This window comes from Psychrobacter sp. UBA2514 (assembly GCF_002341255.1).
In the GTDB taxonomy this organism is placed as follows: domain Bacteria; phylum Pseudomonadota; class Gammaproteobacteria; order Pseudomonadales; family Moraxellaceae; genus Psychrobacter; species Psychrobacter pacificensis.
Genome location: NZ_DDNS01000014.1, coordinates 1 through 57,369 on the forward strand (window position 1 = coordinate 1; position 57,369 = coordinate 57,369).

At 43.8% G+C, this 57,369-nt stretch carries 40 protein-coding genes and 1 tRNA gene; 31 read left to right on the forward strand and 10 right to left on the reverse strand.

Going from position 1 to position 57,369, the window contains the following annotated elements; translation table 11 throughout:
- Positions 1-326: 326 nt before the first annotated feature.
- The 10 genes from B3V51_RS05080 to B3V51_RS05125 all read left to right on the forward strand — a co-directional run bounded on the left by B3V51_RS05080 (position 327) and on the right by B3V51_RS05125 (position 14,206).
- Positions 327-402 (forward strand) — tRNA-Trp (locus tag B3V51_RS05080).
- A gap of 51 nt (positions 403-453) precedes the next feature.
- Entirely contained in the window at positions 454-939 is a 486-nt protein-coding gene (secE, locus tag B3V51_RS05085) for a preprotein translocase subunit SecE (protein WP_093071056.1), read from the forward strand.
- A 71-nt stretch (positions 940-1,010) separates the two neighbouring features.
- Complete coding sequence (gene nusG, locus B3V51_RS05090) at positions 1,011-1,541, forward strand: transcription termination/antitermination protein NusG (protein ID WP_071002919.1); 531 nt, start codon at positions 1,011-1,013, stop codon at positions 1,539-1,541.
- A 95-nt stretch (positions 1,542-1,636) separates the two neighbouring features.
- Positions 1,637-2,068, forward strand: coding sequence for a 50S ribosomal protein L11 (rplK, locus tag B3V51_RS05095; RefSeq protein WP_071002920.1), 432 nt, complete (start codon positions 1,637-1,639; stop codon positions 2,066-2,068).
- Positions 2,068-2,769: a 50S ribosomal protein L1 gene (gene rplA, locus B3V51_RS05100; protein WP_071002921.1), complete on the forward strand. Its 702-nt coding sequence runs from the start codon at positions 2,068-2,070 to the stop codon at positions 2,767-2,769. The genes rplK and rplA overlap by 1 nt, the downstream gene beginning before the upstream one ends.
- A gap of 474 nt (positions 2,770-3,243) precedes the next feature.
- A complete protein-coding gene (gene rplJ / locus B3V51_RS05105) occupies positions 3,244-3,771 on the forward strand; it encodes a 50S ribosomal protein L10 (protein WP_071002922.1) in 528 nt (175 codons plus the stop codon).
- Between the two features lie 120 nt (positions 3,772-3,891).
- Positions 3,892-4,266 (forward strand): 50S ribosomal protein L7/L12, encoded by a 375-nt coding sequence (rplL, locus tag B3V51_RS05110; protein ID WP_093071059.1) that lies wholly within the window; start codon positions 3,892-3,894, stop codon positions 4,264-4,266.
- A gap of 762 nt (positions 4,267-5,028) precedes the next feature.
- Positions 5,029-9,147: a DNA-directed RNA polymerase subunit beta gene (rpoB, locus tag B3V51_RS05115; protein WP_071002924.1), complete on the forward strand. Its 4,119-nt coding sequence runs from the start codon at positions 5,029-5,031 to the stop codon at positions 9,145-9,147.
- Between the two features lie 151 nt (positions 9,148-9,298).
- Positions 9,299-13,516: a DNA-directed RNA polymerase subunit beta' gene (rpoC, locus tag B3V51_RS05120; RefSeq protein WP_071002925.1), complete on the forward strand. Its 4,218-nt coding sequence runs from the start codon at positions 9,299-9,301 to the stop codon at positions 13,514-13,516.
- 165 nt (positions 13,517-13,681) lie between these two features.
- Positions 13,682-14,206 (forward strand): DUF6586 family protein, encoded by a 525-nt coding sequence (locus B3V51_RS05125; protein ID WP_223333352.1) that lies wholly within the window; start codon positions 13,682-13,684, stop codon positions 14,204-14,206.
- 101 nt (positions 14,207-14,307) lie between these two features.
- Here the strand turns inward: B3V51_RS05125 and B3V51_RS05130 are convergent, their stop codons facing one another.
- A complete protein-coding gene (locus B3V51_RS05130; protein WP_286708082.1) occupies positions 14,308-16,953 on the reverse strand; it encodes a penicillin-binding protein 1A in 2,646 nt (881 codons plus the stop codon).
- Positions 16,954-17,145: 192 nt separating this feature from the next.
- On the opposite strand from B3V51_RS05130, the gene pilM reads away from it, so the two are divergent.
- The 11 genes from pilM to B3V51_RS05185 all read left to right on the forward strand — a co-directional run bounded on the left by pilM (position 17,146) and on the right by B3V51_RS05185 (position 34,157).
- The gene (gene pilM, locus B3V51_RS05135) at positions 17,146-18,201 is read left to right on the forward strand and encodes a type IV pilus assembly protein PilM (RefSeq protein WP_286708083.1); all 1,056 of its coding nucleotides are present in this window, start codon (positions 17,146-17,148) and stop codon (positions 18,199-18,201) included.
- A complete protein-coding gene (locus B3V51_RS05140; RefSeq protein WP_071002929.1) occupies positions 18,201-18,851 on the forward strand; it encodes a PilN domain-containing protein in 651 nt (216 codons plus the stop codon). The genes pilM and B3V51_RS05140 overlap by 1 nt, the downstream gene beginning before the upstream one ends.
- Positions 18,848-19,582 carry a type 4a pilus biogenesis protein PilO gene (locus B3V51_RS05145; RefSeq protein ID WP_071002930.1) on the forward strand — a complete coding sequence of 245 codons (735 nt, stop codon included), beginning with the start codon at positions 18,848-18,850 and terminating at the stop codon, positions 19,580-19,582. The genes B3V51_RS05140 and B3V51_RS05145 overlap by 4 nt, the downstream gene beginning before the upstream one ends.
- A complete protein-coding gene (locus B3V51_RS05150) occupies positions 19,582-20,115 on the forward strand; it encodes a pilus assembly protein PilP (protein ID WP_058025948.1) in 534 nt (177 codons plus the stop codon). Before B3V51_RS05145 ends, B3V51_RS05150 begins: the two co-directional genes overlap by 1 nt.
- Positions 20,116-20,142: 27 nt before the next feature.
- On the forward strand, positions 20,143-22,512 hold the full coding sequence (pilQ, locus tag B3V51_RS05155; protein ID WP_186473575.1) for a type IV pilus secretin PilQ: 2,370 nt from the start codon (positions 20,143-20,145) through the stop codon (positions 22,510-22,512).
- 205 nt (positions 22,513-22,717) lie between these two features.
- Positions 22,718-23,278 carry a shikimate kinase AroK gene (gene aroK / locus B3V51_RS05160; protein WP_093071072.1) on the forward strand — a complete coding sequence of 187 codons (561 nt, stop codon included), beginning with the start codon at positions 22,718-22,720 and terminating at the stop codon, positions 23,276-23,278.
- Between the two features lie 78 nt (positions 23,279-23,356).
- A complete protein-coding gene (gene aroB / locus B3V51_RS05165) occupies positions 23,357-24,466 on the forward strand; it encodes a 3-dehydroquinate synthase (RefSeq protein ID WP_186473577.1) in 1,110 nt (369 codons plus the stop codon).
- Positions 24,467-24,601: 135 nt separating this feature from the next.
- Positions 24,602-25,741 (forward strand): hypothetical protein, encoded by a 1,140-nt coding sequence (locus B3V51_RS05170; protein WP_071002934.1) that lies wholly within the window; start codon positions 24,602-24,604, stop codon positions 25,739-25,741.
- A gap of 881 nt (positions 25,742-26,622) precedes the next feature.
- Positions 26,623-31,086, forward strand: coding sequence for a glutamate synthase large subunit (gene gltB, locus B3V51_RS05175; protein ID WP_186473581.1), 4,464 nt, complete (start codon positions 26,623-26,625; stop codon positions 31,084-31,086).
- A gap of 232 nt (positions 31,087-31,318) precedes the next feature.
- Positions 31,319-32,740 carry a glutamate synthase subunit beta gene (locus tag B3V51_RS05180; RefSeq protein WP_186473583.1) on the forward strand — a complete coding sequence of 474 codons (1,422 nt, stop codon included), beginning with the start codon at positions 31,319-31,321 and terminating at the stop codon, positions 32,738-32,740.
- 205 nt (positions 32,741-32,945) lie between these two features.
- Positions 32,946-34,157, forward strand: a complete 1,212-nt coding sequence (locus B3V51_RS05185; protein ID WP_186473585.1) for an FUSC family protein — start codon at positions 32,946-32,948, stop codon at positions 34,155-34,157.
- Between the two features lie 81 nt (positions 34,158-34,238).
- Here B3V51_RS05185 and B3V51_RS05190 read toward each other — a convergent pair whose 3' ends face one another.
- Positions 34,239-35,366 (reverse strand): ABC transporter substrate-binding protein, encoded by a 1,128-nt coding sequence (locus tag B3V51_RS05190; RefSeq protein ID WP_212564152.1) that lies wholly within the window; start codon positions 35,364-35,366, stop codon positions 34,239-34,241.
- Between the two features lie 483 nt (positions 35,367-35,849).
- Complete coding sequence (locus B3V51_RS05195) at positions 35,850-36,689, reverse strand: Cof-type HAD-IIB family hydrolase (RefSeq protein WP_286708084.1); 840 nt, start codon at positions 36,687-36,689, stop codon at positions 35,850-35,852.
- A gap of 394 nt (positions 36,690-37,083) precedes the next feature.
- On the opposite strand from B3V51_RS05195, the gene B3V51_RS05200 reads away from it, so the two are divergent.
- The 4 genes from B3V51_RS05200 (at position 37,084) to B3V51_RS05215 (ending at position 39,709) form a co-directional block, all read left to right on the forward strand.
- On the forward strand, positions 37,084-37,677 hold the full coding sequence (locus B3V51_RS05200) for a hemerythrin domain-containing protein (protein WP_212564153.1): 594 nt from the start codon (positions 37,084-37,086) through the stop codon (positions 37,675-37,677).
- Between the two features lie 255 nt (positions 37,678-37,932).
- On the forward strand, positions 37,933-38,241 hold the full coding sequence (locus B3V51_RS05205; RefSeq protein WP_186473589.1) for a BLUF domain-containing protein: 309 nt from the start codon (positions 37,933-37,935) through the stop codon (positions 38,239-38,241).
- A gap of 231 nt (positions 38,242-38,472) precedes the next feature.
- Positions 38,473-38,946, forward strand: a complete 474-nt coding sequence (locus B3V51_RS05210) for a BLUF domain-containing protein (protein ID WP_186473591.1) — start codon at positions 38,473-38,475, stop codon at positions 38,944-38,946.
- A gap of 301 nt (positions 38,947-39,247) precedes the next feature.
- Positions 39,248-39,709 (forward strand): BLUF domain-containing protein, encoded by a 462-nt coding sequence (locus tag B3V51_RS05215; RefSeq protein ID WP_186473593.1) that lies wholly within the window; start codon positions 39,248-39,250, stop codon positions 39,707-39,709.
- A gap of 303 nt (positions 39,710-40,012) precedes the next feature.
- Here B3V51_RS05215 and parC read toward each other — a convergent pair whose 3' ends face one another.
- A complete protein-coding gene (parC, locus tag B3V51_RS05220; RefSeq protein ID WP_212564155.1) occupies positions 40,013-42,322 on the reverse strand; it encodes a DNA topoisomerase IV subunit A in 2,310 nt (769 codons plus the stop codon).
- Positions 42,323-43,095: 773 nt separating this feature from the next.
- Between parC and B3V51_RS05225 the strand changes: the two genes are divergently transcribed.
- The 5 genes from B3V51_RS05225 to B3V51_RS05245 all read left to right on the forward strand — a co-directional run bounded on the left by B3V51_RS05225 (position 43,096) and on the right by B3V51_RS05245 (position 49,603).
- Complete coding sequence (locus B3V51_RS05225) at positions 43,096-44,823, forward strand: AMP-binding protein (protein WP_212564156.1); 1,728 nt, start codon at positions 43,096-43,098, stop codon at positions 44,821-44,823.
- Positions 44,824-45,263: 440 nt separating this feature from the next.
- Complete coding sequence (locus B3V51_RS05230; RefSeq protein WP_252962805.1) at positions 45,264-47,063, forward strand: AMP-binding protein; 1,800 nt, start codon at positions 45,264-45,266, stop codon at positions 47,061-47,063.
- Positions 47,064-47,245: 182 nt separating this feature from the next.
- Positions 47,246-47,962, forward strand: coding sequence for a ribonuclease PH (gene rph, locus B3V51_RS05235; RefSeq protein ID WP_093069240.1), 717 nt, complete (start codon positions 47,246-47,248; stop codon positions 47,960-47,962).
- Positions 47,963-48,081: 119 nt separating this feature from the next.
- A complete protein-coding gene (locus B3V51_RS05240; protein WP_093069242.1) occupies positions 48,082-48,573 on the forward strand; it encodes a hypothetical protein in 492 nt (163 codons plus the stop codon).
- Between the two features lie 265 nt (positions 48,574-48,838).
- Entirely contained in the window at positions 48,839-49,603 is a 765-nt protein-coding gene (locus tag B3V51_RS05245; RefSeq protein WP_186473601.1) for a hypothetical protein, read from the forward strand.
- 114 nt (positions 49,604-49,717) lie between these two features.
- Here B3V51_RS05245 and hemJ read toward each other — a convergent pair whose 3' ends face one another.
- The 6 genes from hemJ to serB form a co-directional block, all read right to left on the reverse strand.
- The gene (gene hemJ, locus B3V51_RS05250) at positions 49,718-50,152 is read right to left on the reverse strand and encodes a protoporphyrinogen oxidase HemJ (protein ID WP_186473602.1); all 435 of its coding nucleotides are present in this window, start codon (positions 50,150-50,152) and stop codon (positions 49,718-49,720) included.
- A 75-nt stretch (positions 50,153-50,227) separates the two neighbouring features.
- Positions 50,228-51,340: a biotin synthase BioB gene (bioB, locus tag B3V51_RS05255; protein ID WP_071002948.1), complete on the reverse strand. Its 1,113-nt coding sequence runs from the start codon at positions 51,338-51,340 to the stop codon at positions 50,228-50,230.
- Positions 51,341-51,646: 306 nt separating this feature from the next.
- Complete coding sequence (locus B3V51_RS05260) at positions 51,647-52,153, reverse strand: SCP2 sterol-binding domain-containing protein (protein WP_071002949.1); 507 nt, start codon at positions 52,151-52,153, stop codon at positions 51,647-51,649.
- Between the two features lie 189 nt (positions 52,154-52,342).
- Positions 52,343-52,735 (reverse strand): AciT family ciprofloxacin tolerance protein, encoded by a 393-nt coding sequence (gene aciT / locus B3V51_RS05265; protein ID WP_227517140.1) that lies wholly within the window; start codon positions 52,733-52,735, stop codon positions 52,343-52,345.
- A gap of 283 nt (positions 52,736-53,018) precedes the next feature.
- Positions 53,019-54,026: a DUF368 domain-containing protein gene (locus B3V51_RS05270; protein WP_286708085.1), complete on the reverse strand. Its 1,008-nt coding sequence runs from the start codon at positions 54,024-54,026 to the stop codon at positions 53,019-53,021.
- A gap of 182 nt (positions 54,027-54,208) precedes the next feature.
- Positions 54,209-55,399 carry a phosphoserine phosphatase SerB gene (gene serB / locus B3V51_RS05275; protein ID WP_186473606.1) on the reverse strand — a complete coding sequence of 397 codons (1,191 nt, stop codon included), beginning with the start codon at positions 55,397-55,399 and terminating at the stop codon, positions 54,209-54,211.
- 478 nt (positions 55,400-55,877) lie between these two features.
- Between serB and B3V51_RS05280 the strand changes: the two genes are divergently transcribed.
- Positions 55,878-57,344 (forward strand): hypothetical protein, encoded by a 1,467-nt coding sequence (locus B3V51_RS05280; protein WP_212564158.1) that lies wholly within the window; start codon positions 55,878-55,880, stop codon positions 57,342-57,344.
- The last annotated feature ends 25 nt before the right edge of the window (positions 57,345-57,369 follow it).

Genomic DNA, 57,369 nt, shown 5'->3' on the forward strand with positions numbered 1-57,369 from the left:
TCCTATCTAGGGTGGCTTTTTTTTGGAGATAAATAGGGGTATTTGCAGCATTAGATCTAAGCTTTGGTAGAATGGTTCTTTTGATGGAGTGACTTTTGATTTGATACTGGCTATTTATTTATAGTGCACTGTATTGTAATTTGCCGCATAGCTTGCTATATTAGCGCTGCATTTAACGTGTATGGTTAATCTAAACCATAACGAGAAAGCCTATAATTAATATAGTGACTTTTGATAGATGTAATATCAGGTAAAAATTAACAATTTTACCGCCAAAGGCTTGCATTCTATGCTGGATATTGTATAATGCTGTCCTTTACATCCATAGGCGATTGGCTCAATTGGTAGAGCATCGGTCTCCAAAACCGAGGGTTGTAGGTTCGAGTCCTACATCGCCTGCCATCTTCTTATCTCATCTTTGTTGTACCCCATCATCTCCGAAGCGAGTTCTTTATGAGCAATAATCAAGATAACCTCGAGACTAAGTTATCTGATGCCAAGGCGGTTGCTGGTGGAATGCTGTCTAAAAATAAGCACATCTCAGCGAGCGGTACTTCTGCTGTTGAAGTTGCTAAGACTGGCTCAATCAAAGATTTGATTTTGTGGCTACTTGCCGCAATTGTTTTGATCGGTGCGACTCTCGTTAATCAATATTTACCAGGCTATTGGCAACCTGCCAACGATGTCTGGGTACGTATTGGTATTATTGTTGCACTTGTTGTATTTGCATTAATTTGCTTGGCGCTGACGCATCAAGGTCGTGCTTTTAAAATATTATTAAGAGACGCAGGTGTTGAGCTTCGCCGAGTGACATGGCCAGGTAAAGACGAAACCTTTCAATACACATGGCAAGTCATTGTCGTGATCGGAATTGTTGGGTTTTTTATTTGGTTATTAGATAATTTCTTTAATTGGTTCGTTGGTATCTTTATCGGTTAATAGCACGTATTAGTGACTATTAACGAGAGATTTACTTATAACGACTTATTTATAATGATCAGGAGCGTGATATGCGTTGGTATATTGTCCAAGCGTTTTCAGGATATGAAAAACAAGTACAACGTTCGTTAACTGATCGTATTAACCGTAGTGACTTTGCTGAGTCATTCGGTGATGTACTGGTTCCTACTGAAGAAGTCGTCGAAATGAAAGACGGCAAAAAGCGTAAGAGTGAGCGTAAATTCTTTCCAGGTTATGTATTGATTCAAATGGAGATGAACGATAATACTTGGCACATCGTAAAAGATTGCCCTCGTATTATGGGTTTCGTCGGTGGTACGCCTGAGATGCCTGCACCGATTACGCAAGTAGAAGCTGATCGCATTTTAAACCGTTTGAACCAGACTGAAACTGACCCACGTCCTAAGACTCTATTTGAGCCAGGCGAAGAGTTATTGGTTATCGATGGTCCATTTACTGACTTTAAAGGGTTGGTAGAAAAAGTGGATTATGAGAAGTCTAAACTACATTTAACGGTAAACGTATTTAATCGACCTACGCAGGTTGAGCTTGAGTTTAGTAAAGTTGAAAAACTAGACTAAATCAGCAAAAAGTTAATCAACCGGGGAGCTGTTAGTCAACCAGGTATATGTCATATCACGTTGATTTGGCGCTATCACCCATTTAGGAGAGTATCATGGCTAAGAAGATTGATGGTTACATCAAACTGCAAGTGCCTGCAGGCAAAGCAAATCCTTCACCACCGATTGGTCCAGCTTTGGGTCAAAAAGGCGTGAACATCATGGCGTTCTGTAAAGAATTTAACGCTGCGACCTCAGGCCAGGAGCCAGGTCTACCGATCCCAACTGAGATCACAGTATATAACGATAAATCTTTTACCTTCATCATGAAGTCACCACCAGCTGCGTACTTACTACGTAAAGCTGCTGGCATCGCTAAAGGTTCAGGTACACCGAACACTGCTAAAGTCGGTAAAGTGGACCGTGCACAACTAGAAGAAATCGTTAAGACTAAGAATGCAGACTTAACGGCTGCTGATCTTGACGCTGCTGTCCGTACCATCGCTGGTACTGCACGTTCAATGGGTATTACCGTGGAGGGTGTATAATGTCTAAGCTAACCAAACGTCAAAAAGAAATTCAAAGCCGTGTTGATAACGAAAAACAATACACGCTAGAAGAAGCCGTTCAAATCCTAAACGATTTGCCAGCGCTAAAATTCAAAGAGTCTATCGACATTGCAGTAAACTTGGGCGTTGACCCACGTAAATCTGACCAAGTCGTTCGCGGTGCAACCAATCTACCTGCTGGTACTGGTAAAACCAAACGCGTTGCTGTATTTGCTCAAGGCGCTGCTGCTGAAGCCGCTAAAGAAGCTGGTGCAGACATCGTTGGTTTTGAAGACCTAGCAGAAGAAATTAAAGCCGGTAACATGGACTTTGATGTTGTGATCGCAGCTCCTGATGCTATGCGTGTTGTTGGTCAATTGGGTACGATCCTAGGCCCACGCGGTCTAATGCCTAACCCTAAAGTTGGTACGGTAACGCCAAACGTTGCTGAAGCTGTGACTAATGCGAAAGCGGGTCAGGCTCAGTACCGTGTTGATAAAGCTGGTATTATCCATGCAACTATCGGTCAAGTTGGTTTCACTGCTGAGCAAATCGAGCAAAACGCGCAAGCGATTCTTTCTGATTTAAAGCGTGCTAAGCCTGCTACTTCTAAAGGTACTTTCATCAAGAAAATCACCTTGTCTAGCACGATGGGCCCTGGTCTAACGATCGACGCTGTTCCTTATCGTACCGCAAAATAATTAAAGTCTCTATTTTTGAGTACTTGAACTTCAAGTATTTTGAATGATGAGCACATACTATATTTAAAAATTAGGTCAGCGTAGTATTTGCTACGCTGTCTAAGACCGTAGGTAGAGAGTGGTTTAGCGTCATAAGTAACAATTTTCGAATGGTTAAATATGACACTGAGTCACTTTTGTTAATCGACGACAGATGAAAATCTTAGTTGTCCTACGCAGACGGTGGCCCATACAGTTTAAGACACGAGCGAATAGGGCGGTAAGGTTATTTATATAATCTTCAAACTATTACTCAACGTCATTCTGATAACGGTGCCGTAATCAGTCGTTACCAGTAGATGCTTTTTTTATTAATTGAATCCGCTGGTAATGTGTCGTATCAAGTCAGTCCTAGCTTGAAATTTAAGCTTGCAGAAATTTCGATTTTTAGCGCTTTTATGATAAGCAGATTGATAAGATTAAAGGAGTCAACTTATGGCATTAACGCTAGAGCAAAAACAACAAGTTGTGGCTGAAGTGTCTGAAGTTGCTGCTAATGCTTACTCAGCAGTAGCTGCCGAATATCACGGTATTGGTGTTGCACAGCTTACTCAGCTTCGCGTACAAGCCCGTGAAAAAGGTGTCGTTTTGAAAGTGGTAAAAAATACCCTGGCAAAACGCGCTTTTGAAGGCACTAAGTTTGAGAGCATGTCAGACCGTATGACTGGTCCACTACTTTTGGCTTTCTCTATGGAAGATTTGGGATCTGCTGCCAGAGTCGTTTTCGACTTCAGTAAAGATAACAAAGCTTTAGAGACCAAATTAGTATCAGTCGGTGGTGAAGTTTATGGTCCAGAAGAGCTAGAGCGCGTATCGAAGCTACCAACTCGCGACGAAGCAATCTCTATCTTGATGGCTACTATGAACGCACCAGTGACCAAGCTTGTCCAGACTATGAACGCTGTTCCTGGCAAGTTCGTTCGCACTGTAGCGGCAATCAAAGACGCAAAAGAAGCTGCTTAATTGCTTGTTTTAACGTAACTTTAACATTGCTAATTTTGGTTGAATTTTATTGCCACATTCGGCAATCAATCAAAGCGATATTAAAATCAATTAATTTTTATCAGATAACGGAGAGTTCTCATGGCACTATCTAAAGAAGATGTGTTAAACGCAATCGCTGAAATGTCAGTAATGGACATCGTTGAGCTAATCAGCGATATGGAAGAAAAATTCGGCGTAACTGCTGCTGTTGCTGCTGCTGCACCTGTTGCTGCTGCTGGTGGCGCTGCTGCTGCTGAAGAAAAAGACGAGTTTGACGTTGTTCTTGCTAGCTTCGGCGACAAGAAAGTTGGCGTAATTAAAGCCGTACGTGAAGCAACTGGTCTTGGCCTAAAAGAAGCGAAAGATTTGGTTGAAGGCGCTCCAGCTCCAATCAAAGAAGGCGCATCTAAAGCTGAAGCTGAAGAGTTGAAAAAGAAACTTGAAGAAGCTGGTGCAACTGTTGAACTAAAATAAGTTTAACACTGTACAGAAAAAAAAGCTGGTAATGCCTTGCATTGCCAGCTTTTTTTTATTATAATTCGTAGCTTGACCTTTTGTGTCTGCCAACATACGTATGCATTAACGGTGGATACCCATCAAAAGGACAGACGATATACATGCAAGAACACATAGCAGTTTTAAAATCAGTTAATATCAGCTAAACGTCTGTAGATGTTTGGCATTTTTTTGTGTCTGCATGCTTTCCTATCAACACTATAGTTTATACTGATTCTTAAAGTTATAGTTACCCCGATTATTAATCCTGACAAAAGCGGTATTCTGAAAAAGCTGTTGATCATAAGTTGCCTATCTGGTGCGGCATGACTGTCGATATTAACTCTTATAGACAGTTTGCATGTGTAGGGGACATAGTTCGGTAATAAGCAGTCTAGATGGCAAGTGGCTTATATGCAATCTTCATAGACGTGATTTTCCAGCAATGTATTTGTAAATTAAGCCTCATAGGCAAGGCATTATAGATTATATAATATTGAATTTTTTGGTTGCAACAGTCATATAGATTGATTCACTTACCATGAATTTAGCAAGCAAAGACGAGATTAAGTGAAGTGTGCTAGGTAAGCACTGATGAGTAAAGTAGTAATTGACAGAAAAGACATGAACTGAACACGAAAACCCGTTTTATATTATCGTTTACGTCGCTAAGTGTGCATCGTATTTATGCATACTGGCCACGCTTTTAATTTGTTTCCACGTTTACTGTAAGGACTCTCGATGGCATATTCTTATACTGAAAAAAAGCGTATTCGCAAAAGTTTTGCTGAATTGCCCACTGTAATGGACGTTCCCTATTTACTGTCTATTCAAGTAGATTCTTATGAGCAATTTTTGCAAGAGCATAAAAAGCCAAAAGCTCGTGAGAATACTGGTTTGCAAGCTGCGTATTCATCTATTTTCCCAATTGAGAGTCACTCTGGTAACGCCGAGTTACAATTTGTTGAGTACTATTTAGGTACGCCTGAATTTGATGAGCGTGAGTGTATCTTACGTGGTTCAACGTTTGCGGCGCCGATGCGTGTCAAAATTCGCTTGATCATCAAAGATAAAGACAGCAAAGATAAAGATAGCAAAGCCGCTATCAAAGATATCCGTGAGCAAAGCGTTTACATGGGCGAGATACCTTTGATGACTGCTAACGGTACTTTCATTATTAATGGTACTGAGCGTGTTATCGTATCTCAGCTACATCGTTCACCTGGTGTGTTCTTTGACCATGATAAAGGTAAGTCGCATTCAAGTGGTAAAGTGCTTTATAACGCGCGTATCATCCCTTATCGTGGCTCATGGTTAGACTTTGAATTTGATGCAAAGGACTTAGTCTTTGCTCGTATTGACCGTCGCCGTAAGCTATTGGCTTCTATCATTCTACGTGCACTTGGCCTGACTACATCTGAAATTCTAGATTTGTTCTTTGATAAAGTTGCTGTTTATAAAGCTGAAGAGACGTTTGAAATTGATCTAGTTGCTGATCGTCTACGTGGCGAAATGGCGCAGTTTGATATCGTATCACCTGAAGGTGACGTTATTGTAGAGCAGGGCAAACGTATTAACGCACGCCGTATCCGTCAGCTTGAAGAAGCAGGTATGACGAAAATTGCGGTACCTGATGAATACCTATATGAGCGTATTTTAGCTGAAGACATCGTTGTTAATGATGAAATCATCGCTAAAGCGAACACGCCAATCGACCACGAGTTATTGGTAAAATTGAACTCATTTGAAGCCAGTGGTGCCATCAAAGAGTTCAGCATTCTGTTCACTAACGATATCGACCAAGGTAGTTATATTGCCGATACGCTACGTGCTGATAGCACCTCAACCCGCGAAGAAGCATTGATCGAAATCTATAAAGTCATGCGTCCAGGTGAACCACCAACGGTTGAAACGGCTGAGAAACTGTTTGAGAGCATGTTCTTCAACGCCGATCGTTATGACTTATCTAACGTCGGCCGTATGAAGTTCAACCGTCGTCTTGGTCTGCCATTTGAAAACACCGATGATCCAGACGTACAGCGCGAACGCAGTGTATTGACCAACGATGATATCGTTAATGTTCTAAAAGAACTTATCGAAATTCGTAACGGTCGCGGCGATGTCGATGATATTGACCATCTAGGTAACCGCCGTATTCGTTCAGTGGGCGAGATGGCAGAAAACCAATTCCGTGTTGGTCTAGTACGTGTTGAGCGTGCCGTAAAAGAGCGTTTGAGCTCAGCAGAGTCAGACAACTTGTCACCACAAGATTTGATTAACTCTAAGCCAGTAGCGGCTGCGGTTAAAGAATTCTTTGGCTCAAGCCAGTTGTCACAGTTTATGGATCAGAACAACCCATTGTCTGAAGTTACCCATAAGCGCCGTGTATCAGCGTTAGGACCTGGTGGTCTAACTCGTGAACGCGCAGGCTTTGAAGTACGTGACGTACATGATACGCATTATGGCCGTGTATGTCCTATTGAAACTCCTGAAGGTCCAAACATTGGTCTGATCAACTCACTAGCGACATTTGCTAAAACCAACAGCTTTGGCTTCTTAGAAACGCCATATCGCCGTGTGGTTGATGGTAAAGTGACTGATGATATTGAATATCTATCAGCAATCGAAGAAGTCGGTACTGTTATTGCACAGGCTGACTCTCCGATGACTGAGGATGGCGCGTTATCTGACGAGATGGTCAGTGTACGTAGCTATGGTGAATTTGTTCGTATGCCGCCAGAAAAAGTGACGCATATGGATGTATCACCAAGTCAGGTAGTATCGGTTGCAGCAGGTCTGATTCCGTTCCTAGAGCATGATGATGCTAACCGTGCCTTGATGGGCTCGAACATGCAGCGTCAGGCGGTTCCTACCCTACGTGCTGATAAGCCATTGGTAGGTACCGGTATGGAGCGACACGTTGCTCGTGACTCAGGTGTTTGTGTCATCGCTAAGCGTGGCGGTGTGATTGAAGATGTTGATGCATCACGTATCGTGGTTCGTGTCAACGAAGACGAGATGGTTGCTGGTGAAGCAGGTATTGATATCTATAACTTGATCAAATACACGCGCTCTAACCAAAACACTTGTATCAACCAACGTATCATTGTTAACCAAGGTGACGAGATTGCTTTGGGTGATATCTTGGCTGATGGTCCATCAACGGATCTTGGTGAGCTAGCACTGGGTCAGAACATCCGCATCGCATTTATGCCGTGGAATGGTTACAACTTTGAAGATTCAATCTTACTATCTGAAAAAGTCGTGAAAGAAGATCGTTTTACTACGATTCATATCCAAGAATTGACTTGTGTGGCTCGTGATACCAAGCTAGGTACAGAAGAGATTACGGCTGATATTCCAAACGTTGGTGAAGCCGCACTATCAAGTCTTGATGAAGCAGGTATCGTCTATATCGGTGCTGAAGTTGATGCTGGTGATATTCTCGTTGGTAAAGTGACGCCAAAAGGTGAAACGCAGCTAACGCCAGAAGAGAAACTACTACGCGCTATCTTTGGTGAAAAAGCGGCGGATGTGAAAGACACTTCACTACGCGTACCAACTTCAAGTAAAGGTACGGTTATTGACGTACAGGTTTTCACCCGTGATGGCGTTGAAAAAGACGCACGCGCAAGAGCGATTGAAAAATCGCAGCTTGATAGCTATCGCAAAGATTTGAAAGAAGAGCTACGTATCTTTGAAGAAGCGGCTCGCGGTCGTATTAGTACTCTACTAGATGGCCAAAAAGTCAGCGGCGGTGCTGGTCTAAAAGCCGGTACGGTTATGGCATTGGCTGATATGAAAGATATGAGCCTTGAAACATTGCTTGATATCCAGCCAGTAGAAGAAGAAATCTCTGAGCGTCTGACGCAAATCTCTGATTACTTGGTTGATAAGCAAAAAGACATCGATGTGAAGTTTGCCGAGAAAAAACGCAAATTGACTGCTGGTGATGACTTACAACATGGCGTACAAAAAATCGTTAAAGTATATCTAGCGGTTAAGCGTCGTATTCAGCCTGGTGATAAGATGGCTGGTCGTCATGGTAACAAAGGTGTGGTATCGCGCATCATGCCAGTTGAAGACATGCCTTATGATGAAAATGGTAATACAGTTGACATCGTATTGAACCCACTTGGTGTACCATCTCGTATGAACATTGGTCAGGTTCTAGAGACGCATTTGGGTATGGCAGCGAAAGGATTGGGCGAGAAGATTGATGGTATGCTCAAATCTCAAGCAGCGATCAAAGAGCTACGTGACTTCTTGGACAAAATCTATAACCAAGTAGGCGGTGAGCAAGTTGATCTTGATAGCTTAAGTGATGATGACATCATGGCGCTAGCAGACAACTTACGTGGCGGTGTACCAATGGGCACAGCAGTATTTGACGGCGCAAAAGAAAGCCAAGTCAAAGACCTGCTTGAGCTTGCTGGTATGGATCGCGATGGTCAGCAGACATTATATGATGGTCGTACAGGTCAGAAATTTGACCGTAAAGTGACCGTGGGTTACATGTACATGCTCAAGCTTAACCATTTGGTTGATGACAAAATGCATGCGCGTTCAACGGGTTCTTACTCTCTAGTCACGCAGCAGCCACTCGGCGGTAAAGCGCAGTTCGGTGGTCAGCGCTTCGGTGAGATGGAAGTGTGGGCATTAGAAGCATACGGCGCGACTTACACGTTGCAAGAAATGCTAACGGTGAAGTCGGATGACGTTGAAGGCCGTACTCGTATGTACAAAAACATCGTTGATGGTGAGCAGTATATGGATCCAGGCATGCCTGAGTCGTTCAACGTACTGACCAAAGAAATCAAATCATTGGGTATTAATATTGAGTTAAAACAAAGCAACTAGCCCGTTGTTTAACTTAGTTGTCCACTAAAGGCAGTCTGCTTTATTGCTGCTGCTTTTAGTGATTTGTCTCAACCCTATTCATTGCCTTCATTCATCTTATCTGCGTCAATGGTACGCTGTCAGATGATTATAAAGATAACGGAGAAGCAACTTGAAAGATTTACTCGATATCATGCAAAGCCCTACCGGCAACGGTAATACAGAGTTTGATAGCATTCAAATTACTCTAGCCTCACCTGACGTCATCAAGTCATGGTCGCACGGCGAAGTAAAAAAACCTGAAACCATCAACTATCGCACGTTCAAACCTGAGCGTGATGGTCTTTTTTGTGCCAAAATATTTGGCCCAGTAAAAGATTTTGAATGTCTATGTGGTAAATATAAGCGCCGTAAGTTCCAAGGCGTTATCTGCGAAAAATGTGGTGTTGAAGTCACCACTGCGAAAGTTCGTCGTGACCGCATGGGTCATATTGACCTAGCCAGTCCTGTGGCGCACATTTGGTTCCTAAAATCACTACCAAGCCGCATCGGTCTATTGCTAGACATGACATTGCGCGATATTGAGCGCGTCCTATATTTTGAAAGCTACATCGTGACTGATCCTGGTCTGACTTCTTTAGAGAAGTATCAGTTGCTTGATGATGAAGATTATTACAAAGCACTTGAAGAGTTTGGCGACGAGTTCACTGCCAAGATGGGTGCGGAAGCTGTCCAAGACCTATTGAAAGATATCGATATGGATCTTGAGATTGATGAGCTGCGTGAAGCGATTCCACAAACAGGTTCTGAGACCAAGCTTAAGAAGATGTCTAAGCGTCTTAAATTATTAGAAGCATTCCGTGACTCTAATAACAAGCCTGAGTGGATGGTAATGAATATCTTGCCAGTACTACCACCAGATTTGCGCCCGTTAGTACCGCTAGAAGGTGGTCGTTTTGCGACGTCAGATCTAAACGATCTATATCGCCGTGTGATCAACCGTAACAACCGTCTTAAGCGTCTGCTTGAGCTGAGCGCACCTGATATCATCGTACGTAACGAAAAACGTATGTTGCAAGAGTCAGTGGATGCGTTGCTTGATAACGGTCGTCGCGGTCGTGCCATCACTGGTAGTAACAAGCGTCCATTGAAATCTTTGGCTGATATGATCAAAGGTAAGCAAGGTCGTTTCCGTCAGAACTTGCTTGGTAAGCGTGTCGATTACTCTGGTCGTTCGGTTATCGTTGTGGGCCCAACATTACGTTTACATCAGTGTGGTCTACCGAAGAAAATGGCTCTAGAATTATTCAAGCCATTTACTTATAACAAACTATTGTCTCATGGTTTAGCGACTACGATTAAAGCTGCCAAAAAGATGGTAGAGCGTGAAGAGCCACAAGTATGGGATATGCTGGCCATGGTTATCCGTGAGCATCCAGTACTTCTCAACCGTGCGCCAACACTTCACCGTTTGGGTTTACAGGCATTTGAGCCAGTATTGATCGAAGGTAAAGCCATCCAGTTGCATCCGCTTGTTTGTACTGCATTCAACGCCGATTTCGATGGTGACCAAATGGCCGTTCACGTGCCATTGACCCTTGAAGCACAGCTTGAATCACGTGCCTTGATGATGTCTACTAATAACATCTTGTCACCTGCGAACGGTGATCCGATCATCGTACCCTCACAGGACGTTGTACTTGGTCTATATTACATCAGTCGCTCGTCTATCAATGCCAAAGGCGAAGGCATGATATTTTCGACCGTCAACGAAGCTTTGCGTGCAATTGGTTCAAATGATTTGCATGTAAACGCGAAGATCAAAGTGCGTGTCACTGAAACGCAAATTGACGAAGACGGTAACGAGACCAAAGAAACCAGTATCAAAGATACGGTTGCTGGTCGTCTACTTATCTGGAACATCATGCCTAAAGGTATGACGTTTGATGAGTGTAACCAAGAGATGACGAAGAAAAATATCTCTCGTTTGATCAACTCTTGCTACCGTAAAGTGGGCGTCAAAGAAAGCGTTATGTTTGCTGACCAATTGATGTATCTTGGTTTTGCTCAAGCAACGCTATCTGGTGTGTCTATCGGTATCGATGATATGGTCATTCCACCACTGAAAAAACAAATCATCGAAGTGGCAGAAGGCGAAGTTCGCGAAATCGAAGATCAATTTGAGCAAGGCTTTGTGACCGCTGGTGAGCGCTATAATAAAGTCGTTGATATCTGGTCACGTACCAATGACAAAGTCGCTAAGGCGATGATGGATAATTTGGCAACAGATAAAGTTATCAACGCGCAAGGCGAAGAAGACGAGCAGAAGTCATTCAACTCGATCTTTATCATGTCGGATTCTGGCGCTCGTGGTAGTGCGGCACAGATTCGTCAGTTGGCCGGTATGCGTGGTTTGATGGCGAAACCAGATGGCTCAATCATTGAGACACCAATTAAAGCGAACTTCCGTGAAGGTTTGACTGTACTACAGTACTTCATCTCAACGCATGGTGCACGTAAAGGTCTAGCGGATACAGCACTGAAAACGGCTAACTCGGGTTACCTAACTCGTCGCCTAGTTGATGTGGCGCAAGATTTGGTGATCACCAGTGATGACTGTGGTACTGAAGAAGGCCTACTCATGAAGCCACATATCCAAGGTGGTGAAATCATTGAGAAGCTAGGTGATCTCGTACTTGGTCGTGTGACTGCCCGTGACGTTACTTACAATGATGACAGTGAAAAAGTATTGATTCCAGCGGGTACCTTGATTGATGAGTATTGGGTTAATGTCCTTGATAACAACGCAATCGATGATATCTGGGTACGTTCGGTGATTACTTGTGATATCGAACATGGTGTGTGTTCACAATGCTATGGTCGTGACCTTGCACGTGGTCATAAAGTGAACATCGGCGAATCAGTTGGTGTTATGGCCGCTCAGTCCATCGGTGAGCCAGGTACTCAGTTAACCATGCGTACGTTCCACGTGGGCGGGGCCGCGAGTTCAGCATCTGTGGACAACAGCATCTCTGTACGTAATGCTGGTCAAGCGCACTTTGAAAACATGAAAACGGTACAGCATACTGATGGTCACTTAGTCATCGTATCGCGTTCAGCTGAAATCGCGTTGACTGATGAGCTTGGCCGTGAGCGTGAGCGCTATAAAGTACCGTACGGTTCAAGCGTTCTTGTGAAAGACGAAGAGCAGGTTGAAAGCGGTCAAACCATCGCTAAATGGGATCCGCATACCCATCCAATTATCACAGAATTTGCTGGTACAGCACGTTTCAGTGATATCGTTGATGGTTCAACGGCGACCGTTAAGGTTGATGATGCCACTGGTATGAGCTCGTTTGAGATTCTAGCGACTCGTGACCGTTCAAGTTCAGCAAAAGACTTACGTCCTGCCATTATCTTGAACACTGACGAAGGCAAAGAAGTGGTTTACTTCTTACCAGCTGAAACGATCATTCGCGTGAGCGATGGTGAAAAAGTAGCAGCAGGTTCGATTCTAGGCCGTGTCCCACAAGCCTCTTCTGGTACAAAAGATATTACCGGTGGTCTACCACGTGTTGCTGATCTATTTGAAGCACGTCGTCCAAAAGATCACGCCATCATGGCAGAAATGACAGGTGTCGTAAGCTTTGGTAAAGAGACCAAAGGTAAGAACCGCTTCATTATTACCAATGAAGATGGCGAAGTACATGAAGAGCTGATTCCAAAATGGCGTCAAATCAACGTCTTTGAAAACGAGACGGTAGCACGTGGTGAGATTATTGCAGATGGTCCACAAAACCCGCATGATATCTTGCGTTTGAAAGGCCAGACGGCACTTGCTGATTATATCGTCAACGAAGTACAGGACGTTTATCGCTTGCAGGGTGTAAAAATCAACGATAAGCACATCGAAGTTATTATTCGTCAGATGCTGCGTAAAGTTGAAGTCACTGACGGCGGCGATTCAAGCCACTTCAAAGGTGATCAGGTCGAGTATGCAGATATCAAAGCGTTGAATGCGAAACTAGAAGCGGAAGACAAATTCCCAGTACAGTTTGAGCGTCAATTATTAGGTATCACTAAGGCAAGTCTTGCAACTGAAAGCTTTATCTCAGCGGCGTCTTTCCAAGAAACAACCCGTGTACTAACGGCGGCGGCTGTGACTGGTAAAGTGGATGAGCTACGTGGTCTGAAAGAAAACGTGGTGGTTGGTCGCTTGATTCCTGCAGGTACGGGTCTTGCTTATCACAAGGCACGCAAAGAGACAGCGGATCAGAAGCTACAAGACAGTGATCTAAATGCAGCGTTTGATATGACTGCAAGCACTGACAGCAAAGACTTTGCAAGCTTTGATGAGGCCTTTGCTCAAGAGCTAAATCAAAATAATTAATTGTATTAAATATTTTTGATTCATTTTCAATTCAAAAAAAGCCAGCCTAAGTCGCTGGCTTTTTTGTGTGTATAAAAACTGAGAAAGGCATGGTGCTATTATCTAAAAAAATAGTACACTGGAAAATAAGCCTCAATTTACTATCTATAGAAGGATAAGTCGCACATGGCAGGTAAAACTCGCGTTGCCAAATATCAAGCAGATCGTACCAATCAAAAACTGTATTTCTGCCGTCTCTCATGTCAAGCAGCAGGCAGCACCAATGATAAGCAGCTATATCAAGCCCATTGCGAAACGGCTATTTTTCATTTGTATGGTGCGCTGCTGGCATTCACTCAAGAACTGGGTCATTTTTATAGCTTAAATATGACCGCACCAACTTTGTCAGATATTGAGCAAGCACTAAGCGAGCGCACGCAGGTATCTCCTGAGATTCAGCGTTTGCAGCAATTGCAGCAGCAAGGCTTTATTGCAAATATAGAGCGCGCTTATGAGCGTTGTCTCTATGCGGTACCACCAGATACGGTTGTGGATGAAAAACCAAGTAGCGATTTAGCCGCGCCCGACCTTATTGTGAATGTCGTTACTTTGTCAAATCAATGGTTACCTGATGAGGCAACGATAAGAGAATGGCGTAATCAGCTTTTAGAACTGATCGAGCAACTACGTGCAGGGATGGTTGAGTTTTAGCAGGATGAGTCTATTCGAAATATAATATCTACAAAAAAAGGCTTATTCAGTGATGACTGAACAAGCCTTTTTTTATATCGGTAGCTAGAGATACCAGTAGATTATTCTGGCATCGGGGGCATACGCTGGACCGGCGTGACCGATAAAGGATTTTGCGGCACGCTATCGTTACTACGGCTATTGTTTGCTTGAGCTGCTGAGTTGCTAGTATCTGTAGTTGGTTCAGGTAGGGTCGGCTTACGCTGCTGAATTTGAGTCTTGACCGGTTTTGCTGGTGCGCTATTATCAGAGATGTCGTCATCATCAGTTATAATACCATTATCGGTCATTTCTATAATTTGCTGTTGCTGCTTTTTAGATTTTGAGCGGTTATTGATAGACACCCATTGGTTTGGCGTGTCTTTGAGCTGAGCTTTCATAAAGTCCATCCAGACAGGCAGGGCAGCCACACCACCATACTCTCGGCGACCCATAGATGTTGGCTGATCAAACCCCATCCATACAACCGTTGCATTGGTAGGATGAAACCCTGCAAACCAAGCGTCTTTGGCTTCGTTGGTTGTACCGGTTTTGCCGCCAATATCATCACGGCCTAAGGCTTTTGCTCGTACTGCAGTACCACGTTGCACCACATCACGTAAAATATCTGCCATTTCAAATGCTACTCTAGGCTTTAATATCCTTGGTGCTTGTTTGGCTGCTATGTATTGTACGACAGGTGCTTTTAGGCGATCTGATTGTGGACCAGCGTCATAGACAGTAAGATCGATTGCTTCATCCGTTTCTTCTACATTTTCACTATTTTCTAGCTCTGTGCTCTCGGTAGCCAATTTTTCAGTAGTACTGTTTTTATCTTCTAATGATTTGTTATATTCTTCTATCAGGTTTTTATTAACCGCTTCAAGTTGCTCATTAAAGCATAGGGCGCAAGCCTGAAGTGGATTGGCCTGAAATAATAACTCATTTTTATAGTTATAAATTTGCTCAATAAAGTAAGGTTGTACGCGGTGACCACCATTAGCAAAGGTTGAATACGCCGTTGCCATTTGCAATGGGGTTGCTTGTCCTGCCCCTAGAGCCAACGATAAAGTTGTTGGTAGTTTTTCTTTGTCTAGGCCGAACTCATCTAAGAGGTTGCGCGCATCAGAGATACCAATGGCTTGTAGGAGACGGATAGAAACCAAGTTGCGAGATAAATACAAACCACGACGTAAGGTAATGTCACCTAAGAAGCGTTCATCAGAGTTTTTAGGTTTCCAGTCGCCTACTTGAATAGGGCGATCTGAAACAATACTGTCTGGGCGGTAGCCTTTTTCCAAAGCGGCGGTATAGACCAATGGTTTGATGGTTGAACCAGGTTGGCGCCATCCTTGTAAGGCTCGGTTGAACTTACTGTGTTTGAAATCAAAACCGCCTACTAATGCATTAACCGCGCCAGTTTCTGGATTTAATGAAACCAGACTACCTTGTATTTTGGGTATCTGCCCTAGTTGCCAATTACCATTTGCGGTAGGTATCACGCGGACAATATCGTTTTTGCTCACTATTTGGCTAGCATTATTAGGATAGTAACCGATACGATTGGCAGAGATGTATTTGCGTGCCCAGCTCATGCCAGACCAATTGACCGTTACACTTTCACCAGACTGTAATATCGCTTCAAAACTACGAGAGTTGACTTTGGTAACTTTGGCAGGAGACATATTGCTATAGCGCTGAAAGTTTTCGAGAGGCTCGTCATTTGCCTCTGCGCCGCGCCAACCATGACGATGCTCGTAAGCAATCAGCCCAGTTAATATGGCAGCCTCTGCCGCCGTTTGTGCCTTGCTATCGACCGTGAGACGAACGCGCCAACCACTGTGCATGACTTGCTCACCATAGCGTTCAACTAAGGTCGCACGTGTCATTTCTGCCAAATAGGGCATATTAACGTCGAGTTTTTCTTGATATAGCTTAATGCCAACGGGGGAGTTAACGGCCTCATCATGCTGAGCTTTGGTGATATAACCCAACTCATACATACGGCCAATAATCCAGTTACGCCGAGTCAACGCGCGGCTAGGATTGGCAACAGGATTATATTTAGAAGGGGCTTTTGGTAAACCGGCAAGCATTGCCATTTCAGCAATAGTAAGATTATCTAGTGATTTACTATAGTATTTTTTGGCAGCGGCGCGGATACCATAAGCGCCTTCGCCCAAATAAATCTTATTGACATATAAAGTCAAAATATCGTTTTTACTCAGCTCGTCTTCGATTTTACGTGCTAAAAATAATTCCGTCAGTTTGCGGTTTAGAGTACGCTCAGGACTTAAAAAATAATTTTTGGCGACCTGCATTGTAATAGTTGAGCCACCAGTCTGACTGTCATCATCAGTCACCACTTCAGTGACCGCGCGCCCAAGACCTTTGATACTGATGCCACTATGCTGAAAGAAAGAAGCATCTTCTGCCGCTAAAAAAGCGTGAGTCAAATCTTCAGGAATTTCATCAAATGTGACTGGTAACGATAAACGATTGCCGTATTGGCCGATTAATTTGTCATCGCTACTATAAATCTGCAATGGCATTTCTAAATTGGCAGTTTTTATCTCTTGAATACTTGGCAAAGTTGGCGATAAATACATCGCCATCCCATAAAAACCAATAGGTACAGCAAGCGCTAAGATAACTGCCAATGCTAGGCAAGCGACAAAAAGTCCCACCAAGAAATGAATGAGACGAGCGGTAGCATTTTTTTTGGCCATAATAAGACTTATTCATTAGAATTTGTAGCGGATAAGGTATTATACCTTGAACAAAATCAACAGGTCATAATAAATGTGTAAGTAGGCCTTAATATATTTTTAAACGCTTGAATCTATCAATTAAGTAAAGTATTGTATTCAATTATTACAAATAACTATCAGATTGTACACTTAATATAAGGTATAGAGTTTGTGAGGCTATTTACTTCAAAAAGTCGACATTTGATTGGTGTGGATATTTGTGCCACTTCAGTAAAAATAGTGGACATACAGCGTCAACAAGGCATGTTCCACCTAAAATCTTACGGTATTGAGAGACTACCAGAAGGTGTAGTCGTCGACAAACTCCTAGTTGATACAGAGGCGGTTGGCAACATTATAGCGAGTCTAGCAAGACGTTGCCAAGTTGCGGGCAGCAATGCTGCAACGGCCGTATCAGGATCTGCCGTCATCACCAAAATTATTGATATGGATATGATGCTAAGCGATGTTGAGCGTGAAGCACAGATACGTCTCGATGCTGATCAATATATACCTTATCCTTTAGAGGATGTGAATTTAGATTTTGAAGTATTAGGCCCCTCTTTGGTTAGCGAAGATATGGTTCAAGTCCTGCTTGCGGCCTCTCGCTCAGAAAACGTAGATCAACGTGTGGATGCATTGACTTTTGGCGGGATGCAAACAAAAGTCATGGATATCGAATCACATGCGATAGAGCGTGCTTTTGGACTGATGGCGGATAATCTACCCAATATGCCTGAACTGGTCGCTTTGGTTGATATCGGCCATAATCAAACCACTTTATATATCGCAAAAAATGGTGAGTTTATTTATAGTCGAGAGCAATTGTTTGGTGGTGTTCAGTTAACAGAAGCGATTCAAAACCGGTATGGACTGTCAGCTGAAGAGGCAACGCTGAGCAAACGTGAGCGCTCATTGCCTGATGACTACTATCCTGAAGTTTTGACCCCTTTTATAGAAAATACCATTCAGCAAATCACTCGCTCCTTACAGTTTTACTTCTCCTCAAGTCAGTATAGTAGTATTGACCACGTGGTACTTGCGGGTGGTAGTAGCTCCATTGCAGGTCTCGCTGGGATGGCACAACAAAAACTCGGTGTGAGCGTTAGTGTTGCCAATCCGTTTACCAATATGACCATTGCGCCTAATATTGATAATGAGCAATTGACCATTGACGCGCCAGGATTAATGGCTGCATGCGGTCTTGCGTTAAGGAGCTTTGACTAATGGCTCGTATTAACCTTTTACCTTGGCGACAAGAAGAGCGCGAGCGTCGTAACAAAGAGTTTATGACTCTGATCGTTGCGGTGACTTTGCTCACTTTATTGGCGGCCTTTGCTTCATGGAGCTATTTTAACAATGAGCTTGATGAACAGCTTGATGCTAATGCTTTGATTGAACAAGAAAATGCACGCTTAGACACCGCATTGACTGAGATTGACAGTTTAGAGCAGCGCCGTGAAGATATTATCTCACGTATGCAGGTCATTCAAGACTTGCAAGGTCGGCGTCCTGTACCAGTACGTTTGTGGGATGATCTGGCAAGAGCGATTCCACCAGCGCTTTATCTAACCAATCTCAAACGCGAAGGCGATGTATTAACATTGACTGGTCTGGCTGATAACCCAAACATTGTATCTAGCCTGATACGTAATTTGGACAGCAGTAAATGGATGGGTAATTCAGCAGTTAGCAATATTCAACAGAATATTAGCGCTTATGAAGCGGCCCCTGTACTGAATAATACCGTCACTACGGCTGGTGAGACACCGCGTCCAGTCTATCCTGAAGACAGTTATGTGCAGTTCGTAGTGACGACTAAAGTACAATCAGAAACGCCTGTCCCTGCGGAAGATGGTGTGGGAGGGGAGTTATGAAACTTGTCCGTAAAAAAAGCCTAATTAAGACCAAAAAAATTGCTTCAAAACCAAAGAAGCAGTTTGATCTCAATGAGTTTCGTCGCAGTTTTGAGTCACTAGACTCTGAAAACTATGGCAGCTGGCCGTTACCAGTGAAGGTGACGGTGATCGGTCTTATTATTACCTTTATAGCGGCCCTATCATGGGCGCTACCGATTAGTAGTAAAATTGATGAGATCAATGCTGCTGAAAGTCAGCAACAGACCTTGCTTGAAAGCTATCGTGAAAAAGAATCGCGCGCGCGTCACTTACAAGCCTATCAAGCACAGGTCGTTCAGATGGAAACGGAGTTTAATACCTTATTAGACCAGTTGCCAAAAGACACGCGTGTGTCAGAGCTGGTAGAAGGTATCAATATGACAGGTGTCGGTAGTAATATTCGTTTTCAAGACATCTCTGTCGAACCTGAGATTGAAAATGAATTTTTCATTGAGCAACCGATTCGCATTGCTGCTTTAGGTGAATATCATCAGTTTGGTAGTTTTATTAGTGGCCTTGCAGCACTGCCTCGTATCATCACCATGCACGATTTTGAGGTGAGTAACCCACAACCGAGCTTAGATGTTTTACCTGAGCTTAATCTAGTCTTGCAAACCAAAACCTATCGTTCAAAAGAAGCGACTCCTGAAGATGAAACGGCTCCTGCAGGTGATGCCGCCGCTACTGATGCAAATGCAGGAGGTAACTAATGAGTATGCAAAAACTACCCATGCTGTTGACTTTAAGTATCTCAGTGCTAGCGATGACTGGCTGTACGGATCGTATCGGTATGGCAGAGCAAGCGATGACTGACATCCGTAACCAGCCAGCGCAGCCTATCGAACCACCACCCAAAGCTGAACTAGTAGAAGACTTCGTCTATAGTGCAAGCTCACAGCGCAGCCCGTTTTTACCACCAAGCCTGGTGAATGTAGAGGGTCCTACCACTTCTATTGATGGCGTGCGCCCAGATATTACACGTGTAAAAGAACCACTTGAACAATACGAGTTATCGCAACTGGTTTTTCGAGGCGTAGTAGTGTCGCCTGAAGGTCAGCGATACGCATTGGTACAACGTCCTGATGGTTCAGTTGCTAGTGTGAAGGTAGGTGATTATCTTGGATTGAATGACGGCCGTATTGTTGAAATCACGCCGACCCAGATCAATTTGATTGAAATTGTGCCAGACAGCCGCGCTGGGTTTATTGAAAAACCCCAGTCGCTGGTATCCCCTATAAGCTAAGTCGGCAGATTTTTTGAGGAATAAATAATGACAGTACGCAATAACAAGGTAATGATGATGAGCAACCGCGTTTCTTCTGCTTTTGCCATTTCAGCACTGGCAGTCAGCATGGTGGCAGTAAGTAGTAGCGCCCACGCTGCACAGCGCATCAATAATGTGTCTGTAGTGCAAACTGCACCAGCAGTGACACAAATGCGTTTGGGGTTCACAGGTTTACCAGTATTGCCTGCAGCCTACGAGCTTGATGATCCTAGCCGCTTGGTATTAGACTTTGAACAAGTACAAAACGGTCTTGCCAGTCGTTTCAACGAATACAATATCGGTATGGTCAATGATGTCACCACGTTGAGTAGCGACAGTACGACGCGTCTTATCGTTGGCCTCAAGCAATCAGGCAATTATACAACAGCGATTGAGGGTAACGAGCTACTACTGACCATTACAGATCCTGATCGTCCAGTGATTACTAGTGACCCTGTACAAGATGTCCTTAATAACTCTAGCGGCATCACCACCACTGCAGTCGTCACGCCAATCGTTGAGACCAGCACGGTTCCCGTTGCAGCTGTCAGTACAAATAATACCGTCGTGGTAGAAAACGAAGTACCAGCCGATACGATGGTAGTCAGAGTTAATCCACTGTTGAACCCGCAACTTGCTTCTGCACAAGTAAGTAAGCAATACAGCTATGATGGTCTCAGTGCGGTCAATTTTTCGGCAGGTAATGATGGTGGCGGTAACGTCAGCATGGTACTTGCCAACGAAGCCATTCCGGTAGATGTACAACGCCAAGGTAATAAGCTTGTCGTACGTTTAACAGGCAGTACGGTCCCAAGAAACTTGCTACGTCGATTAAATATTAATAGTGGTCTGGTGAGTAGCATCGATACTAAAAACCAAGGACAAAATGGTGTCATCACTATTAATATGTTTGATGATTACGAGTATCAAGCTTATCAGTCAGGCAATCAGTTAAATATTAGTATTAGCAAGCCTGAGCTGCTACGTGAGCCGACACTTGAGGAGAGAGTATACAGCGGCGAGCCACTGTCCATGGAATTCCAAGACGTTGAAATTCGCAGCGTGTTAGATATTTTAGCGCAGTTTACTGAGATGAATATCGTTGCGAGTGATTCAGTCGCTGGTAACATCACCTTGCGTTTGATCAACGTGCCTTGGGATCAAGCACTCGATATTATTCTAAAAAGTAAAAATCTAGGCAAGCGCGAAAATGGTAATGTGATTTTGGTTGCGCCTTCTACTGAACTCGCTGAACAAGAAGCACGTGAGCTTGAAGCGCAGCAAGCTGTTCAATCTTATGCGCCATTACGTACTGAATATATTCGTTTGAGCTATGCAAAAGCACAAGATGTCCTGACTTTGATTTCTCAAGGAAGTGGCTCATCTGGTAGTAGCGGTATAGGGGGCACGAGCGGACTTACAAATCGTGGAAATGACAATAATACGTTGTTGTCGGATCGTGGTACGGTAACAGTTGATGAGCGTACCAATACCTTGATTGTCAAAGATGTGGCTGACAGTATCGAAAATATTCACAAACTCATTAGTAAGATTGACATCCCTGTGCGTCAGGTTATGATTGAGGCACGTATTGTTAGTGCCACTGACAGCTTTAGTAAAGAGATTGGGGTTCGCTGGGGAATCTTATCAAATGGTGCAGCCAATAATCGTAGCTTGTTGGTTGGTGGTAGTGATCAAACTTTGTGGGACTTAAAAGAGTTTGACGTAGAAACCACGACTGTCAATGGACAAACGGTTTCTTATCCTTCATATGACATCAGCCGTCCTGATAACTTAAACGTTGATTTAGGGGTGGATAATCCAGCCGGTAGTATCGCTTTTGGCTTATTAAGTTTATCTGATGTGATGCTTGATCTTGAACTATCAGCATTGCAAGCGGACAATCGCGGTGAAGTCATCTCAACCCCGAAAGTGTTGACGGCCGACAAGCAAACCGCAAAAGTTTCTTCTGGCACCCAGATTCCTTATCAAGAAGCCTCAGCGAGCGGCGCAACTACAACCAGTTTTAGAGAAGCGGCACTGAGTTTAGAGGCGACGCCAAATATTACCCCTGATGGCAAAATTGGTCTGCAGTTACTTATTACTAATGGTACGCCGACTATTATCAACAATCAGGTGGCTATTTCTGAGGATTCTATCTCAACCAATGTGATCGTTGAAGATGGTCAAACGGTGGTATTGGGTGGGGTCTTTAGAAACCGCACTAATAATAACGTGGACAAAGTGCCGTTTTTAGGCGATTTACCATACATTGGCCGTGCATTCCGCAGAGATGTGCGCAATAACAATAAGGAAGAGCTGTTGATATTTGTCACACCAAAATTGATCAATGATGGTACAACTCGCTTAAATTAATCATAAATTTGTTTATTATTCACTAAAAAAGTAAGCCTTAGTGCTTACTTTTTTTTGTGCATAAACTTAGCATCTTTAATATTGCGAGCTATATGCATGGATTAATGGACGTTAAGCGCTAAATATTACTAACAATAATCACAGCGCATTACTAGCCAGAATATCAATGACGTTGTATGATAGCTAATTTAGCTGAGTGAGTATTATGGTGCAGGAATTGCCGTCGGTGTTTTTAGTGGGTCCGATGGGAGCGGGGAAGACGACGATCGGTAAGTTACTGGCCAAGCAGTTAGGTCGCACTTTTGTAGATAGTGATTGGTATATCGAATCGCAAACCGGTGCTGACATTGCTTGGATATTCGCCAAAGAAGGTGAAGCGGGTTTTCGTGAGCGTGAAACACGTGCCATTGATGAGCTGACTCAAGCCCCCCAAATTGTATTGGCAACTGGCGGTGGCGCAGTATTGGCTGCTGAAAACCGAGAGTTCTTAAGACAGCGTGGCATCGTGGTTTATCTCAATGCCCCAGTCGATGTGCAAATGGCCCGCACTTCTAAAGACAAGTCACGGCCTCTTTTACAACAGCCTAATCCTAGAAAAATACTGCAAGATCTATATAGTATTCGCGATCCATTATATCGTCAGGTCGCGCATATTATTATGCCCACTGGTCACACTTATCCGCGTCATATGGTCAGCCAATTAATGCAGCAGCTGAACGCATTTTTTGATTGTACTGACACAACACCAAAAGACAATAAAGAGTAGACCGATATTAGCTATTGATATGATAGGTAGGTATACTCAGCTACTTTTACCCAATTATAAATGCTTAAGGAGTGTCTCATGGCAACGTCACTGTTTCATGATAGCTTAACAGTTCGTACGCAAAGTCATGATTATCCAATCATTATTACTGAAGATGCGACGTCAAAAGACAGCAGTATGGCAAAGCAAGTCGCACCTTATATTAAGGGTTGCCAAGTATTGATTGTGACTAACGATACCGTGGCACCTCTATATTTGCAAGCTTTAGAAGACGAGCTAGCAGAGCAGTTTACGGTAAAAGTTTGCGTGTTACCAGATGGTGAGCAATATAAGAACCAGACAAGCATTGACCAAATATATGATGCACTAATGGCAGAGCATTTCAATCGTGATGTCACGCTTATCGCACTTGGTGGCGGCGTGGTGGGTGATATGACAGGTTTTGCTGCAGCAAGTTTTATGCGCGGGGTCAACTTTATCCAAATTCCAACGACCTTATTATCGCAAGTCGATTCTAGCGTTGGCGGCAAAACGGGCATCAATCATGCGCAAGGCAAAAATATGATTGGGGCATTTTGGCAGCCACAAATGGTGCTCGCTGATATGAGTACGCTCAAAACATTGCCTGCACGTGAGCTGTCAGCAGGAGTCGCTGAAATTATCAAGTATGCGCTTATCATGGATGAAGCATTCCTGACATGGCTTGAAGAGAATTTAACTGCAATGATGGCGTTGGATCTGGCAGTACTTGGCGAAGCCGTGAAGCGCTGCTGTCAATACAAAGCAGATGTGGTCGCTCAAGATGAAAGAGAGTCAGGTGTGCGTGCCCTGTTGAACTTTGGGCATACGTTTGGTCATGTGATCGAGACCCATCAAGGTTACGGCAATTGGTTGCATGGTGAGGCGGTAGCGGCGGGCATGATGCAAGCAGCTGAACTGTCCCAAAAAATTGGTTGGTTGACCCTTGATGAGGTTGAGCGCATTGAGCGTGTTTTGATGCTAGGTAACCTGCCAACCAAACCGCCTGCCATTGATGTACAAACTGCTCTGGACTTGATGGGACACGATAAAAAAGTGAAACAAGGACAAATCCGGCTGATTTTGTTAAAATCAATAGGGAGTGCAGTAGTGACCAATGACTTCGATAACGATCTGTTGCTCGAAGTATTGTCACAACACAGCGCATAATGTATCAAAATTTTAGTGAGTAGTCGTACTAAAACTTGATATGTACAGCAGATTCATAGGCTGCACTCACTGCACTTCTATTTGAATGAGCATTGGTGTAATGCTCTTAAATATGTTTTTACCAAGGATATTCCTATGGCAGCATCAAAATCGAAGACGCGTACCGCTGGCCAATCATACAGTCGTCAAGCCCTGATCTGGCTAGTCGCGACGTTACTATTAGGTGTTGTGACAGCGTTAGTCTGGATGCTAAGCCAAACGCCAGCGATGGGTGCCAAAATTGAAAACGAACCAGTATCAGCACCGCAAATGTTGGCTGATGAGTTTGAGCAACCATTAAAAATCGAGTCGCTTCACGAGCTGGATACCGATGTACAGCCGATTAGTTTTGATACGACTGTCCGTGACTTGCGTAATTATCCTGACGAGTTTAAAGACAAGCGCTATCTACTTGCCAACAAGGGTAAGTGGACCGTGCAGGTGATGAATGTCGCTGAAAATGACGTGATTGTCAGCTATTTAGAAGGCCGTGAAGATCGTGATAAGTTCGCTTATTTCCGCTATCTTGATAGTGAAAATCAAGTCCGTTATATGCTGACTTACGGAATCATGAGTAGTCCACAGGAGGCCGTTGGGGCAACAAAGCTCACAGATTTTAAACTGCCTGCCAATGTACGTGTGCTACCGGAGGAAATCAATCGATACGTAAGTATTATCGATAACTACGAGCGTCCTGATCCAGTAAAAGACTTAAGTACGAAGCGCACGCGCGCTGTCAATCTAAAACCGACTAAGCGTGAAATACCAGTACGTCAGCAAGCGCAAGCAGTCAACAATACGGCTAATGAGCAAGAAGCCGCTAACACTAATACGAGTCGCGATAGTCAACGTTCCTCTAACGATAGCGCCCCAGTAGAAAGCATCCGTCAATCTGCAGATACCTCTGAAACATTATCTGTCACAGAAGAGCGCACAGTTGGTAATGAGCCACAATCAACTGATGAGGCATCAAGTCAAACGCAAAGTAATACCAATAACTCCAAGCAGGAAAATAAAAAGCCGTCAACAGCAGGTGCAGATAATAGCACCGCTAAAAAACCACCCGCTGTACCTGCGCCAAAACCGCCCAATACGAGCAACAATGGGGCAAATAGTAATGCAAATGCACCTAAAAATAATAATGCACCTAAAAATAATAATGCACCTAAAAATAATAATGCGCCTAAAAATAATAGTGACAGTATCAAGTCGTTAATAGAGGACAAAAGCAACTGATACGCATTTTCTGTTATTGAAAACCCCACTAGCTAATTGGTTAGTGGGGTTTTTTTATACTTCGTTTTTTTAATATATTAGTGGCTACTGTCGCTATTTTGGGGCAAAGTATTCAAGGTAGACAGATATCATCCATTGCCTCAGGTAACCCTAACATAGGCGCTTTATATTATATTTCTAATAGGTTTTTAATCGTCCTATAACCAATAGTAATGAGACCATATACAAATTATGGCTGATGAATCGATAGAAAAGACTAGATTTTTTGTGAATCATTAACTAATATAACTGTGGGCGACGTTCTGTATAGTTATCGTAAAAAACTATTGTTAAACAAGCATTTAGTGATAGATCTATCATTTATAGAGTTTATTACTGAAATTTGTTGTCTCAAGCGCGGCTACTTATAACCGACATCAAGATCATTGTAAGTGACGCAACCTCTCTTATTGTCACTCTTTTTAGAGTGAATAAGGCGCTTGAATACAGAGCGTCAGATATTCAAGACGAACCACATGCACGATTATTAAATGGTTGGATGTCCAGCTCTCATTGCTAGATATAACGACATAACACACGATGCTTAAACGAACGACATAACGTATTACTGATTGGGCAATTGGCATTTGGGGGTATAAATTACTCTGTTTCAAAGGGCTGCCATTCACTGTCTTTAATATATGACGCATATGTCACGACATTACTTAATGACCAAGAGGGTCAAAGGGTTACTTGCTTTTATAGCATGATGTTGATTGAGCCTCGCACCATTTACTAATTCAACTATCCGAATATCCACTATCAGCCCGTTCTGCTTACGGGTACCAGCTTATGCTCCGCATTGGAGATGTAAGTTGCCCGTCTACTTAAAAGGACAAGCTATGTCAATGATTTCCTCGCAAACACACCTGGCCACGCCAGATGATTTTTCTGATAATTGCGGTTTTGGTCTAATTGCTCATATTAAGGGTGAAGCCAGCCATAATTTGGTAAAAACCGCCATTCATAGTTTAAGTTGCATGACACATCGTGGTGGTGTGGCGGCAGATGGTAGAACTGGTGATGGTTGCGGTCTACTATTAGCGACGCCTACCGACTTCTTTAAACAGATCGCTGATGAGCAGCAATTCGCAATCACAGACAACTTTGCTGTTGGTATGGTGTTCGTCAATTTGGATGATGGTAAAGCCAAGCATAGCCAGCAAGTATTGAGCGATGAGATTACCGCTCAAGGATTAGAAGTCGCTGGCTGGCGTGATGTGCCACTTGATTTGAGTATTGTGGGTGAGATCGGCCGTGAGACATTACCAGATTTTAAGCAGGTATTTGTCAATGCGCCAGATGACTTGGCTGCTGAAGATTTCAACCGTAAGCTGTTTGTTGCACGCAAAAAAGCAGAGCAGCGCCTGACAGATGACGAGCTGTTTTATGTATGTTCATTAAGCTGCCAGACCATTATTTATAAAGGTCTGGTCATGCCATCAGACCTGCCAGCATTTTTCTTGGATCTTCAAGACGAGCGCTTGGCGTCACATATCGTGGTTTTCCATCAGCGTTTCTCCACCAATACTTTGCCGCGTTGGCCATTGGCACAGCCGTTCCGTTATCTGGCTCATAATGGTGAATTGAATACCATTACAGGTAACCGCAACTGGTCTAAAGCACGCACGCCAAAGCTCAAATCAGACAAACTGCCGAACTTGAATGAATTGACGCCGCTTGTAAACAGTACAGGTTCTGACTCATCAAGCCTAGATAACATGCTTGAAGTGCTAATGTCTGGTGGTATGAATTTGTTCCATGCGATGTCGATTTTGGTGCCACCAGCGTGGCAGAACGTCGATAGCATGGATATGGATTTGCGAGCGTTTTATGAGTTTTACTCGCAGCATATGGAAGCGTGGGATGGTCCTGCAGGGCTTGTGATCCAAGATGGACGCTATGCTGTCTGTATGCTCGATAGAAACGGTCTGCGTCCGTCACGTTGGGTGACCACCAAGAACGGTTATATCACGGTTGCATCAGAGGTTGGTGTTTGGGACTACTCACCACAAGATGTGTTGGCAAAAGGTCGTGTCGGCCCAGGTCAAATGCTGGTTATTGATACGTTGACAGGTCAAGTGATGGATACGACTGCTGTTGCAACGTTGCTGAAAAATGCGCATCCGTATCGAAAGTGGCTGCGTGAAGAAGCGACACGTGTCCGTGATGATGAGCGCTTAGAAGAAACCTTAGCAGCGCAAGCGTGCCGTGGCGATAAGCTAAAAGCTTTACAAAAGATGTATCACATCACCAATGAAGAGCGTACAGAGATTATTCGTCCTAATGCTGAAAACGGCCAAGAGCCCGTCGGCTCTATGGGTGATGATACGCCGATGGCTGTACTATCGCAGCAGATACGTCATGTGGGTGATTTTTTCCGGCAGCAGTTCGCACAGGTGACCAACCCGCCAATTGATCCATTACGTGAATCAATCGTGATGTCACTACAAACTTGCCTAGGCGCTGAAACCAATGTGTTTGCGCCATCAGCAAGAGATGCTCACCGTATTATTTTATCATCACCAGTCTTGTCAGCCAGCAAGATGCAGCAGCTTGAAACCTTGGGTGATCCAGCATTCAAGATGGCTCGTGTCGATCTGAACTATGACCGTACTTTAGAGTTATCTGATGCTATCGTTGCTATTTGCGAAGAAGTGGCAGATAACATCCGTTCGGGCAATACCTTGATCGTACTGTCTGATAAAGAGATCGATGCAGAAAAAGTACCTGCCAATGCCATCATGGTTACAGGAGCCGTGCACCATTACCTGATTGCAGAAGGTATCCGTACCGATGCCAATCTCATCATCGAGACGGGGCTGGCGCGTGACTCGCATCAGGTGGCGGTATTGATCGGGTTTGGTGCAACTTGTGTGTATCCATATTTGGCTTATGATGTCATCGATGACTTGGTGGCGACTGGTGAGTTGCTTGGTGATCCAATTCAAGCCCGCGTTAATTTCCGCAAAGGCTTGGATAAAGGTTTGCTAAAAATCTTATCAAAAATGGGTATCTCTACCATTGTGTCGTATCGCGGTGCGCAGCTGTTTGAAGCAGTTGGTCTGTCTGAAGAGGTCGTGAGCCTATGTTTTAAAGGCGTACAAAGCCGTATCAAAGGCGCTACCTTTGCAGATCTTGCCGCTGACCAAGCGCAACTGGCTGCCAACGCATTTAAGCGTCGTGCGCCACTAGATCAGGGCGGTTTGCTCAAATTTGTCTTCAATAAAGAGTACCATGCCTTTAACCCTGACGTGATCAACAGCCTGCATACGGCAGTACGTACGGGCGATTATGAGAATTATCAGAATTATGCCAATCTAGTCAATAGCCGCCCAGTGGCGACCTTACGTGACTTATTGCAACTAAAGACTGACAACAGTATCGATGTCGATGATGTTGAAGATATCTCTGAGATTTTGACGCGTTTTGACTCAGCAGGCATGTCACTAGGTGCGCTGTCTCCTGAGGCACATGAATCGATTGCAATGGCGATGAATACTATCGGTGGACGTTCAAACTCTGGTGAGGGCGGTGAAGATCCTGCGCGTTATGGCACGTTGCGTAACTCAAAGATCAAGCAAGTGGCCTCTGGTCGTTTCGGCGTGACACCTGCATATCTGCGCTCAGCAGAAGTGATGCAGATCAAGGTCGCTCAAGGCGCAAAACCGGGCGAGGGTGGTCAGCTACCTGGTGGTAAAGTGAATGCGCTGATTGCGCGCTTGCGTTATTCGGTGCCAGGCGTGACCTTGATTTCACCGCCGCCGCATCATGATATTTACTCTATCGAAGATTTGGCGCAGCTGATTTTTGATTTGAAGCAAGTCAATCCAGACGCATTGGTATCCGTTAAATTGGTGTCGCGTCCCGGTGTTGGTACGATCGCGACAGGCGTTGCAAAAGCCTATGCCGATTTGATTACGATCTCAGGTTATGATGGTGGTACAGCAGCATCTCCGCTATCGTCTATCCATCATGCAGGCTCGCCATGGGAGCTAGGTTTGGCTGAAACCCATCAGTCTCTACGAGTGAATGGATTACGTGATAAGGTACGTGTTCAGACCGATGGTGGTTTAAAAACAGGATTGGATGTCGTCAAGGCTGCCATTCTTGGTGCAGAAAGCTTTGGCTTTGGTACCACGCCGATGATTGCGGTTGGTTGTAAGTACCTTCGTATCTGTCATTTAAATAACTGTCCAACAGGGGTTGCTACCCAAAAAGCCAAGCTGCGTGATGAGCATTTCATTGGTGAAGCAGAAATGCTGATTAATTTCTTTAAATTTGTGGCGACTGAAACACGTGAATGGTTAGCAGCGCTAGGTGTTCGTAGCATGGAAGAGCTGGTCGGTCGTACTGACTTGCTAGATATCTTAGAAGGTAATACGGACAAGCAGCGTCATCTTGATTTAACGCCATTGCTATTTAGTCACCCAGCCAGTGTGGGCAAAGCCCAAACGTGTCAGGTGGAGCGTAACGAGCCGTTTGATAAAGGCTTGCTCGCTGAGCAGATGATTCGCGATATGCTCGTCAATATTCGCCAAGGCTCAGGCGGCGATTATAGCTATTTCGTTGGCAACTGTGACCGCTCTATTGGTGCTCGTATCTCTGGTGAGATTGCACAAGTATGGGGCAACCTTGGCATGAGCGATATGCCGATCAAGCTTCGCCTGACAGGTACTGCAGGGCAAAGTTTAGGCGTGTGGAATGCTGGCGGCTTAAATATCGAGCTTGAAGGCGATGCCAATGACTATGTGGGTAAAGGCATGGCTGGCGGTGAGATTGTCATTTATCCACCTAAAGACTCAAACTTTACGGCACAAGAAACCGCCATCATCGGTAATACTTGTCTATATGGTGCAACGGGCGGTAAGTTATATGCTGCTGGGACCGCAGGTGAGCGTTTTGGCGTCCGTAACTCTGGTGCGCATGCAGTCATTGAGGGTACAGGTGACCATTGCTGTGAATATATGACGGGCGGTATCGTCACGATTCTTGGTCGTACTGGGCTCAACTTCGGCGCTGGTATGACGGGTGGTTTTGCTTATGTACTCGACATGGAAGGTGACTTCTTTGATCGTTGCAATCATGAACTGATCGATCTCAACCGTATCTCAAGCGAGCAAACAGAAGAGCATCGCATTCACTTACAACAAGTGATTGAAGCTCATGTAGATAAAACAGGCAGTGCGTGGGGTCAGACGATATTGGATGACTTTGAGCACTATGTTCGTAAATTCTATTTGGTGAAGCCAAAAGCGGCGAACATTGCAAGTCTTCTTAAAACTACCATGGCCGACCCACAATAGCCGATTTGTCATTGTCGGTCGTGTCAATCGATTGTCTTAAGAGATCGTATTGAGGAATCGACAATGACTTTAATTAGGGTAGCCAGCGTTCCGTTTTTAGAGACGTTTTAACTCACAGGTTTTCAGCAGGTACGTGACAGCAGTGATATATGTCTTTGATTTTAGACAAACAACACATCGCATGACTGTCGCCACCCACTGCAAAAGAGCCTTATATAAAAGAGATAGCACCATGGCAAAACGCTTAGAAAATAACTTCCAGTTTTTAGATGTACCGAGATTTGATCCAACCAAAAAAGACATTGCAACGCGCTCAACAGAGTTTGTTGAGATTTATAAACCTTTTGAAAACGAAGCTGTTGCTCAGCAAGCGCATCGTTGTCTTGAGTGTGGTAACCCGTACTGCGAGTGGAAATGCCCAGTACACAACTATATTCCTAACTGGCTAAAGTTGGCGACAGAAGGACAGATATTCCAAGCGGCTGAATTATGCCATCGCACCAATACCTTGCCTGAAGTATGCGGACGAGTTTGCCCGCAAGACCGTTTGTGTGAAGGCGCTTGTACATTGAACGATGGCTTTGGGGCAGTGACCATTGGTAATGTCGAGAAATATATCAACGATACCGCGTTTGCACTTGGCTGGCGCCCAGATATGTCTGAAGTTGTTTGGACAGACAAAAAAGTTGCTATCATTGGCGCAGGACCAGCAGGTCTTGGTTGCGCAGATATCTTGGTCAGAAATGGTGTCAAACCTGTCGTCTTTGACAAACGTCCTGAAATTGGTGGCTTATTAACTTTTGGTATTCCTGAGTTCAAAATGGAAAAAGACGTCATGCGTAACCGCCGTGTCATCTTTGAAGACATGGGTATGGAATTTCGCTTAGAGACAGAGATCGGTACAGACGTCACCATTGATGAGCTATTGGCTGAGTATGACGCGGTCTTTATGGGCATGGGTACATACACCTATATGCGTGGCGGGTTTGCTGGTGAAGAGCTAGATGGCGTTTATGATGCATTAGATTACCTGATTGCCAACGTCAACCGTTGTAATGACTGGGAAAAAGATGCCGAAGAGTACATCGACCTTAAAGGCAAAAGAGTTGTCGTACTAGGAGGTGGTGACACAGCGATGGACTGTAACCGTACCAGTATTCGTCAAGGTGCTGAAAAAGTCGTCTGTGCTTATCGCCGTGATGAAGAAAATATGCCTGGCTCACGCCGCGAAGTAGTCAATGCTCGTGAGGAAGGGGTTGAGTTTTTATTCAACCGCCAGCCTACTGAAATCATTGGCTTAAACGGTAAGGTCAATGGGGTAAAAGTAGTCACGACGCACCTGGGTGCGCCAGATAACCGCGGACGTCAGCGCCCTGAGCCGATTCCTAATTCTGAAGAGATTATCCCATGTGATGCCGTGATTATGGCATTTGGCTTTAGACCAAGTCCTGCTGATTGGTTCGAGTCGCAGCAAGTGGCAATGGACAGCTCTGGTCGAGTGTTGGCTGCAGAAAAACAAACCTTTAAATTCCAAACGCAGAATCCCAAAATTTTTGCAGGTGGTGATATGGTACGTGGCTCTGATTTGGTCGTGACGGCTATTTGGGAAGGCCGCGAAGCAGCAGAAGGTATACTAGACTTTTTAGAAGTATAATTACCTCGATTTAGATTCCACGATTTATTAGTGGTTTGTGATGTAAACGTCTTTTGTCTTTTATCAGACAAAAGGCGTTTTTTTTGAGTGATGCTTGGTAAATCGAGGCTCGACTGCTAGCATGTTTTTGCGTACCCTATATGCTTTATCGTTTACCTCATTTATCCACTAAAACTCGTTTATTCACTAAAAAGAGTAGCCTTGCGTGAAATCAACCCTTTACCAGCTTATTACTGCTCCATTTACTGAGCCTTATGTTCGCTATCAACATGCCGACGTCTTGCACGCCATTCGCTTAGGAACGGCTGTCATATTGGCGTTACTGGCCAATAAACTCACCAACCTGCCGCATGGTGAGTGGACCACCATTACGGTTTTTATTATTTTGGGATTATTGCAGTATCAAGGCGCTATCTATACCAAAGCCAAAGAGCGTGTCTTGGGTACTCTATTAGGCATAGGTACGGCCCTTGGGGTGCTGTGGTTCATTCAAAATGCAGGTGCATGGCTATGGATCGATTATGCACTTATCGGTATATTAAGCGGCATCATTGGCTATTTAGCCGTCAGAAAGCTCGGATATACAGGGCTGCTAACGGGTATCACTATGTTGATGATTGTCTCTGACTTGGGTCACAACAGCATCGGTCAAGATGGCATCTACCGCGCGCTAAATATCTTACTGGGTACAGGTGTTTCGGTAGCAGTGACGCTGATTTTACCGCTCAAATCAACGTTGATGTGGCGGTTTTTATTGAGTAGTAATCTTGACGCTTGTAGCAGTCTCTATGCTGGCGTGGGTCATCATATTGATGCAGCGGATGGGTTAATGGACAATGCTACTCAAAAATCAAACCCAATCGCCTTTCCTATTAAAGAAGTACCCGTTGATAGGAAGTTGGTAACAGCGCTACAGCAAATCAACAAACGCCTGCTGGCTGTGCGTCCACATATCGCCGCGACAGCAAGTGAGTCAGGAATCGAAAAAGAGACGCTAGAGACCATTCAGCGTACCCATCGTAATATTATCGGAACGATTGATTTATTATTAAGCGCTGCTCCGCGTTTGGCGAATATCGAAATTGATGAAGAAAACCACGTGTTACTGATACATTATCAGCACGAATTAACGCAAGCCATGCAGCATATGGCGGCGGTACTCCGAAGTCCAAGCGATGAAGTGTTTCGCCCGATTACTCGTATTGCTGTGTCAGAATATCCAAGTGTGCAGCACTTAGCATTTGAGTGGCAGGGGTATTTTTGGTTAACACAGACGTTGCAAACCCAGTTGCAGCAATTGAGTGATCTGTTACAAACCTCTAAGCCACACTGGTTTGCTGCATCTGGGCTGGGTTATCAGCGCCGTGAGCAGCGCCGGATGAAAGAGCAGGGCGGCGAGACAGATTTGCATTTATAACGCACAAAAAACGCTGACCATTTAGGATCAGCGTTTTTTCTTAAAGATTTACTTTATTTTAAAGGTATTAAACCATGGCTATTAGCGCCCCGTTTTTAGCTTATCCCAGTATTGTTGATACACTTGTAGTGCTTCATCGCCCACATCTTCTTGGAATTCCGCTTTGGCTAACACGTCTTTAGATGGGTAAATCGTCGGATTGTTGCGAACGCTTTCATCCATCAGCTCTCGTGCTGCCTGGTTTGGTGAGGCATAACCAATTTCTTCACTCACGATTTTGGCGTTTTCAGGACGCAATAAGTAATCAATAAATTTATGTGCTGCATCAACCTGTTTGGCATTTTTTGGAATGACAAAGTTGTCCATCCACAAGATAGCGCCTTCAGTTGGATATTTATAAGCCAGGCTCGTTAGACCTTCGTCATTCGCCATGACCGCTTCGCCATTCCACGTCATGCCAAGAGACGTCTCACCTTCGATGTACGGCATACGTGTCGCATCAGAGTTAAACGTTTTGACGTTTGGCATTAACGTTGTAAGCTTGTCGTAAGCCGCTTTGATTTCATCAGGATTGCTACTGTTGCCCGAGTAGCCTAGCGTCAGTAACGCCATACCGAACACTTCACGCACATCGTTGGTAAGCATCACCTGACCTTTGTACTTAGGATCCCATAGGTCGTTCCAGCTATTCACAGTTGCAGGATCGACACTATCGCCATTGATCGCAAGACCGGTGCTACCCCACATGTACGGTATAGAGTATTTATTGTCAGGATCGACTTTGGTATTGGTAAATGACGTATCGAGGTTTTTAAAGTTACTTAATTTAGACTTATCTAACTCTTGCAGTAGCCCTTCTTTGGCCATTTTTTCGACATAATAAGTCGATGGAATGGCCAAATCATACTGGCTAGAATCATCGAGCAGTTTAAGTTTGGCGTACATCGCTTCGTTTGAATCAAACGTCGTATAATTGACTGCGATGCCAGTTTCTTCCTCAAAACCATCCAAAATCTCTTGTGGCATGTATTCTGACCAGTTATACAAATTGAGCGCCTCAGTGCTCGCCGCAGCGCTAGCATCTGCCGCATTGTCAGAATTGCTACAGCTGGATAATGCCAAGCCAATAGCTGCCGCTAATAATGCCTTTGGTACTATACGTCCGATACGAATTGGATTGTCTGGACGGGACGATGATAAATGGGTCAAAATACTTCTCCTAGATAAAAATAATGCAAATCAAGAAGTTGATAAAAATAATCAGGCAGTCGATGCCTGATGTCGCTAATAAAACTATTATGGTTATTACTTTAGACAATTTAAAGGGCTATTATCAAGACGATGCTTAGTTATGCTAATAAAGGTCGCTAATAATACGAATCAAATGAGTAATGAAAATTGGTTTAAAGACAGTCAATGCTGAGTGGGTTTTCTAGAGTATTGCCAAGGGTGAGACAAGTAATGGCCGTATAGACCTATGCTATTACAAGTATAAGGATAAGCGAAGGTTCAAGCGTCAAATAGCGCCAAGAACTTGGAACTTAACATAATAATTAGCTACACCAGAATGGCAAAGGATGCGACGCAATGACTGAGCGCCGCTATCACCGAAGATTCAATGACTGTTGATGGTAGTCCAACGACGCTTTGACAGAATGTTGATAGGTACGTAACACATGCTCAAATAAGAATTTATTTGATGGACGCGGCAGTATAGAACGGCTCAAGAACGGCTTGGATACCATACTCTTCAATCGTACCTGTGACAAAATCTGCTCGTTCTATCAGAGCGGGCTGAGCATCTCCCATCGCCACGGCAAACCCAACCAAATCAAACATTTCTAAGTCATTCATACCATCGCCAAACGCCATACACTCGCTAACATCTACCGCATAGTATTCGCAGACATCTTTGATACCGCGAGCTTTTGATGCCTCTATTGGCAATATATCTGCACCGATTTGATGCCAATGCACCAGTTTTAAATCATACTGCGCAAAGTCGATATCTTGCATTTTTTCTTGTTGATTATTAAAAAATACTGAGCATTGATAGACGATATTTGACTTGTAATACTCAGGGTCAAGAATAGAGTTGGGTGTGATAGCATTGAATTCACGCAAGCGGTCGTTTTCATCTGACCATGCGATATGAGTAGCAGAGTCAAACTTATGAATCAAGTCGCTCTGCTGGCAAAGACGCACGATTTTATCTGTTTGCTCATCTGACAATGGATAGTGGCTGATTCGGCCCTTTTTATCAAAGCTATACTGTCCATTCATACAAATAATGGCATCCAATATATCTGCATCAAGCAATGCTAAGATATCCTCAGGCAATATGGCCTTGGAGCGCCCAGTTGAAATCACCAGTTTGATATCAGTGTCTGCCAGTTGTTCAAGAGTCGCTTTATTATGTTCAGCGATGATACCGCTACGGCTCAGGGTATCATCGATATCAAAAAAGATGATTTTAGGTGTAGAAAATTTGGTATTCATACTTTCTTGAGCAATTTTATCTTCGATAAACATGATGATCCTTTACATTTTAAGCGCTGCTACTAAAGGTAATAGTAGCTGATTACTAATGCCCGAGCGACTTTATTATTCGTCTTATCCTACAGCCTCATTAGCCAAAAATGAGGATGGTTTTGACTAGGTTGTGTAACGCATGGGTCTTACGCTATTCACTTTGATGATTCATAAAATTGCTAACGTATTACCGAAGATACCGTTGATCTTCTATGTTTAGACTATATATAGACTACACTTAAATTAAATATTTTTTTAGTTCATCTAATGAATTTTATCTAATAAATTACTATGTCGTTTTCTGAGCTAAGTTCTTTAAAGAGGGTTTATTGATAACGACTCAAGCACTTATAGAGAAAATTGAATAAGCAAAATAATTTATAGGGACAAGATTATGACTGCTTCTACCCCAAAATCAAATCATGATGCCATAGCAGATAACACGCTCGATGCGTCTATGCCACGTCACCCTGAGAGCCGATTACAATCAGAATGGCTATTTTTGTATGACAAACTGCCACCAGATCAATGGTTCAGTAACGACTATGTTTATAAGACATCGTTTTGGCTAAGTATTCACGCTGACATACGTAAACGCCAACACGTTCTTATCCAAATCAGTGATGCCTATCGTTCAGGTGATATTGAATGGTTAGAATACCGCTCACAAATCTCACCACGGATTAATCAATATATTTTTAAATTACATCAGCACCATAATATTGAAGATACAGGCTACTTTCCACAGTTCATGCGCATGTACCCTCAACTAAAAGCAGGGTTTGAGATATTAGATCGTGATCATGTGCATTTGGATACACTGCTTAATGAGCTGCAAGTGCTAAATAGCAGGCTAGCATCAAGCAATACTGAAGATAAAGCGCTGGTTGAGCAATTGCATCAGCGCTTAATGGATGCAAGTGAGTTACTGTCGCAACACCTCACTGATGAAGAAGATTTGGTGATTCCTATTTTGGGGCTGAATTAGTGTTATAGCGAAAAATAGTTCAGCTTTATTTTTTATCAGACAAGACTACCGCACTGAATGTATCAAAATCTGTAGTACTACGATGTAGCGATAGGAGTGGGAGTACGCTATCTTATTGAAACTGCAACGTTGCCTCTCTAGAAAAAAATAGTAATAACGGGTAAAAACCTACTAAAAAATACAAAATGTTGTTGATTGTACTTTAGAGTAAAGGATATCTTAATTTAAAGCGGCTTTTGACCATTGGAATCTTTTATGCATAAAGTTATTGATTACATCTCAGAATCTGCTACTGAAGTTTTGGAGGAGGGAGATAAAGACGGTGCAGATATTCTGGTTAGCCTCACATATATCGGTAAAAATCGTGAGAAAGATAATGGCATAAAGCTGACTCGTACCTTTGAGACGGCACGAAAAAATAACGAAAAAAGCAATATCACTTCAGCGCTTGTCATTAAGGATCATTATTTTATTCAAAACATTGAAAACTCGAGATTTTCGATCAAGGAGAGCTTAGTAATTGCTATTTTTGGATTAAAAAATAGTAATTATAGTCAGATATAGATTAGGCTTTTGAGCTATTAGAATAATACAATCACACAGTTTTCACCAACATTTGTAGTAAAATTCGCGGCAGTAAATACTGGTGTCCTATCTCATTAAAAAGGTCATTTCACAATTTAAAAAATAATAATAGATGGTAAAAATTCGGTCAAAACGTAATAATTTCATTGATTATATTTTATAATAAAGAGTATCTTAATTTAGATAAGTATTTTGCAAATAGGGTTTCTTATGCATACAACGACAAGCCATGCTTCAGAGAACAGAAAAAGAAATGGCGAGCACATTCTTATCAACATGACATATATCGCCAGAAATGTCGATCTAGACTCAGGCATCGAGTTGACTCGTGCACTTGAGTATTGGAGAAGGTATTTCGAAGAAAACGGCATCGTTTCAGCTTTAGTTATCAGTGAAGGCTATTTTGTCCAAAGCTTTCAGGGAACAAGACCTGCTATCAGTACTGCCTTGCACAAGATATTAGACGAGCATCCAACTATTTTTCCTAACATTATCAACATAGAAGAAATAGAATCACGCCAATGGGATGGTTTTTTAATCAAACATTTAACGTCAAGTAATGAAGATGAATTGTATGCTTTGAGAAACTTCTCGACAGGTGCTGACTATAACCCTTACCTTATGAGAAGTAGTCAGATTGAGAACTTTTTACATGAGATTTTTGCAGATCAAAAAAAATTATAACGACATAATGACTGAAAAGGTTTGTGAAGAAAGAGTTGATGAGTTGTTCTCGCTACAGAACTCTCAGAGAAAGATATTATAGATGCTGTTTTTAGATTTTTTTTGAGTGGAATTGGAATAAAAATACAAGATGGGTCTTCGAGAATTAATAACTTAAGGTTATTAATTAGCAACTATATAACAAAAAAATAAGGGGCTATTGATTAGGGTAATTCTTAAATAGTATCTTAAGTTAAATGGATTTTTAATTAGATACCTTATGCGTAGATTTATTGAATTCTAATTTAGAAGAGAGAAGGGAATGATTTTAGACGAGAGAAATAAAAACGGTGCTCACATTCTCATCAGTCTAACGTATATTGGCAAAAACCGCGAAAAAGATAATGGCGTGAAAATGGCCCGTACTTTTGAGATAGCAAGACGAAACAACGAGAAAAGCGGTATAACCTCAGCACTGGCCATCAACGACAACTATATTATTCAAAATATTGAAGGTTCAAGACTTGATGTCAACGAGCTGATAACGAGGATTATCACGGAACGTCCACATCTTTTTATCCATGTTGTAGATATTAAAGAGGTAGAGACACGTAAATGGGATGGATTTTTGATCAGATACTTAACACCAACTCCTGAATATGAAGTACATACCCTCAGACATTTTTCGGCAGGTACTGACTTTAATCCCTACCTAATGCCGAAAGATCGAATCACAAGTTTTATGGATGCGCTGTTCACAGATGAACTGCTTAACGATATGTAAATGGAGCGTATCTGTTCGCTACAACTGTGTTTTTTCACTCTACTTTTAATCGTTTCTAGTTTCGGCGGCTCTTAGTTTTAATATTCAAATATGGTCAGACATTTTTCTGCTGTAGTACAAATTTTTGTTCTTGGTAATACAAACCTTTATTAGTACAAAAAAGCCGCCCATACATTGTGTATGGGCGGCTTTTTGCTGAGAATGAGCTGTTTTTGATTTACCTATAAAGCAGGTCGACTGAATAAGTGTTTAAAGTCATGTTTTGTTACTCCTTAATTCATTCTACTGAACTGGGCTTAGGAATTATCCTGCTATTTCAACACTCGTTACATTCTGAAAGCCTCGTGGTAACCGTCCGCCGCGATTACCGCGAGTGCCCGTATAGTTAGCCAAGTCATTTGGCTTGAGTGTCACGTGGCGTTTGCCAGCAGTAATGACGAGGCTGTTTTGTAAACTGAGTGGCGTAATAGCCAGCACTTCTTCATCATCTTTCAGCTTAATCAGTTTATTACCTTTACCGCGAGCCTGTTCGGGCAAATCATCGAGGGCAAATATTAGTAGATATCCGGCATTGGTTACCACTGCGACATGGTCAGGCGTTATCTCTAACTTGGTGGTCTCGTCGTCAGTGTTATCCGCCATTTTTACTGGCGCATCGATACGAGCGACAGACAGCAGGCGACTATCGGCAGCGAGGTTAATGACATTCTTGCCTGCCTTTTGATTGCTGTCTAAATTACCAAGGGTGTTGATAAAGCCATAACCTTGCGAGCTGGCAAGAATGATGCGTTGATCGTCAGCACCAGTCAATAGCTGCTCAAAGCTGGCACCTGCTGGTGGTTTTAACACACTGGTCAGCGGATCGCCTTGACCACGCGCGGAGGCAAGGTTGTGCGTATCAATACTATAGCTGCGTCCTGTACTATCGAGGACGTAAATTTTCTCATTGGACTTGCCGCGCACGTGCGCTTGATAACTGTCCCCTGAGCGATAACTCATACCAGCGGCATCGACATCATGGCCTTTGGCCGCGCGAATCCAGCCCGCTTTCGATAGGATAGCGGTGACCGGCTCGCTCGGTACGAGGTCTGACTCTTTTAATGCTTGTGCTTCTTCGCGTTCTGCTAATGGCGACACACGCTCATTGCCGTGTTCTTTCATATCGGCGGTGAGCTCTTCAATCATCAGATTGGTCAGACTATCTGGATTGTCCAAGTAATCCTGAATGTTGGCGCGTTCGGTAGCGAGTTCATCTTGCTCGCGGCGTAGCTCAATTTCCTCTAACTTTGCCAACTGACGCAAACGAATATCCAAGATAGCATTGGCCTGAATGTCAGTCAGGTCATAGTCCTGCATCAATGTTGCTTTTGGATCGTCTTCTTCACGAATGATACGTATCACTTCATCGATATTGAGATACGCAATTAGCAAACCTGCAAGGACGTGCAAGCGCTTATCGATTTTATCAAGACGATATTGCAGACGGCGTGTGACCACTGAGCGGCGACAAATGAGCCATTCTTCTAAGGTTTCTTTTAGATTTTTGACCTGCGGCTTACCATTGAGGCCAATCATGTTCATATTGACGCGGTAGTTGCTCTCAAGATCGGTGCTAGCAAACAGATGGCTCATAACGCGATCGACATCGACGCGCGTTGAGCGCAACTCTAATACGATACGACAAGCGTTCTCATGATCTGATTCATCATGAATATCCGTCACCCAAGGTAGCTTTTTATCGGTCATAAGTTTGGCGATTTGCTCTTGGATTTTGTTGCCTGAGACTTGGTAAGGCAGCGCGTCAATAATGACTAAATTCTTCTCTTTGGGGTCGATATGAAAAGTCGCGCGCATTTTGTAACTTCCACGCCCTGTTTCATACATCGTCTGCAAGTCTTTTTTGCTAGTGATGATTTCAGCTGGCGTTGGCAAATCTGGTGCTGGTATTGACTGGGTAAGCTGCTTAACAGACAGCTCAGGATTTTTTAATAAACGAATAGCAGCACGTACCACTTCGTTAAGGTTATGCGGCGGAATGTCAGTTGCCATGCCAACCGCGATTCCTGTGGTGCCGTTTAATAAAATATTGGGCAGGCGGGCGGGTAGTGTGGTTGGCTCTTGGATCGTGCCGTCAAAGTTATCTTGCCAATCGACCGTGCCTTGTCCCAACTCTGCAAGTAGGGTGTTGGCATAAGCAGACATTTTGGCTTCGGTATAACGCATGGCCGCAAAGGACTTAGGATCATCAGGACTACCCCAGTTACCTTGACCCGTGATAAGCGGATAGCGATAGCTGAACGGCTGTGCCATTAATACCATGGCTTCATAACACGCGCTGTCACCATGTGGATGGTATTTACCGAGCACATCACCGACCGTACGTGCAGATTTTTTTGCCTTAGCAGAGGATTTTAGCCCAAGCTCGCTCATGGCGTAGACAATACGGCGCTGAACAGGTTTTAGGCCGTCAGCGATATTTGGTAGCGCCCGATCCATGATGACGTACATGGCATAATTGAGGTAGGCCTGCTCAGTGAACTCTGCCACTGAGCGAGTATCCATCGGCTCATTAGGAATGATTGGGGCAATAGTAGGATCAACAACATCAGACATAAAATAGACTTCGCTTATGAGTTTTTAATTAGTATGGTTTATATAGCCAGGCATAGTATGAATGTGAACCGCACCGTATGCTCATTTAGGTTCGGCTCGATACTTATGCAAAAATAAGATAGTGCTATCGTAAAGGATATTGATCCAATTAAAAAGACATGTATCAGAATATACGACAGCTCATGACGTGCTTATACTGGCTTTTATAGACTTTACTTACCATGTCCCCGTACGTGGCTTTTATAGATAAAGTTAAGTATAGTAAAACTAACATTTGTTTTTAATAAATGTCTTAGAGTGACAGTGCCGAATTAGTGACAGAACCAGCGCAGCTAAACCGAGCAGCGACAAAGAGGGAGCTTGATGTAACTTTACGGCGCTCACTGGGCCAGCTGATGCCCTCGAGAGCACAGGCGAAGGCAGTTTTATTATGTAAATATTGTGTCTAAAATAAAAGAGATACTGTGGGTAAAATTCAGTGACATGACCAGTTTTTGTTGGTACAAATAATTGATATTAATGAAAATATCAGCCGTCAAGCCAGTTTGAGAACTCGTATAACAATCTTTTGTATTGAGTAGTCTATATAAAGTGTGTATGTTAATGAACAAAGGGCTATTTACCACTACATTGTTTGCTCATCACCTTACGACTATATCGCAGCCTCGCTTGTCATCATGATGGTGAGACTGCGCTCTGATTTTTCGTCTGTTTATCACACTGTGATTTGCATGAGCTGACGGTAATGTATTATTACTAGGAGAGAAAAGATTATGGAAGATCAAGGTAACCTGATTCGTCGCAACGACAAAGTATGGCTCAAAACATACGAAAAACTTGGCATTCAGTATGATATTGATATGCCGCCAGCCAACACCTCATTGATTGATATCATTGAGCAAAACTTTATCAATCATGCAGGCAAAACGGCGTTTGTCTGTATGGATGTTAAGCTGTCTTACGAAGAGTTGGATCTCTATAGTAAACAAGTTGCCGCTTACCTTCAGTCATTAGGACTACAAAAAGGCGATAAAGTGGCAGTAATGATGCCTAATATTTTGCAGCTACCAGTTGCGGTGCTAGGGGTGCTACGTGCTGGTATGACATTGGTCAACGTCAACCCACTTTATACCAGCAAAGAGCTGTCACATCAGTTAACAGATTCAGATACCAAAGTTTTGATTTTGCTTGAGAACTTTGCCAAAACTTATGAAGATATCGGCCAAGACTTAGTCGATCATGTCGTAGTTGCCTCAATGGGTGATATGATGAGTCCGCTCAAGGGCTTTATTGTCAATGCCGTGGTACGTCACGTCAAAAAAATGGTGCCTGCTTATCATATCAAAGGCAGCGTCAAGTTCAAAAAAGCAATGAACCTTTTTTCTGCTAAAAGCTATAAACGTCCTAACAATATCAGCCTCGATGATGTCGCTGTACTTCAGTACACGGGCGGTACGACAGGGGTGGCCAAAGGCGCTATGCTAACGCATGGTAACTTGGTGGCTAACTTGATCCAAAGCGATACCTACTTAGGCGATGCTTTTGATAAGTTTGAGAAGAGTAATGAGCAGCCAGTGATTATGACGGCTCTGCCGCTATATCATATTTTCTCGTTTACGGTCTGCGGTATGTTTGGTCTATACCGTGGTTGTATCGGTCTGCTAGTACCAAACCCACGTGATCTACCAAGCCTTATCAAAGCATATAAAGACTATCCACCTGCGTTTTTTCCAGCAGTAAATACCTTATTTACCGCGCTTGCCAATAACGAAGAATTCCAATCGTTAGATCATAGCAAGCTTGAGATGTCCATGGGCGGCGGTATGGCAGTACTCAAAGACACGGCGACCAAATGGGAGCAGGTAACGGGCAATATCATCGTTCAGGGTTATGGTCTGTCAGAGACCTCGCCAGTTGCCTCAGCGAACCCGCATGGTACGGGTAAGTTCTCAGGAAACATCGGCTTGCCAATGCCTGCCACTGATATGGCTGTCTTGGATGAAGAAGGCAATGAAGTGGCCTTGGGTGAGCGTGGTGAGATTAGTATTCGTGGTCCGCAGGTAATGAAAGGCTACTGGAAGCGTGATGACGCGACCGCTGAGGTTATGACGTCTGACGGTTATTTCCGCACAGGCGATATCGGTATCATGGATGAAGACGGTTACTTTAAGATTGTCGATCGCAAAAAAGACATGATTTTGGTCTCAGGCTTCAACGTGTATCCAAATGAAGTAGAAGACGCCATGTCCACCCATCCAAAAATTTTGGAATGCGGGGTTATTGGCATTGATGATGAGAAGAGTGGTGAAGTGCCCAAAATTTATGTGGTACGTAGTGACGCCAGTCTGACCGCAGAGGAAGTCATTGAGTATGGCAAAGAAAACCTAACTGGCTACAAACGTCCTCGCCATGTTGAGTTTATTGACGAGCTACCAAAATCGAACGTCGGTAAAATCTTACGTAAAGACTTACGAGCACTCGAAGAGAAAAACCACGGTTAATCTACGAAGGCTTATGTTTAGATGGGGTTTTATCACTGGCTATTTATAAGTACCTCTATGATTGATTGGTACTTGTAATATGCTGAGTAACCAGATTTAGTTATTGTTATAACCAAAATGATAAGGTTGTCTCGTGCTGCCTTATCATTTTTTGTCTTTGTGCCTGTTGTGAATAGTGGGGCATAAGGAGTATAGATAGAGAATTTTTAGTAAAAATGCTATAGTGCCAGCCAAGAGATTTTTGCATTTATTTATAATAGAGTGATGATTTTACTCAATATGACTTGCAAAGCGATTACTATAAAAATGATATAGCTACGCTGACCTGTGAGCTCATTTAATACGATTTCACCATGCTGCATCAAACATTACACCATCAAAAAAACAGAGTTTTTATATAAAGTATTCTATGTTTTTAACAGTAATATTTAAGGAAAATTATGACGGACAATATCAATAAAGAGACAACAGATAATAACGCTGGCACCAGTGATAAAGGCAATGCATCTGAGTATATTTATCAAGACAATGCATTCCCTACTATGCCGACTATCGCCAGTGACAGTCCATGGTTGAGCGCTTATGAGCGTTATAGCATTGATGCTACGATTGAGATGCCAGAGGACAGTACCTCTTTACTTGATGTGTTTGAGCGTAATTTTAACCGTTATGGCCAAAAAACGGCCTATATCTGCATGGGCGCCTCGATTAGTTTTAAGCAATTGGACCTATATAGCCGCCAGATTGCCAGTTATTTGCAATCGCTAGGGTTGGTTAAAGGCGATAAGGTTGGGGTTATGATGCCCAACCTCTTGCAGTATCCGATCATCGCGTTAGGTGTCATTCGCGCTGGTATGATACTCGTCAATGTAAACCCTTTATATACCAGTCGCGAATTGTCCCATCAGCTCCATGACAGTGGTGCCAAAGCCTTATTCATCGTTGAGAATTTTGCGAAAACCTATCAAGATGCCGAAGATAAAGGGCAGATTGAGCATGTTGTCGTCTGTAAGATTGGGGATATGCTGGGTACGGTCAAAGGGGTCGTGGTCAACCTCGTCGCTCGTCATATCAAAAAAATGATTCCTCCTTATCGAATCCCAAATAGCGTGAGCTTTAAGGAAGCATTGGGCGCAGTCTCTGCCAGTCATTATGAGCGTCCTGAGTTGAACTTGAGTGATGTGGCATTACTACAATATACAGGCGGGACGACAGGCGTGGCGAAAGGGGCAATGCTATCTCATGGCAACTTAGTCGCCAATATGCTACAGGTTAGTGCACTGATGAATAGTGCATTCGAAGATGATATAGACAGCAGAGATGTCATCTTGACAGCACTGCCGTTGTATCATGTGTTCTCATTTATGGTATGCGGTATGTGTAGCATGTACCAGGGTTATACAGGCTTGCTTATTCCTAACCCGCGCGATCTCGATGGGCTTATCAAAGAGATGGGTAAATACAAACCTTCTTTTATCCCAGCTGTGAATACGCTATTTAATGGCTTAGTGCACAAAGACAGCTTTGCAGACCTAGATTTCTCTAATCTAAAAGCCTCTATCGGCGGTGGTATGTCCGTATTGCCGAGCGTTGCCAAAGAGTGGCATAAAATCACAGGTCTACCTATCGTTGAAGGCTATGGATTATCTGAGACGTCACCAGTCGTTGCTTTTAACCCAATGACCATCGCAGAGTTTACTGGCAAGATTGGTATTCCTGCACCTAGCACCGATGTCGTGCTCATCGATGAAGAAGAAAACGTCGTCGCGCTGGGTGATCGCGGTGAGATATGCGTCAAAGGTCCACAGGTGATGATTGGTTATCAAAACCGTCCAAAAGAAACAACCGAGTCCTTTACCGCTAGTGGTTACCTAAAAACCGGTGACATTGGCATTATGGACGAAAAAGGCTTTATCAAAATTGTTGATCGCAAAAAAGACATGATCTTGGTATCTGGTTTTAACGTGTATCCAAATGAAATCGAAGAAGCCATGAGTGAGCATCCAGCTGTGGTAGAGTGCGGTGCCATTGGCGTTCCTAATGATGAGCGCGGTGAAGAGCCAAAACTATTTGTGGTCAAAAAAGGCGATGTCACCGAAAAAGAGCTGCTTGAGTACGGCAAAAAACAACTGACTGGCTACAAGCGTCCGCGTCACATACAGTTCGTTGACGAATTACCAAAGTCGAACGTTGGCAAAATCCTACGTAAAGAATTGCGTAAGATGGAAGGCTTAGAATAGCCTCTATCGTCCATTATTGCCTAACTGACGGCGCAATGGCGGGCGTGAATCTTGCCATTGCGCCGCTGTCACGTTAGGATATCTTAAGATTTTAGTCTACCAGATACCTGTCGGTCTGCTTATTAGCCACTGATAGCGTACTTTTATGACACTGCTTTTATAATATTGTACTAGGAATTTTTATGCGTATTGACAATCGTGAACTTGACCAACTTCGTTCTATCAGCTTTGAGCGCCACTATACTAAGCATGCTGAAGGGTCAGTATTGGTCAGTTTTGGCGATACCAAAGTGCTATGTACGGCCAGTGTCGAATCTGGTGTACCGCGCTGGCTCAAAGGTAAAGGTAAAGGTTGGATAACCGCCGAATACGGTATGCTGCCACGCGCAACCAATACTCGCAATCAACGCGAAGCGGCTCGCGGCAAGCAGTCAGGCCGTACGCAGGAAATCCAGCGTCTGATCGGTCGTAGCTTGCGCGCCATGATTGATTTAAGTAAGCTTGGTGAAAACACCATCTATCTTGATTGTGATGTATTGCAAGCGGATGGCGGTACTCGTACGGCCAGTATCACTGGTGCGGCAGTTGCACTGATCGATGCGTTAGAAACTATCCAAAAGAGCAAAAAACTCAAAGCTGATCCGCTGATTGGATTGGTTGCTGCGGTTTCTGTTGGTATGAAAGGTGGTGAAGCTTATCTGGATCTGAACTACGAAGAAGACTCTAGCTGTGATACCGACCTAAACGTTGTTATGACTCAAAAAGGTGAGTTTATTGAGCTTCAAGGTACGGCTGAAGAAAAGCCGTTCACTCGCGCTCAAGCAGACGCTATGCTGTCATTGGCTGAAACAGGCATTGCTGAATTGATTAAAATGCAGCAGACTGCACTTGGTTGGTAGTCTGGTATTTAGATAAAACTTGCTGTCTTTATTTTTAGTTTTGATAACTGCCTGTTGGTTTCTGATAGGCAGTTTTTTCATAAAAAACACTTTTTACATTTCGCAATAGGTAACAATGCATGCTCAAGCTGACTGATGATGGCGCCAAAATCACCTTACAGGGTCAGCCGAATAATGCTGACAACGGTATGTTTTGGTTTGGATCTGCATTACTGATAGGGGCGGTGGCAGTCGCTATGGCAATGAGCTTATTGTCTGAGCGATTGGCTATCGGTGCGCTGGCACTGCTTATCGTCGGTAGTTTTATTTTTAACAAAAAACGTCAGCAGCATAAAAAAGCCATGAGTGGCATGATTAGTAGCGGTACATTATGGGTGCGAGCGGATGAGTTGGTACATGACAATCTAGGCAAACGTGAACACATTCATTTGACTGACGACGATAAAGTTGTGCTTATCGGTGATGGGCTGCAGATTGTCGATAGCAGTGAGGCACGCAAGTATCATATTACTGGTTTTGAGAGTGCCCAAGAGGCGAAAGTGACTAAAGCCATATTAGAAGGGCAAGCACTGACAAAACGCCACGTAAATATTAAAATGAGTAGTGATTAGTATTTTTACGCCTCAGTCGCTTGATTCATCAAAAGTCACTCCAGTCTCTATCCTATCTAACACCACCGCGCTTTGTCTTCTTTGACCCTTCTGAACGCTCTTCTTTATTATGACCATTCGTCATGATTTTTATACCGTCTATCGCCAATCTAAGGTGAATAGTTCTTGCAGATGCCTGTCTAAATGGTTTATAAGTAAGATTACAAAATTCAATCTTCACTATTATGCATACTGTCATTGATACTTTTTTGATCAGGAGTTAGTCATGTCGCGTTTGCCTATGTCATCAGTCGCAGCGTCGTGCAGTTTATTATTATTCACTTGTAGCATACAAGCCCATGCAGATAGTATGAGTGCCCTTATCGCTCAAAAGTCCGTCCAGTCTGACTCTAGTGCGCGCTATATGTCTTCTTATCCAGCAGTTCCCTCCGTCAAAGTCAGTACACAATCTACTATTCAACGCGCGCGCTCACCATCATATAGCAATGATAGCATGAGCAGTTATGGCAATCAGCCAGCATTAAGTACCACTTACCGTTATCCTGAAATGCAGCGTCAGTCACCCACCGTGTTGCCAGCATTTTTATCGGGGAGTTATGACAATGTCGATAGCGAGTATTTACCGCTATTGAGTAGTGCGGAGACGCAAAGCAGTATGGCTGCCCGCGAAGTGGTCAGCACGGCACGTAAAATGGCACTGAATGAGCGGACGATTATCAAAGGCGGCTGCTGGGATTATTTGAATGCGGTGTTTAATCGAGCGGGAGTTTCGCGTAATACCATACATAAAGGCACGTATGCGCAAGGGCCTTATGCTAGTAGCAGTGAGATTGAGGCAGGTGACTGGCTTTACTATATTAATCATGGCTACAATGGCATTGAGCACAGTGGACTGTTCGTCGGTTGGGTCGATGAGCGTGCTAAGCAAGCATTGATATTAAGCTATGCTGGTGAAAACCGCCGTGAGCCGGCGCGTTATCGTGTTTATGATTTGAGCAATGTCTATCAAATCATGCGCCCTAGTATTTGATCTATAATATTTGGTAGACAGTCCAAAAAACGAATAAAAAAGCGTCCGTCACTTATGGAAGTGGCGGACGCTTTTTATTGGTAGGTCATCAGTTATAAGCATTTCGACTGGATTTTAGAATGGTTTAACGACCACTAAAATGACAATAATCACCAAGGCAAAAACAGGTACCTCATTAAACCAGCGCCAAAACTTATGGGATTTATAATGAGGGTTATCAATCAGTTTTTTGCGATAAAAGCCGCAAGCGCCATGATAGCCTGATAGCAGTACGACCAATAATAGCTTGACGTGTAGCCAGCCTTGGGTTTTATAAACATCCCAGCCCAGTCCTAGCATCCATAGACCGAAGATCCATGTCGCTATCATCGATGGCGTCATAATACCGCGATACAGCTTGCGCTCCATAATGGCAAAGCGCTCTTGGCTGATGCTATCGTCACTCATCGCATGATAGACAAACAGACGCGGCAAATAAAATATCGCCGCAAACCAGCAGACCACCGAGATGATGTGTGCAGCTTTAATCCAGTTAAAATAATCTGCCATTACTTAATCTCTTATTATCAGCCGTGTAATATCAGGCTTGTTTTCATACATTGTTGTTAGCCGCACACAGCCAAACTAATCGGCCAATACCATCTGCGATTGATGACCGCTCATCGCATCCATCACAGGCAATACTTTGGGCGCTCTTGGTGCGGCAAACTGCTTGGTGAGACCAAGCTCACGCATGAGTCTGTCGTCGCCTGATTGACTGGCATTACCCGTCGTCAATAACTTGTCGCCATAAAAGAAGGAGTTAGCACCCGCCATAAATGCCAAGGCTTGCTCTGAATCTGATAAGCTTTCACGGCCAGCAGACAAACGCACATAACTAGTCGGGCAGCAAATACGTGCCACGGCAATGGTACGAATCCACTCTAGCACTGATAACTGGCCTTCTGCCAATACTTTATCGCCAATCGGTGTGCCTTTAATCGGGACTAGCAGGTTAACAGGAATCGACTCAGGGGCTTTCGGCATTTTTAGGAGCTCATGCACCCAATCAATACGGTCATCCCGGCTCTCACCCATACCAACGATGTTACCACTACAAACATTGATACCAGAGTTGCGTACGTTTTCGATGGTATCTAAGCGCTCATCATAGCTACGCGTGCTGACGACTTGCTCGTAATAGCTGCGCGAGGTATCTAGGTTATGATTGTAATAATCCAGTCCTGCATCCGCGAGTTGCGCCGCTTGATTGGTATCGAGCATACCTAACGTCATGCAAGTCTCAAGTCCTAACGCTTTCACTTCTTTGATGAGCTCGACCACATAAGGCATGTCTTTGGCGCTTGGGTGTTTCCATGCAGCACCCATACAGAAGCGAGATGAACCGGTTGCCTTGGCGCGTTTGGCCGCGGCGATGACTTTATCCACTTCTATGCGTTTTTCTGCCTGCAGTTTCGTCGTATCGCGATGATGACCTGATTGTGAGCAATAGCCACAATCCTCAGGACAGTTACCCGTCTTAATAGACAGTAGCGTACTGATTTGTATTTCGTTAGCGACAAAGTGCTCTCTATGAATGGTCTGGGCTTTTAACAACAAGTCCATCAAAGGCAAATCAAACAACTGAGCGATGTCGTCACGACTGTATGTGCGAGCGGCTTTGTGAGTATCAGGTTGGCTGAGTAGGTCAGTTGTGCTATCGGCGTTTGGTTCAGAGATGCTAAGCAGTCCTGCCATAAGGTAAATCCTTTTATAAAATTAAATGGTATCAGGTAGTATCAATGTATGTGTCTTCAGGTAGTATCAATGTATGTGTCTTCAGGTAGTATCAATGTATGTGTCTATTGTCATTTATAAGGTAATAAAAAAGGTTGCCGTATAGTATACCGCAACCTTTTTAGAAAATCAGAACACTGCTAGAGAGCATGTATAATTGTCACAATAGCGCACATAAATAGCAACTATCTAGTTGATCCTATTTCAGCCATTTTACCAGTGAATATCATGCAATGCATTACTCATTTATAGGAAAGGATCAGCTATTTACTTGCCCAATTTATGCTTAGCAAAACCCACCCAGTGCTCAGCAAACTTCTGTGCTTTATACGCATAAGGCTTGGCTTTTTGGAGGTAGGGTTTACACTCTTCTGGAACAGCTGGCACGATATGCTTAGCAAGTTTGTTGAACCACATCATTAGGCTATAGTCACCCTCGATGCTTAGATTGCCTTCTTGCACGGCAGTCATAAATGCAGGCAAGCTACCTTTGGTCAATAGCTTGACGCCCGTCATAGAATCTTTGAAAGTAATGGTCAAATCTGCTGCTTTTGCATGACCACTTTGTTGACTAAATTGTCCATTATCAAAGCGAAAAGAACGCGCGATATCAGATTCGGTGCTGGCAAACTCAATCGTGACATTGCGATCGGCAAAGAGTGCTTTGACGTCTTCGTTGTCGCTATCAGCGAGCATGGACAGACGATAGCCAACCACGGCTAGCAGCGCATCTAATGGGTCAGATTTGATATCTAATACAGGAATAGTAAACATAGTGGAACTCCTAAAGAATGGGGCATAAAAATAAATCGTACTTTATACCAGTTTCTATGATAAATACATCATTAGATTATAACCTACTGAGTGATTTCAACTCTTTAGGAGTTAAGTAGAAAGCGTTAAGTATCTTGTAACATTAAATATCACTGTTATGGGTAGGGTATTCATATCAGTATGGCAGTATCAATGAAAGCGTGGCTTATAATCATCATCGTAAACAGGCGTATGTTCGACATAGCGAGCCGCTTCTAACTTGCGCTGCCGACTGACTGCATGACTCACATCCTCGTAGCGTAGTGCTCGGTATAGTACCCAGCCGGCCAAAGGTAACCAGCTGATTCCCATCGCGATGACGTAACGGTGCCATTCCGAAAGCGCAGACAGCATCGGACGACCTACCAAGATATTCTGTATCATCTCAACAGCCAACCAGTAGACCATACCACCAAATAGATATAGCAACAGCCAACGCTGCGATGATAGAGCGAGCGCCACGATCATACCTGCCAGTAAGCTATAGCCTAGCCATGCTGAGCTGCTCCACATCTCTACGCCAATAAAAGAAAAAATAGTCATTGCCATCATTCATCTCGCTATTCATAAGGTGAACTCCAATGAGACTATTATGGAAGGTTGCTGAGCAAAGCTAAAGAGGCGCTAGGCGACTTTGCGACAACCGTTGACGTTTGATTTTTTAGATTAAGGTTGCTTTTTTTTGGATAGCTTGTACGATTTTTAATCGTTAGCTGGTAGGCTAAGCGCCGCAAAAAAGGGCGCTTATATTGGGGAGGGTAGGAGCCGTTGTAATGGTTCAAACAGAGGCTTTTTAATCAAATATTTACACACAGAGGATCAACAGTTAAGCCTTATTGGTTCGTCTGCCCCACCAAGATAGTAACGACACCAAAATAGCACCAAGTAGCATAAGACCAACTGTGGTCAGCCAGTGGGGACCAGTAGGATACTGCCATGGCATAACGTTATTGATCGCCTCGCTGTTAAGAGCGCCTAATACATCTACTTTCCATGGCCATACCTTGACCAAAGAGCCGGCAATAAAACCGGTCAGCAATGCCAAGGTGGCTTGATAGTAGCGGGCTAATAACCATTTTAGAGCACGGGTAAATAATAACAATCCAGTTGCCATGCCCGCCATCACAGTTAATAGTACCGTAAAGTTAAGAGTATGCACGGCTTCCAATACGGTATCGTAGGCACCTAGCAACAACAATATAAAAGACCCTGAGACCCCAGGCAATATCATGGCGCAAATCGCAATCGCGCCTGCAAAAAATAAGTACGGTAAGCTAGGTGTCGCCGCGAGTAATGGCAGACTACTAATGACCACAGCAGCAATGAGTCCGGCAGCAAACAGCGCCACACGTCCTATATTCCAGCGCTTAATCTCACTTAATAAGATAAATACCGTTGCGACCACCAATCCAAAAAAGAACGACCAAATAAGCAGTGGTTGATTGTCTAGCAAATATTTGATAATACCAGCCAAGGTAGCAAAACTCGTCGCAATACCAAGTATCAAACACAATAAAAATGTCGCATCAACTTGTCGCCATACCGCAATCAGTCCTTTGATTCCGCCGTCTTGTCGAAATATCTGCCAAAGGTTGGGGCCGATACTACTGAGCGCATTAATCAGGCGCTCATAAATCCCTGCAATCAATGCAATAGTGCCACCAGAGACACCAGGAACGATATCAGCAGCACCCATCGCCATGCCTTTGATATAAACCCCTAGCAGCTCTTTTGGGTTATTCGTATACACAGGGACAGAGACGGGGACCGTGCTTGCGTCTAATGGCTCTGCTACTGACGGCTGGTTTGGCCGTGGGGATTGTGGTGCCGTCATGAACAGTCCTTTATTATCTGAGAATAAATGTTATCTAAAAATAAATATCTGGCGTTATTACAACGAAACGTACTTAAAAATTAAAGCAACATCATTTTATGAAACATGTGTTAACGCATAAAAGCTGGCTTAATGAGACAGACATTAACCCAGCTTAACGGATGATATAGAATACTTAGCGATTACTGAGTAGGAGCGAGCGCTGGATAGCCAAGTGCATAAAGCGTCCCTTCAAGTCCTGTCACATTGATCGCGGCATCAGCACGTGCTTGCACGATGGGCTTGGCATGATAAGCCACTCCTAAATCGGCAAGCGCCATCATCGGCAAGTCATTAGCCCCATCGCCGACACAGACCACTTGCGACATCTCGATCCCCAAGCGCTCAGCCGTATGCTCGACAATCGCGGCTTTTTTGGCACCATTGATAATAGGAAGCTGTATGTGACCGGTCACTTTTCCTTCTTCGATGTCTAAGGCATTGGCATGGACTTCGTCAATCCCTAACTGCTCAGCGATATAGCGGGCAAAGTAAGTAAAGCCACCTGACACCAGTACCGTATGGTAGCCCAAGGCTTTTAACGCACTAATGGTGGTACGGGCACCGACCGATAACGTCAAGCGGTTGCAAATATCATCAAGCACATCGGTAGAGATACCTTTTAATAAGGCCACGCGCTGAGCAAATGATTCATCAAAGTCAATTTCACCACGCATCGCCGCCTCAGTAATGGCTTCAACTTGCTCACCAATACCAGCCGTTTTTGCCAGCTCTACAATGACCTCTTGTTCAATCAACGTCGAATCCATGTCAAAACAGGCAAGCTTGTGAGTACGTAGCATATGACCGACCGATAGGATGTGACAATCGACGATGTCTAGATTGCCTGTACTATCCGCACTGCGTGTGCGGTTGTATTCTTCAGACAAGTCATGGCGCAGACGAGTGGTCAGCTGATCGTCAATGATGTGAGCGGCGGCGGTCTTTTTGCCAGGGTGCATCAGCGTATCGGTCACAGGTACCAACAAATAGCGGTATACTTGAGCATTGGTAAAGGGCAGACGCTGTGCATCGGCTGCCGTTGGCTCTGTATCAGAGACCGTAATATTAACAAAGCTCGCCTCAGTATCCTCAGCGACCGTCACCAAATGCCAACTTGGCTGCTCATCGACCCAAGACTGAACATATTGATGAATGTCCATCGCTGATACTTGAGTAGGCAGCACGACAATGAGCGCAAAAACAGGCAGCGACTGTAGCGCATCAAAATCTCGCAGATTGGTATCATCAGGTAATAATTCTGCAATAGAGTCGACGGCTTGTTGCCATGCTTTGCTGTCTTTTGGTAACGAATAAGATGTATTTTTTGGCATGGCTCAATTGTCCCTTGTATGCTCATATAAGATTGGGAATAATAACAGTTTTACTGAGCAGCGCCTATAGATGACATGCAAAGTATCATGGGTGTTCAAAAATGCTTATCAGCCCCTAAAATCTGCTGAAATGCAACAAAGTTATTATGATAAATTTATAAATCGACTAACGCTATAAGACTTATTATGGTGATATAGTAGATGACTTAAACTGGCCCCTTGGTAACGATGCTGTGGCAAAAATAGCAGCGATAATCATGAGGCAGCGCGCGATAGTATCATCGTTCAAACTTAGCTCAATAAATAAGTGCCATTTTACATAGTAGCATTTTATATGATGACTGATTTCTATGAAATACTATCGATTTTCCGTGAATATCGATCAATATTCGCGCATTACAATTGTTCAAAAATTAGCCAAAAAATGAGCAATAGACTCGTTTTTTAATTTCTTTTCTCCAAAAAAGTTTAACATATCATGACGTATTTAGCGCCGCGGCAAGGGTTGTTTGCCATTATTCTTCTGGTTAGTTTTTGTTTGCAGACGCTGTTGTTGGTCATCAGTACCGACCAGCAGCTGAGTAAAAGTCGTGCGTTAAAAGGCGAGCAAATGGTCGCCCAGCTGATTGATGAAGCAAGGTTGTCTTTAGAAAACAAAGACCGTGTCAGTCTCAGTGTGATTGCTAACCGCTATACCAGCGAGCAGGACGTAACAAGAATACTGATTAAAGACAATAAAGACGATATTTTGGTGCCTGTGGGCAACGCACCGATGCAGCAAGGCGATACGATTCGCCAAATCGCAACTAACGGCGATGCGGTGATTGGTAGCGTTGCACTGACGTTAAAAGACGTTAGTAAAGGTGAAATCATCGCGATGCAGTGGCCGTTTGTGATTGGCACTATGTTGCTGCATTTATTACTGTGGTTAATCTACGGTTATCTTGCTCGTCCTACCAAAGAGCAAATCAGTGCGCTGAGCCGTAATATTCAGGACTTGTATCGCGAGCAGTACAATCAGGGCGATCAGCGCGGCTACAGCCGTGATCTTGAGCGCGGCACGACTGGCAGTCTAGCTGATGGTACTCCAAGCGATAGTCAAATGGCTGGTTTGGCTGCCAAGAGCGAGACAGCTGGCAATGCAGCACAGGCGCGTCCGTTCAATGTACATAACGAAGTCAATGAGTACCTAAGAACACAGCAAAACCAAAGCAGCAGCGACGAAACTGGCAGTCTAACAGCTACGTCTGAAGGCGATATTGAAGACAAGGTTGTTAGCACCGCAAAGCGTCATAGTTCGCAATCTGGTGGTCAGACGTCTAAATTGTCTGCCACACGCGCAGTCGATAGCGTGAGAGTGCAAATCCTCTTTCATGATGAGTTCAATATGCTTGAGCGCCTTGCGCCAGCGCAGCGCCTGCCTTATCTAGCGCTATGTACGCAGCTGCTCAATCAAGCCGTGACCGAACTACTCAAACAGCCATTACTACTGGGTGTCAGTGCGACCAATGAGGCACACTTTGAGGACGATGGTGCAAGCGTGGTGCTAAAAGCGGACAACAGCCATGCCAAAGTAGCACTGGCTGGGGTCATGCTTGCCAAGCTGTACTTGATGCTCAACAAAATCATTCATGACAAGCATATCGAGCTGTCGCGCTTTGCACTACCAGCAAAAGCAGGCGTGAGTGATGAGGCGCAGTCAGAGCCCATGACCCATCTACTACAGAGCATCGGTAAAAAAGAGCAACTGTTGATATTGCTGCCAGCTGCTGGTCTCAAACAAATCAGTAACCATGTACAGGTCCATAGCATCATGCGCCCAACCACTGTCTATGAGCGCGAGTGTGCGATATTCGATGGCGGGAACGACGCGATGATTCAGCGTTTGGCAGATGTTCGTAATGCCGTGCTCATGATTGAAGACGAAGATGAGTCAGCGACATAGTAGTATTAGGGCGTGTTGAACATTC

What these genes read in the sequence shown, in the direction of transcription:
- secE (WP_093071056.1), top strand. Translation starts at nt 454, where the DNA reads ATGAGCAATAATCAAGATAACCTCGAGACTAAGTTATCTGATGCCAAG.
- nusG (WP_071002919.1), top strand. Translation starts at nt 1,011, where the DNA reads ATGCGTTGGTATATTGTCCAAGCGTTTTCAGGATATGAAAAACAAGTA.
- rplK (WP_071002920.1), top strand. Translation starts at nt 1,637, where the DNA reads ATGGCTAAGAAGATTGATGGTTACATCAAACTGCAAGTGCCTGCAGGC.
- rplA (WP_071002921.1), top strand. Translation starts at nt 2,068, where the DNA reads ATGTCTAAGCTAACCAAACGTCAAAAAGAAATTCAAAGCCGTGTTGAT.
- rplJ (WP_071002922.1), top strand. Translation starts at nt 3,244, where the DNA reads ATGGCATTAACGCTAGAGCAAAAACAACAAGTTGTGGCTGAAGTGTCT.
- rplL (WP_093071059.1), top strand. Translation starts at nt 3,892, where the DNA reads ATGGCACTATCTAAAGAAGATGTGTTAAACGCAATCGCTGAAATGTCA.
- rpoB (WP_071002924.1), top strand. Translation starts at nt 5,029, where the DNA reads ATGGCATATTCTTATACTGAAAAAAAGCGTATTCGCAAAAGTTTTGCT.
- B3V51_RS05125 (WP_223333352.1), top strand. Translation starts at nt 13,682, where the DNA reads ATGGCAGGTAAAACTCGCGTTGCCAAATATCAAGCAGATCGTACCAAT.
- B3V51_RS05130 (WP_286708082.1), bottom strand. Translation starts at nt 16,953, where the DNA reads ATGGCCAAAAAAAATGCTACCGCTCGTCTCATTCATTTCTTGGTGGGA.
- B3V51_RS05140 (WP_071002929.1), top strand. Translation starts at nt 18,201, where the DNA reads ATGGCTCGTATTAACCTTTTACCTTGGCGACAAGAAGAGCGCGAGCGT.
- B3V51_RS05145 (WP_071002930.1), top strand. Translation starts at nt 18,848, where the DNA reads ATGAAACTTGTCCGTAAAAAAAGCCTAATTAAGACCAAAAAAATTGCT.
- B3V51_RS05150 (WP_058025948.1), top strand. Translation starts at nt 19,582, where the DNA reads ATGAGTATGCAAAAACTACCCATGCTGTTGACTTTAAGTATCTCAGTG.
- pilQ (WP_186473575.1), top strand. Translation starts at nt 20,143, where the DNA reads ATGACAGTACGCAATAACAAGGTAATGATGATGAGCAACCGCGTTTCT.
- aroK (WP_093071072.1), top strand. Translation starts at nt 22,718, where the DNA reads ATGGTGCAGGAATTGCCGTCGGTGTTTTTAGTGGGTCCGATGGGAGCG.
- aroB (WP_186473577.1), top strand. Translation starts at nt 23,357, where the DNA reads ATGGCAACGTCACTGTTTCATGATAGCTTAACAGTTCGTACGCAAAGT.
- B3V51_RS05170 (WP_071002934.1), top strand. Translation starts at nt 24,602, where the DNA reads ATGGCAGCATCAAAATCGAAGACGCGTACCGCTGGCCAATCATACAGT.
- gltB (WP_186473581.1), top strand. Translation starts at nt 26,623, where the DNA reads ATGTCAATGATTTCCTCGCAAACACACCTGGCCACGCCAGATGATTTT.
- B3V51_RS05180 (WP_186473583.1), top strand. Translation starts at nt 31,319, where the DNA reads ATGGCAAAACGCTTAGAAAATAACTTCCAGTTTTTAGATGTACCGAGA.
- B3V51_RS05195 (WP_286708084.1), bottom strand. Translation starts at nt 36,689, where the DNA reads ATGTTTATCGAAGATAAAATTGCTCAAGAAAGTATGAATACCAAATTT.
- B3V51_RS05200 (WP_212564153.1), top strand. Translation starts at nt 37,084, where the DNA reads ATGACTGCTTCTACCCCAAAATCAAATCATGATGCCATAGCAGATAAC.
- B3V51_RS05205 (WP_186473589.1), top strand. Translation starts at nt 37,933, where the DNA reads ATGCATAAAGTTATTGATTACATCTCAGAATCTGCTACTGAAGTTTTG.
- B3V51_RS05210 (WP_186473591.1), top strand. Translation starts at nt 38,473, where the DNA reads ATGCATACAACGACAAGCCATGCTTCAGAGAACAGAAAAAGAAATGGC.
- B3V51_RS05215 (WP_186473593.1), top strand. Translation starts at nt 39,248, where the DNA reads ATGATTTTAGACGAGAGAAATAAAAACGGTGCTCACATTCTCATCAGT.
- parC (WP_212564155.1), bottom strand. Translation starts at nt 42,322, where the DNA reads ATGTCTGATGTTGTTGATCCTACTATTGCCCCAATCATTCCTAATGAG.
- B3V51_RS05225 (WP_212564156.1), top strand. Translation starts at nt 43,096, where the DNA reads ATGGAAGATCAAGGTAACCTGATTCGTCGCAACGACAAAGTATGGCTC.
- B3V51_RS05230 (WP_252962805.1), top strand. Translation starts at nt 45,264, where the DNA reads ATGACGGACAATATCAATAAAGAGACAACAGATAATAACGCTGGCACC.
- rph (WP_093069240.1), top strand. Translation starts at nt 47,246, where the DNA reads ATGCGTATTGACAATCGTGAACTTGACCAACTTCGTTCTATCAGCTTT.
- B3V51_RS05240 (WP_093069242.1), top strand. Translation starts at nt 48,082, where the DNA reads ATGCTCAAGCTGACTGATGATGGCGCCAAAATCACCTTACAGGGTCAG.
- B3V51_RS05245 (WP_186473601.1), top strand. Translation starts at nt 48,839, where the DNA reads ATGTCGCGTTTGCCTATGTCATCAGTCGCAGCGTCGTGCAGTTTATTA.
- hemJ (WP_186473602.1), bottom strand. Translation starts at nt 50,152, where the DNA reads ATGGCAGATTATTTTAACTGGATTAAAGCTGCACACATCATCTCGGTG.
- bioB (WP_071002948.1), bottom strand. Translation starts at nt 51,340, where the DNA reads ATGGCAGGACTGCTTAGCATCTCTGAACCAAACGCCGATAGCACAACT.
- B3V51_RS05260 (WP_071002949.1), bottom strand. Translation starts at nt 52,153, where the DNA reads ATGTTTACTATTCCTGTATTAGATATCAAATCTGACCCATTAGATGCG.
- aciT (WP_227517140.1), bottom strand. Translation starts at nt 52,735, where the DNA reads ATGACTATTTTTTCTTTTATTGGCGTAGAGATGTGGAGCAGCTCAGCA.
- B3V51_RS05270 (WP_286708085.1), bottom strand. Translation starts at nt 54,026, where the DNA reads ATGACGGCACCACAATCCCCACGGCCAAACCAGCCGTCAGTAGCAGAG.
- serB (WP_186473606.1), bottom strand. Translation starts at nt 55,399, where the DNA reads ATGCCAAAAAATACATCTTATTCGTTACCAAAAGACAGCAAAGCATGG.
- B3V51_RS05280 (WP_212564158.1), top strand. Translation starts at nt 55,878, where the DNA reads ATGACGTATTTAGCGCCGCGGCAAGGGTTGTTTGCCATTATTCTTCTG.